Raw genomic sequence first — 57,671 nt, 5'->3', positions numbered from 1 at the left:
ACTTTTATTTCATGAAGAAAATCAATATAAGCTTCAACTGCACTTAAATGATAGTTATGGAATATACCATTTACTGCAGCATATGCCTTTTTACCATTACGATGAATCATATCCACTGCTTCAATCATTGCTGCTTTATCAAATTCTCCTGATAATCTCAAACCAAATTTTTGCTCGCCAATGACAAAGGCATCAGCACCTTTTTCAATTAATGTTTCGATATGTTTAACCGATTTGGGTGTCACTAATAATTCTGTCATTTAGATTCTCCTTTAATTGAAATGGCTAATCCATCATCAATATTTAAAAAGTTAGTCGTATAAGCTTCGTTATTCATAAGCCATTCGTTATATTCAATCACCTTTTTAACCATTTGGCGCACATTGCGAGTCCGCACAACTGAAATATCAGAAACAAAGCCATGATAGAGTACATTATCCGTAATAACTACGCCACCTTCTTTTAATAAAGGTGTATATAATTCAAAGAATTTCTTAGACTGTGCTTTAGCAGCATCAATAAATATCATATCGAAACTTTCTTGTTCGACATTATGAAATTGCTCTAACGCGTCACCCTCAACCAATGTCACTTGATTTGAAAAATCGTATTTCCTAATATTTTCTTTTGCTTGCTGTTGCATATCTGAATCACGTTCAATTGTCGTAATATGTACATCTTTAGATACAGATGCAAATTGCATTGCACTATAGCCAATCGCTGTACCAATTTCTAAAATATTTTGTGGTTTATGCAGCCTAATCAATTGCTTAATCATTTCTAAAGTAAGTCTGTCTACAATAGGGACGTTATTCGCTTCTGCATATGGTCTCAAAGACTCTATCGTTTCATCGGTTTGTTTATGTAAATTTAATAAATAGGATTGATTATTATCCATTTTCAAAACTTCCTTCGTTATAATATAATACATAAGTTTTAACAATAAAATAGGGAGTAGTATAGAAGCCTTTTGCACATAAGGTTCCTTGCCCCATCCCGGCAAAAATGGCCAATTAAAAACTCAAAATACTTATAGATTTGCGCTAGAATGCGTCATTTTATGTATGACCATCATATTTTCTTTAGAAATTATGCTTTAACATCTATTATCATTGTATTTTCAACTTAATCAGTTACCGCACAGACTATCAATCACACTAGTCATTGGTGCTCGTGCTAGTTTAATTTTAGTAAAGATGAAAAATATATTTACATATAACATTTATATGGTCTATTCCATTATTAATAAATGCAATTTCAAAATCGTATGTGTTTGAATTTAACTTTATATATTTTACCATAAACACCCCGATAATATAAGCATAAATTCCGTAGTTAGTTAACTCTTAAATATATAATTATCATTAATCATTCGATTTTTATTCGTTTATTTACAGAAAAAAACCATACTGCTTTTCCAGTATGGTTTACTTCATAGTGACTTATATTTAAAGAACGATTTTTTAATTATTCGTGGTCATGATCGTGGTCATGATCATCCATTTCTGTATTAACGACTTCTTCAATCATATCCCATTCTTCGTCAGTTTCCACTGGTAAGAATTTGCCACCTTCACCATTTTCATCTGGCTCATTAATCATAGGCACCAATTCAATTAAATCGTCATCATCTGATTCTGCACCTTCTTCAGCAAGAATAACGTATTCTTTTTTGAATTCTGGGTGGAAAAATTCTAATACTTTACGATATAAGACTTCATTACCTTCTTCATCATATAATGTAAGTAATTCCTCTTCATTGTTAATTTCTAATTGAGAATCATGGTTATGCTCTGTCATTATTAAAAGCTCCTTTTTATTGTAATGAGTCTAAATAGCCTTGCAATATAAATACTGCTGCCATTTTATCTATTACTTTTTTTCGTTTCTGTCTAGAAACATCCGCTTCAAGTAATGAACGCTCCGCAGCCATAGTGCTTAGACGTTCATCCCACATAATTATTTCTAATGATGGCAGTGCTTCTTGAAGTTGCTCCTTGTATTGTAACGAAGCCTCGCCTCGAAATCCAATAGAATTGTTCATGTTTTTTGGTAATCCAATAACTACAGTACCAACGTTATCTCTTTTTATAATTTTTACTAATGCTTCAATACCTAATTCATTGTTCTCTTCGTCTATACGGAGTGTGTCTAATCCTTGGGCTGTCCAACCCATCAGATCACTTATTGCAATGCCAACAGTCTTACTTCCTACATCTAATCCTATAATTTTATGCTTTAACATAAACTAATTCGATTTCTCTTGCAAATAGTTTGAAACTAATTCTTCCATGATATCATCGCGATCAATACGACGAATTTGATTTCTAGCTTCGTTATTGCGTGGAATATACGCAGGATCTCCTGATAATAAGTAACCAACAATTTGGTTCACAGGATTATATCCTCTTTCTTCTAAGGTATGATAGACATTTTGTAATACTGTTTTGACATCTTCTTTTGGAATTTCATCATAATTAAATTTCATTGTTTTATCAAAATTTTCCATTGTTCTTACACTCCTTTGTATCGAGTAAAAAAAGTTCTTACTTATATTCTACATTAGAATCGAATCAACTTATAGAGATTTAATGTAATCTTTAATGAAACGTAATGATTCTGTTATGTTCTCTGGTTCAGTACCGCCGCCTTGAGCCATATCAGGGCGTCCGCCACCTTTACCGCCTACTACAGGAGCCATGTTTTTAATGATATCTCCTGCTTTCACTTTATCAGTTAATGCTTTTGGTACGGTAGCTACTAATGACACCTTACCATCTATATTACTAATAAGTACAATAACAGTATCTTGTAATTTTGATTTAAAATCATCCATAGTTTCACGTATTGCTTTAGCATTAGGAACTTCTACTTCCGTTGCTAAGACTTTCAATCCATTAATTTCTTCCACTTGATTAGTGATGTCACCCATTTTTAATGATGTCACTTCTTTATTCTTTTGTTCAAGTTGTTTTGTAAGCTCTTTTTCTTTGTCTTGCATATGAACGATTTTCTCTAATACTTGGTCATCTGATTTTACTTTTACTTGCGATTTAACTGCGTTAAATTGAGATTGAATCGTTTCTAAGTATAAGAAAGCTGATTTACCAGTCAATGCTTCTATTCGACGCACTCCAGCACCTGTACCAGACTCACTTACTATTTTAAATAAACCGATTTCTGATGTGTTGTTCACGTGAATACCACCACATAATTCAATTGAAAATGGGGCCATATTTACAACTCTTACAATTTCACCATATTTTTCACCGAAAAGTGCCATAGCACCTAGTTGTTTTGCTTCAGAAATTGGCATTTCTTGAATATCTACTTCAATACTGTTCCAAATTTCTTCATTAACACGACGCTCAACCGTGTCAATTTCCTCTTGTGTCATTGGGCCAAAGTGTGAAAAGTCAAATCTTAGACGATCTGCTTCAACAAGTGAACCTGCTTGATTAACGTGATCTCCAAGGACTTCTTTTAATGCAGCGTGTAATAAATGTGTTGCACTATGGTTTTTCTTGATTGAACGACGTTCTTTGTGATTCACACTCGCTGAAACTTCAGCATTCTTCTTAACAGTACCAAATTGAATCTCACCTTTGTGCAAATTCTGACCATTTGGTGCTTTAGTCACTTCAGTAACTGCGATTTCAAAGTTTTCATTACTAATTGTACCTTGGTCTGCCACTTGACCACCACTAACAGCATAAAATGGTGTCTCACGTAAAATAAAGTAAATCGTCTCTCCTGCTTCTGCAGATTCTACAAGTTCACCATTTTGGATAATATCTGTGATGACAGAGGCTTTGTCCATAACATCATACCCAACAAATGTGCTATCTGTGGTAATCTTTTTCAATACTTCACTTTGAACTTGCATAGATTGTGAATTTTGTCTTGCTTGTCTTGCTCTGTCTCGTTGCTGTTGCATTTCTTCTTCGAATGTTTGCATATCTATTGATAAATTTTCTTGTGTCGCAATTTCTTCTGTTAACTCAACTGGAAAGCCGTAAGTGTCATATAATTTAAAAGCGTCTTTACCACTGATTTCATGGGTAGATGTTTTCGCTTGTGCAACTAAGTTATTTAGAATAGCTAGACCTTCTTCTAATGTTTCATGGAAGCGTTCTTCTTCTGATTTAATGACGCGCTTAATAAAGTCTGCTTTTTCTTTAACATTAGGATAATATGGTTCCATAATGTCAGCTACAATATCAACTAGACGATACATAAATGGTTCATTAATATCTAATGATTGACTGAATCTTACTGCTCTACGTAATAAACGACGTAAAACATATCCTCTTCCTTCATTAGCTGGTAGTGCACCATCTGCAATGGCAAATGCAATTGTACGAATATGGTCGGCAATCACTTTAAATGCCACATCATAGTTATCATTTTCCAAGTATGTTTTACCTGATACTTTTTCTACTTCATGAATGATAGGCATAAATAAGTCTGTTTCATAATTTGTACGCACATTTTGAGCAAGTGATGCCATTCTTTCAAGACCCATGCCGGTATCAATATTTTTATTGGGCAGTGGTGTATAAGTGTGATCTTTATTGTGATTGAACTCACTAAACACTAAATTCCATACTTCAAGGAAACGTTCATTTTCTCCCCCTGGATACATTTCTTCTGCAGGATCATCTTGTCCAAAATCTTCTCCACGATCATAGAAAATTTCCGTATTCGGACCTGATGGACCTTCACCAATATCCCAGAAGTTGCCTTCAATGCGAATAATACGACTTTCCTCAAGTCCAATGTCTTCATTCCAAATTCTATACGCTTCTTTATCCTCTGGATGTATTGTTACATATAAAAGTTTAGGGTCCATTGCCATCCACTTTTCACTTGTTAAAAATTCCCATGCAAATTCTATAGCTTCTTGCTTAAAATAATCCCCAATTGAAAAGTTACCTAACATTTCAAAAAATGTATGATGACGTGCTGTGAAGCCAACATTTTCTATATCATTTGTACGAATTGCCTTTTGAGAATTAACTATTCTTGGTTTTCTAGGTGTTTCTCTACCATCAAAATATTTTTTCAATGTAGCTACACCAGAATTAATCCATAATAGTGAATCATCGTCAATAGGGACTAATGGTGCAGAAGGTTCTACCATATGGCCTTTTTCTACGAAATAATCAATAAAATTTTGTCTAATTTCACTTGCTTTTAAGTTTTTCATACTTAAAATTCCTCCATCTCAACTCATGTTAGTTCTTTAAATAATTAAAAAAGAAAATAAAAAACGCCCATCCTCATAAAAGGGACGAACGTTTCGCGGTACCACCCTAGTTATAAGTGTTAACAAATTAATTCAATCTTAATTGTAAGTATCATACAGATCAAACGACTGACTTTAATTCCCTAACATACACTTATCACTTAATTAGTTATTATGCTTGCTGACACAAAGTAGCATTCAACTATACCGACTGTACTTTTCACCAACCAGTACATCTCTTTTCGCTCAGTATAATTTACTCATCTTTATGTGAAGTTAATTATATTGTATTTATTTTCTTGTCACATGTCAATCTTCAACGAAGTCATATGGGGAAATATCTCCCATATTAATCATTGGGTTAATTTTAAAAATATTGTCTTCAGTTAGAATGATATCAGCATCAAATGTGTCGCTGATTTCTTCTTCAGTAGATGCATCGTTATTAAAGTAGGCTTTTAAAAATGTGCATAACTGTGTCATTCTCACTTGTCCATGCGTTTTTAAACCAATATCAAAGGCTTGCGGATCACCTAAAAAGACAAGGGATTGTTTAGCCCTTGTTAAGCCAGTATATAATATGGGCTTTTGTAGCATTCTAAAGTATTGTTTTACCATAGGCATGATGACTATTGGGAATTCAGAACCTTGTGATTTATGGATCGACGTACAATAAGCATGAGTTAATTCTATTATATCTTGACGAACAAAAGTAATTTCATTACCTTCAAAATCAACGACTAATACATCTTTGTTCAACGCATTTTCTTTTGCCCAAAAAACACCCACGATTACACCAATATCACCGTTGAAAATATTATCATTAGGCCTATTTACAAGTTGCAAGACTTTGTCACCTTTTCTAAAAAGCACATCACCAAATTCTATTTCACGTGTATCTTTATCCTTAGGATTTAAAATATCTTGTAATACCATATTAAGTTTTTTTATGCCTGCTGACCCTTTATACATTGGTGCAAGCACTTGAATATCACTCATATCATAGCCTTTATTCACAGCGCTTGAAACAACTTTTTCCACAACTGTCGGAATCTGATCTGTATTACAATTTATAAAATTTCGATCATGAAAACGTTGGGTTATATCAATCGGTTCACCTAGTTTCATCCGATGCGCTAATTCAATAATACTAGAACCATCTTGTTGTCTATAAACTTCTGTTAAATTAACACGAGGAATCACTTTTGAATCAATTAAATCTTTAAATACTTGACCAGGACCTACAGAAGGCAATTGATCTTCATCACCTACTAAAATGATTTGTGCATCTATTGGAACTGCACTTAAAAATTGGTGGAACAGCCATGTATCAACCATAGACATCTCATCAATGATAATTAATTTTGCTGATATTTCATTATCTAAAATATCTTCCGGTTGTGTATCCTGATTCCATCCGATTAAGCGATGAATTGTCATGGCTTCTAAACCTGTCGACTCTGCCAAACGCTTTGAAGCTCTTCCTGTAGGCGCACCTAATACGACTGGATAATCATCATTTTGATAATCATCATAATTTAATGAGAGACCATGAATTTCTGCATATAATTCTACAATACCTTTTATCACAGTTGTTTTACCTGTACCAGGACCACCTGTGAGTAACATAATTTTAGAATTAATAGCAGTCTGTAACGCATCTTTTTGTGAATTTGCATAATTAACTTGATTGCGCTCTTCAATTTCTCCAATCTTCATTAAAAGATCAGACTGTTCTATTTGTTTGAGTTTATTCGTATACGCATAATTGCGATAAAGATTCTGCACACTTTTTAATTCTGAATAATATAAACTCGGAATTGCAACTTCATTTTCTTGTTGAATGAGTTTGGTATCATTTACCAATTCTTGTAATACATGATTCAATTGTTGCATTTCTATTATTTCACTAGGTGCTTGAGAAAGCATATCTTGAGTCATTTCTAATACATTTTGAGTAGGTAAATATGTATGTCCTTGCTTAATACATTCCTCTTCAAGTACATATAACAAACCCGCTTTTAGTCTTTCTGTATCATTGAACTGGATTCCAACATTTCGTGCTAAGGTATCAGCTTTATTAAATCCAATTCCTTTTACATCATATACGAGTTGGTAGGGTTTATTTTCAACAACATTAAGTGTTTCTCCTAAATACGCTTGGTAAATCGCCATAGCTAGTTTTGGTCCAAACCCTAAATCATGTAAGCGTATGATAATTTGCTCCGTCTCTTGATTACTAGCAATTTGTTCAGCAATTTGTTTTTGCTTTTTCTTAGGTAAACCAGGTACTTGCTCTAATACCGACGGGTCATTCAAGATATCGTTTATAGCATTTTCACCTAGTTTATTAACAATACTTTGCGCAGTTTTTTTACCAATACCTTTAAATAAATCACTTGATAAATAACTAATAATTGCCTCTTTAGTTTGTGGTAATTCTTTTTCAAACGTTTCAGCTTTAAGTTGTTTACCATACTTCGGATGTGTAACAACTTGGCCTTTGAATGTATAAACATCACCTTCAGCAATTTCTGGGAAAAACCCTACAATCGTAGGCATTGAATCAAATGTTTCACTTGACTCAATTGTATCAACTTTTAAAACCGTATAAAAATTTTCTTTATTTTGAAATAAAATCGCATCAACGGTTCCTTTAATCATTGAATTATTAAATAGTGTAGGGTCTCCCATCAGTTATTCCTCCTCTGCGATAGATTTAAATGTTTTTATAGCATGCTGACTCATAACATGTTCTGGATTTGCGTCTACAGCAGCTTCAAAATATTCAATTGCTTGTGCTGTATCTTCAGTCTGCATATAAGTTGCCAAACCTAAATTATATAATGCATCTGATTGTTTATTATCCATTTCTAACACCGACTTAAGTTGCTTTATCGCTTGATCAAACATTTCTAAATGACAAAGTACAAGTCCATACTGAAATTGAACCTCAACATCATGACGGTCATCTTGTTCTGCTGCAGTCATTAAAAAAGGTAAAGCCTCTTTAAATGCTTCTAATTGATTAAATGACATGCCAATCATATAGTTAGTATCGACTTGATCAACGTTAAATTTCAACGCTTGTTGATACAATTTAATCGCTTCATTAAAACGGCCTTCATTGTAATATACATTCCCGAGATTATAATAGATTGAGCCATTTTGCGGATCTAAAGTAATTGCACGTTGAAAGAATTTTTCTGCTTTATCTACTTCGTTCGCTTCAGCTAATAAAATCCCTGCATTTATGTAATTTTCTACTTCTTTTGGATTTGCTTCTATGTTTTCAAATAATGCTTTTAATGCTTCTTCAAAATTGCCCTGTTTAATTAAATTATATATCTGTTCTTGATTCATTTCTAACCCTCATTTCTGACTACTTATTATAACATTTACCACGGTATTTGAAATGATAATTTCAAAAAAAGAAATCGCTAGTTACTATATTGAATAGCTTTCTAACGATTTCGAATAAAATTCAAAATTAATATTTATACAACGTAACTTAGTTGACCAGATTCTTTATAAACGTCATCTATCGTAGCGCCACCTAAACATACATCACCATCGTATAAAACGACAGATTGGCCAGGTGTAATAGCGCGAACTGGTTCATTAAATATCACGCGTATAGCATTTTCGTTTTCTTTTTTTACAAATACTTTCGTATCTTTTTGACGATATCTAAATTTAGCTGTACATTCGAAACCATTTTCTAGATTTACATCATTTACGAAAGAGATATCAGATGCTATAAGGTAATCGCTGTATAATGCGTCATGATGGAATCCTTGTTCCACATATAAAATATTGTCATCTAAATTTTTACCTACAACAAACCATGGATCACCATCGCCACCAATACCTAATCCGTGACGTTGACCAATTGTATAATACATCAAGCCAGCATGAGTGCCGATTTTTTTACCTTTTAGTGTTCTCATTTCTCCAGATTGTGCTGGTAAATATTGTGATAAGAATTCTTTGAAATTACGTTCGCCAATAAAACAGATTCCTGTTGAATCTTTCTTTTTAGCTGTAGCTAGGTCTTGTTCTTCTGCTATTCTGCGTACTTCTTTTTTCTCTATATCTCCAATCGGGAACATCACACGTGACAACTGGGATTGAGATAACTGATTCAAGAAATATGTTTGATCTTTATTATTATCAACACCTCTTAGCATTTCAACATGACCATCTTCATGACGACGCACACGTGCATAATGTCCAGTTGCAACATAATCTGCACCGAGTTTTAACGCATGTTCTAAAAATGCTTTAAATTTAATTTCTTTATTGCACATAACATCTGGATTTGGTGTACGTCCTTTTTTATATTCGTCCAAGAAATAAGTAAACACTTTATCCCAATATTCTTTTTCAAAATTAACTGCATAATATGGAATACCTATTTGATTACATACAGCGATAACATCATTATAATCCTCTGTTGCAGTACAAAATCCATTTTCATCTGTATCATCCCAATTTTTCATAAAAATGCCAATTACATCATATCCTTGTTCTTTTAAAATATGTGCTGTAACTGAACTATCAACGCCGCCTGACATGCCAACTACTACGCGTGTATCTTTATTTGACAACTACATTTCCTCCCTAAATTTATGGTATATTTTGTGAATTTCTGAAACTATATATTTAACTTCTTGTTCTGTTGTCTGTTCATTAAAGCTAAATCTAACTGAGTGCTTCGCTCGCTCATCATCACTATACATTGCTTGTAACACGTGTGATGGCGTCGTTGTTCCTGCTGTACATGCCGAGCCTGATGATACATAAATATTTGATAAATCTAATAATGTGAGCATTGTTTCAACATCTACAAACGGTAAATATAAATTAATGATATGTCCTGTTGAATCTGTCATGGATCCATTGAGTTCAAAAGGAACTGAGCGCTCTTGTAACGACACTAGAAACAAATTCTTTAAATTCATAAGGTGCACATTATTTTCATCTCTATGCTCATTAGCTAATTTGATTGCTTCAGCTAAACCTACAATTTGTGGCACATTTTCAGTACCAGCTCTACGTTTTGCTTCTTGTTCTCCACCTAATTGTTGATACTTCAATTTAGTTTCTTCTTTTAGCAAAAGTACGCCGACACCTTTTGGACCACCAAATTTATGTGCAGTAATACTCATAGCATCCATATTAAAATCATGGAAATCAATTTCTAAGTGTCCAATAGCCTGAACTGCATCAACGTGGAATAATGCATTCGATTCTGAAACAATTTCTTCAATATCATACATAGGTTCAACAGTCCCAATTTCATTATTAACAAACATAATTGAAACTAAAATGGTTTCTTCAGTAAGTGCATTTCTTAATTGATTAAGGTTAATCAATCCTTCTTTATCCACTTCTAAATAAGTAACTTCGAAACCTTCTTTTTCGAGTTGTTCAAATACATGAAGTACAGAATGATGCTCAATCTTAGTAGTAATGATGTGTTTACCTTTGTGCATGTGCTCATAAGCAATACCTTTAATTGCAGTGTTATTTGATTCAGTTGCGCCACTAGTAAAGATGATTTCACTTGGCTTAGCATTAAACGATTTAGCAATTGTAAGACGCGCATCATCTAAGTATTTTCTGGCATCCCTACCCATGCTGTGAATTGATGACGGATTACCAAAATGTACTGAATAGACTTCCATCATTTTATCAATAACTTCTTGTTTGACGGGTGTTGTTGCAGCATAATCTGCATATACTTCCATGTTTGACACTCCTTAAATTTTTATCAATGTTCCAATAATAGCACCATATAATTTATTTTTCTAGTCGTCTGTTTCAAAATGGCCATTTTCATCTATATCTCTGAAATCATTTAATAAATTCAACGTATTTTGCGTATTAATTTTTTGTTCACTATTCATTGTAACATTAAGTAATTGTTTGTTTTTTACAACCCAATGTGTCGCATCAAAATGTTTTTGTAAATATAAATCATGTGTAACAATCAAAACTTGTCCTTTGAACTGTTTGATCATATTTAAAATTAAGTCTTGCGTTGTAATATCAAAGTAATTCGTTGGTTCATCTAAAATGAGTAAATTAGCATTTGAAAAAAACAATAGTACAAATTGCAATCTACTTTTTTCACCCATAGATAAAGAACGAATCGTTTGTTGTATTTTATCTTTATCAAAACCGAACGAAGCCAAGATTGTTTGAGCATAACTACGTGTCATATGATCTATTGACATGACCATATCTAATGGTGTTTGTCTGTAATTCAAATTATTATTTTGTTGATCAAAATACGCAATTTTTACTGAAGGCGTTACATAAACTGTACCTTTATCCGGTTTCACTTGTTGTCTTATAAGCGCAATTAGTAATGATTTACCACTACCATTCGGACCAGTTAATAAAATATGTTCATCTTTTTTAATTTCAAAATTTGCTTTGTTATAAATTATTTTTTGTCCAATACCTATACATATATCTTCTAATTTCACTAATTCTCGATTATGCACTGATTGTTCATCATTAAAATGAAACTTTCTATCCTGTTTATCCGGAGACTCTAACTGCTTTTCATTTAATTTATGTGTTAACTGAGCATTTTTTACTTTTGCTTTTTTAGCTAGTTTGCTAAGACGCTTTTGTTGTTTAGGATCACGCACACTTGTCGTAGCTTTGGCAGTTGAATGCCATTCATTCACGCGTGCAATTGATTCTTCCAGCGCTTTGATTTCTTTTTGTTGCTTATCATATGCATTTTTATGAGATTGAAATTCTAATTGTTTGACTGAATGGTATTGATTATAATCACCTTGAAATTTTCTCGATGTTTTTTTAGTGATTTCATAAACATGACTCGCAGTCTGATTTATAAAACCACGGTGATGTGAAACGTAGAGTATCGTTTGCTTAGACTTATTTATTTCTAAAATTAAATTATCTAGCATTGCTTGATCAAGATGATTTGTAGGTTCATCTAATATAATTAGCGGTTTTTCAGATATAAACGCTCTGATTAATGCAACGCTTGTTTGTTGTCCGCCACTTAATAATCGTATTGGCTTATCTAAATCTTGTTCACTTATATTAAACCGCTTTGCGGTAGTAATTATTTTTTGTTCTATCTCATAACCATTTAAAGCGATATAATCACTTATCTTGTCATAATCGGTTACAATTTGCGTTTTCAAAGTTGCAACCTCAGGAAATATTGAAATGATAAAGGTCATCGCGGTTAAATCAAATACTTGCGTCAAGTCTTGCTTCATTAAATATGATTGCGTTTCATATTTTAAATTTAAAGCATTTAACAATGTTGACTTGCCGACACCATTATCACCAATCATTGCAACATGCTTACCTAGTTCAATATCAATATTTACGTCTTCTATCAATATTTTACCAAACTGTTCAAATGGTTTTTCTGAAAAATAAAAAGACATATCATCTTCCTCGCTCTCAATAAGGACATGACACATCTTTAAATATTATAACTGTAAAAGATTATAAGGTGCTTTCACATAAAAATACTAACCAGACAATGCCTATCCCATAATAGTTTTATTTTCTTGTACATCGTTGTTATTTACCTTATGAGCATTATCCATAGTATTTTTCTTGAGCCACCTCTCATTTTAATTTCATTAATTATAACAGTGAGCAATTTCTTACGCAAGTTTAAAAACCACTGTTATACTTCTTTATATTAGTTATTTAAAGGAGGATTACGTTAATTATGAAAGACTTAAAGTTATCGGCACTTAACTTAGTGCCAATTCGTGAAGGTCAAAATGACCAGAATGCCATAGAAGATATGGTGACGTTAGCACAACAATTAGAATCCTTAGATTATGAGCGTTATTGGATTGCCGAACATCATAACGCGCCTAATCTAGTCAGTTCAGCGACCGCATTGTTGATCCAACACACTCTAGAACATACTTCAAAAATACGTGTTGGATCTGGAGGAATCATGTTACCTAATCATGCACCTCTGGTTGTCGCTGAACAATTCGGTACAATGGAAACAGTGTTTCCAAATCGTGTAGATTTAGGTTTAGGTCGTGCACCAGGAACAGATATGATGACGGCTAGCGCGTTAAGAAGAGACCAGCATAATGGCGTTTATGAATTCCCTGAAGAAGTTGAACAATTGGCAACTTATTTCGGACCAGCAAATAAACAGGCTTATGTTCGCGCGTATCCTGCAGTAAACAAAAACGTTCCACTTTATATACTTGGTTCTTCCACTGACTCGGCTCATTTAGCTGCGCGTAAAGGCCTTCCTTATGTATTTGCGGGTCACTTTGCTCCTCAACAGATGAAAGATGCTATACAAATATACAAAGAATTATTTGAACCATCAGAGGTATTAAGTGAACCTTACGTTATCGTTTGTTTAAATGCAATCGTCGCAGATACAGATGAACAAGCTGAATACTTATCAACGACACAAGCACAAGTAATGGTCAGTATAACTAGAGGAAGAATGCAACCAGTTCAACCGCCAACAGACGATTTAAGAGGTTTATTAACGCCTACTGAATTTGAATTAGCGAAACAGAGAATGGCTCAATCATTAATAGGATCAGAAGAAACTGTAAAAGCTAAATTAACTTCATTTATTGAAGAACATGGTGAGATAGACGAACTAATGGCAATAAGCTACATTTACGATCAAGATGCACAGTTAGAATCTTACCGTAAATTAAAACATGTGATTGAATCTCTATAACATTATGTTATATACAACACTGATAAAATTCAATGCACTAGAGCGCGTATGTGTACTATACATTGGAATATCAACTCAAGTAATGATAAAAAAGCACAACTTACTTTATAAAAGTAAGTTGTGCTTTTTATTTAATCGAATAAACTATTATTTTTCGTCTTTTTCTTTTTTACCATCTTTATTATCGTTATCACTGCCACCAGTGAATTTATCGATTTGTTCAGATGCTTGTTTAGCTTTTTCATTATCTGTATCTTTTAATTTATCTGATACTGTTTTTGCAGTTTCTTTTGCTTTTTCAAAGAAATTTTCAGCCATATGAATCGCTCCATTTAATTAATTGAATTAGTGTAAATTATTTTTTGAATTTATCGATAACTTCATTAGCTTTATCTTTTGCATTTTCTACAAACTCTTTAGCTTTACCTGAAGTTTTATCTTCTTTACCTTCGTTTTCTAATTCTTTATTATCAGTAACGTTTCCAACTGTTTCTTTCACATTACCTTTTGCTTGTTCAAATTTATTTTCATCTGCCATAATAATTACCTCCTTGCGATATATAATATACATACCACTCAGTAAACTAATTAAACATACAAATAAAAAATTTTTGTTTTTTACTAACATAGATATATAAACTAATAAAAAATGATAGCTTACACATTAAATATAAAACATATAACCGTCTAAGTTATTAGTTTCTTTATACTCAGCTAAATATTTTAAAGATGTATTATCAAGTACATCTCTTACCGCATCTCTCATTCTGATCCAAAGCTGTTTCTGTGCAGGTGGTTCAGACTCTATGCTTTCGACAAAGGTAATTGGTCCTTCAAGTAAGCGTATAATATCACCAGCAGTAATTTCATCCGCTGGTACTCTTAATTGATAGCCACCTTTTGCACCACGAACACTTCGAATTAATCCGGCATTTCTTAATGTACCTACTAATTGCTCTAGATACAGATCACTTAAGTTGTTTTCTTCTGCTATCGATTTTAATGACACACATCCTTGGCCTTCTTTTTTGGCAAGCGATATCATTAATGTTAACCCATATCTTCCTTTTGTTGAAATTTTCATTATATTACCTCACTTAATTCGAATACTATATATTAACATTCTATCATTTTTTAAGTTAATATAGAATAAGAAAGGTGTGAAAGATTTTGACAAATGAACCATTAGCTTCAAGAATGCGTCCAAATAATATCGATGAAATCATTTCTCAAGAACACTTAGTTGGACCAAAAGGAATTATTCGAAGAATGGTTGAAACTAAAAGACTTTCTTCAATGATATTTTATGGACCTCCTGGTATTGGTAAGACGAGTATCGCGAAAGCCATATCAGGAAGTACTCAATTTAAATTCAGACAGTTAAACGCTGTTACAAATACTAAAAAAGATATGCAACTCATTGTAGAAGAAGCAAAAATGTCTGGACAAGTTATTTTATTACTAGATGAAATCCACCGTTTAGATAAAGCGAAACAGGATTTTTTATTACCACATTTAGAAAATGGAAAAATTGTGTTAATCGGTGCTACGACGTCAAATCCCTATCATGCGATAAATCCTGCGATTCGATCTCGTGCTCAAATTTTCGAGTTATATCCACTTGACGAAAACGATGTCAGGGTATCATTGGATAGAGCATTAAATGATTCTGAAAGAGGTTTAGCTAGCTACAATCCAATGGTCGATGAAGACGCTATGGCTTATTTTACAACCCAAAGTCAAGGTGACGTTAGGAGTGCATTAAATGCCTTGGAACTAGCCGTATTGAGTTCGGAAAATATTGATCAACAACGACATATTACTTTGCAAGATGCAAAAGATTGCCTACAAAAAGGCGCTTTTGTAAGTGATAAAGATGGCGACATGCATTATGATGTGATGAGTGCATTCCAAAAATCAATCCGCGGTAGTGATGTTAACGCTGCGTTACACTATCTTGCCCGTTTAATTGAAGCTGGGGATTTACCCACAATAGTTAGAAGATTACTGGTAATCAGTTTTGAAGATGTTGGACTAGCTTCTCCAAGTGCGGGTCAACGTACACTAGCTGCAATTGAATCAGCTGAAAGATTAGGTTTTCCTGAAGCTAGAATCCCATTAAGTCAAGCAGTCATAGAACTTTGTTTATCTCCAAAATCAAATTCAGGTATCAGTGCGATTGATGCAGCCCTTTCCGATATTAGAAAAGGTCATGTTGGTCAAATACCAGATCATCTAAAAGACGGTCATTATGCTGGTGCAAAAGAACTTGGTCGTTCTATCGGTTATAAATATCCACATAACTATGAAAATGGTTTTGTCGCACAACAATATCTACCAGATAAATTGAAAAATAGAATATACTATGAACCAAAAACAACTTCAAAAAGTGAGCAACAATTTAAAGCTGTGTTCGATCATATTAATCAATCGCAGCAAAAAAATAAAGGCTAAAGCCACATTACCTCAAATACGATGAAATCATTTTCTATTTTAAGCCTTACAAATATAAAAAGCGCTAACCCAATGAAGATGGATTAGTGCTTTTTAATTTAGGCTTTATTATTACTTTTAATTGTTTGAATTAAATATCGCACAAAAATAGTCTTTTGTAGCACTTATTATTTTTTATCCTTAATTCTAGTTACAGGTATATCTTTTAAAATGTCATTAACAACGTAACTAGCACTAATTAAACCCACTACACTCGGTACAAAGGCATTAGATGAAGGTGGAATTTGTGCCTTTCTTGTTGAAGCATTTGCGTCTCCAACAGTTTCTTTAACATCTTCTCTAATGACGATTGGACTTTCATCAGAAAAAACCACTGGTACCCCTTTGGTTATACCTAATTTTTTTAATTTTCTACGAATGATTTTAGCCATTGGATCCATATATGTTTCTGAGATATCGGCAATTTGGAATTTTGTAGGATCTGTTTTATTTGCCGCACCCATGCTCGAAATCACAGAAATCCCTCTATCCAAACACTCTTTCATAAGATGAACTTTATACATAATTGTATCACTTGCATCGACAAAATAATCGATATCATAATTATTAAATAATTCCTCATATGTATCCTCAGTATAAAACATATGCAGAGATGTCAACTTACAATCAGGATTAATAAGTTTAATGCGTTCCTCCATCAATGTTACTTTACTTTGCCCAATGGTTGTTGTCAAAGCGTGAAGTTGTCTGTTGACGTTAGTAATATCAACATCATCTTTATCTATAAGAATAATATGTCCAATATTAGTTCTTGCAAGTGCCTCAGCTGCGAATGAACCTACGCCACCTACACCTAAGATAACAACAGTCTTTTGTTTTAAAAGCGCCAGGCCTTCCTGACCGTATGCTAATTCATTTCTAGAAAATTGGTGTTTCATGTCATACTCCTTATTCATAAAAAATTATTTATTTTAAAAAATCATATTGTCAAAATTATATTTTCGTTGTTCATGTATTTTAAAAGTATAGTTTATCGTTTAATATCAAAAAAATACGCAAGACCGAAGTCTTGCGTACCGATAGAGTCCGTTAGTGCCGTAGTTATAAAATGCTTGATCATTCGGCCTGCTTATAACAGGTGGGTGCCCTGTTTCTTGTTTTGCAAGTCCTCCTAAATGAGGCGTGTGCGCTGCAAGAAAACCCATTGGGCTCCCGGATCAAAGAGTGTTAGGCCCAAATATGAAGCAAACTTACGAACACTACAGATGACTATCTTATGGAATAATCATAACACAATATTAAAATATAGCAAGAATTAAAACTTCGTGAACATATTAATGACGTATACGTAATGATAGTTCTTCTAATTGATTTTCAGAAACTTCACTTGGTGCATCTGTTAATAGACACGTTGCTGAAGCCGTTTTAGGGAATGCAATCGTATCACGTAAATTCGTACGACCTGTTAATAGCATAACTAAACGGTCAAGTCCTAACGCAATACCACCATGTGGTGGTGCACCATATTTGAATGCATCAAGTAAGAAACCAAATTGTTCCTGAGCTTGTTCTTCAGTAAAGCCTAAGACTTCAAACATTTTAGCTTGCAGCTCTCCGTTATGGATTCTGATTGATCCACCACCTAATTCGTAACCATTTAACACAACATCGTATGCATTAGCTTGTGCATTTTCAGGTTCGCTATCTAATTTTTCAATATCTTCTTGTTTTGGTGCTGTGAATGGATGATGTGCTGCAGTATAGCGTTTGAGATCTTCATCATATTCTAATAATGGCCAATCTGTTACCCACAAGAAATTCAATTTAGATTCGTCTATTAAGTCTAACTCTCTTGCAAGTTTAAGTCTAAGTGCACCTAAACTTTGAGCAACAACATTGGGTTTATCAGCAACAAATAATACTAAATCTCCAGATTCTGCATTTGTTAATGATTGTAATTTTTCAATATGTGTTGTTTCAAAGAATCTAGCGATTGGACCACTTAAACCGTCATCAACCACTTTGACCCAAGCCAATCCTTTAGCGCCATAAATATTTACAAATTCAGTTAATGCATCAATATCTTTTCTAGTATATTGATCAGCTGCCCCTTTTGCAACGATTGCTTTAACTTGGCCATCATTATTAACGGCATCTTTAAATACTTTGAAGTCCATCTCTTCGCCAAGTTCAGATACATTAATTAACTCCATTTCAAAACGTGTATCTGGTTTATCTGACCCATAACGTTCCATTGCTTCATTATATGTCATTCTTGGGAATGGACGTGGAATTTCAACATGTTTGACATCTTTTACGACATTTTGCAACATTTCTTCACCCATATCCATGACATCTTCTTGATCAACAAAGCTCATTTCGATATCGACTTGAGTGAATTCTGGTTGACGGTCGGCACGTAAATCTTCGTCACGGAAACATTTGACGATTTGATAGTATTTATCAAAACCACTAATCATTAATAACTGCTTAAAAATTTGAGGTGATTGTGGTAATGCATAAAACTCTCCATCATGTACACGAGAAGGTACAAGATAATCACGCGCACCTTCAGGCGTTGATTTAGTTAATACTGGCGTTTCGATATCAAAAAAGCCTTCTTTATCTAAATATTGTCTTATTGAACGTGTTGTTTGATGTCTCATTTTAAAAGTTTGTGCTAATTCTTGTCGTCTTAAATCAAGATATCTATATTTCAATCGAATGTTTTCATCAACATTTTGATTTTCTTCATTAATAGCAAAAGGTGGCGTTTCTGATTTATTAATGATATTGATTTCTGATACTTGCACCTCTACTTGACCCGTTGCAATTTTAGGATTGACTGTTTGAGGGTCACGTTTTTTAACTAGACCTTTAACCTCTACAACATATTCCGATCTTACGGTTTCAGCAGTTTTCAATGCTTCTTCAGAAAAATCTGGATTAAACACGATTTGTACATAACCCTCACGGTCACGTAAATCAACAAAAATTAATCCTCCCAAATCTCTACGGTTGTGTACCCAACCCTTTAATGTAACTTCTTGATCTAATAAAGATTCCGTTACTAAACCACAATATGTTGTACGTTTACTCATTTTATCTTCTCCTTATTTTTAAAATAATTAACTAATTTATCTAAATCAACGCTTTTACTTTCACCTGTTTGCATATTTTTAACATTAATTTTATTTTCTTGTAATTCTTGCTCACCAATAACAATTGTATAATTAGCATTTAATCTATCCGCTTGTTTCATTTGACCCTTAACTTTACGTTGTAAGTAATCTTTATCTACCTTAACACCATTTCGACGTAAATCATTAAGTAGTTTAACTGCATATCGATCTGCTTCTTCACCCATCGTAACAATGAATAAATCAAAGTCATGTTCAGTATCTAGTTCAATGTTTTCTTCATCAAGTGCTAACAGTAACCTTTCAATACTTAAAGCAAAACCTATACCTGTTTGGTGAGGTCCATCTAATAACTCTAATAATCCATTATAACGACCGCCACCACATAAAGTTGTTATCGCACCATCATAGTTAGGATTATCAATCATTAATTCAAATGCAGTGTGCGTATAATAGTCTAGGCCTCGTACCAAATTAGGATCTTCAACATAAGGTACACCTAAGTCATCTAAATGTTGTTTGACATCTGCATAATACTGCTTAGATGTTTCATTTAAAAATTCTGTAATTCTAGGCGCATTTTTCACTGCTTCTTTATCTTTATCTATTTTACAATCCAATATTCTCATTGGATTCGTGTGCAATCTTGATTGACAATCACTACAAAAGTCGCCAATAACTGGTTCGAAATGTTTAACTAAAGCTTCGTTATATTCTTGACGTGAATCGATATCACCAATACTATTAATCACTAATTTTAAATGTTTTAACCCAAATGATTGATAAATGTGCATTGCCATAGCTAATACTTCAGCATCAACACCAGGGTTTTCAGCACCAATTGCTTCAACTCCAAATTGTGTAAATTGGCGGTAACGTCCTTTTTGTTTGCGTTCATATCTAAACATCGGACCATTATAATAAAGCTTAATAGGTTGATTTGGTAAACCTTGCATTTTATTTTCAATGTATGAACGAACTACTGCAGCAGTCCCTTCTGGACGTAACGTAATGCTTCTATCACCTTTATCTTTAAAAGTATACATTTCTTTTTGTACAACATCTGTAGAATCTCCTACACCACGTGCAAACAATTCAGTACTCTCAAAAATAGGTGTACGAATTTCTTGATAATTATATACTTCCATTAATTCATCTAATCTTGCTTCTATAAAACGCCATTTTTTAGTTTCATTTGGTAAAATATCTTGCGTCCCTCTAGGTATATTGATCATAGAATCTCTCCTTTTATGCAATAAAAAAACCCTTGCATGACTAATAAGTCATACAAGGGACGAATTTCCGTGTTGCCACCCTAATTGGTTATAAGTTGTAATTTATAACCCACTTCTTACGATTAACGCTCGTTACGCGGCTTTTTAAAAAGCACCTGTTCTTGTGTTATATATTTCTAACTTAATTTGCATAATTTTTCAGCCATGAATTATGTCTCTACACACGTAAAATGCTACCATTTCAATTAGAAATTTCAAGAATCATATCGGTTTTAATATAGAATTCATATTCAATGATAACGACTTTGTTAAAAATATGCAACCTTTTTATTCTGAAAAATACGCCCGTAGTCCTTCAACAATTGTTTGTTCTACAATATGACGATGTAATTTTTCTGTAATCATATCTTCATCTGTTGGATTACTAATATAACCTAGTTCTAATAAGACAGCAGGTACGTTTGTTTGTCTCAATACTTGGAAGTTTTCTTGTCTTGCGCCTTTATTGGTTAATAACGCTTTCTTTTGCAAGCTGGCACTTAAGGTTTCAGCTAATGCTTTTTGATTGTCTTTAAACCAATAGACTGTACTTCCATTTGCTGTGGAAGATTTAAGTGAATCATTATGTATACTAATATAAGCATCACCTTTAATATTACGGTCATCAAGTGTTACATAAGTATCAGACTCACGCGTCATACTTACTGTTGCGCCTTCTTTCTCAAGAAGTGCTCTTAATTCTTTAGCCGTTTTTAAAGTATATACTTTCTCTTTGCTTTTTTTGTGGGTATTACTTGATGCACCCTGATCACTACCACCGTGACCAGGATCAAGTACAATTGTTTTATCTTTTAATGGTTTAGCATTGGGATTCTTATCTGCTTGAATATTCAAATTGGTATGCCAACCTGCTACCCAACCTTTTTCTTTGTTATTACTGGATACAACTTCTATCCATTTACCAGTTTTGCCTATTTTATGGAAATTTTGTCCTTTGTCAATTGAATGTATTTCAGGATAAGCAGCGCTAGGTCCTGTTCTCAATTCAGCATCTTCAGTAATATAAATCGTACTACTGTCTTCGTCATTATGATTTAAGAAAGCAATGGCCATAAAAACAAAGAGTACAAATGCAACAACGACAATAAGTGTGGGGATGTTTCTAAGATTATGTTTTTCTAACCAATCATTGAACTTCTTCATATGATTTTGCCATCCTGACTTTCATAAATAATCGTTACAGGACCATCATTGGCAATATCAACAAGCATGTCTGTACCAAATTCACCGGTTAATACATTAATACCATATGAGCGTAAAGTATCATTGAATTGTTCATATAATTCATTAGCGCGATCAGGTGACATCGATTGTGTGAATCCTGGTCTATTTCCTTTTCTAACATCTGCATACAAAGTGAATTGTGAAATAGACAATATTTCTCCTTCAACTTGTTGTAAGTTTAAATTTAATTTACCATCTGCATCCTCAAATAAACGTGCATTAACAATTTTTTTCGCTAATGTAGCAATATCTGCTTCAGTTGATGATTTTCCTACACCAACTAATAAACAGTAGCCTTTATTTATTTTATTATCTACTGAGTCATTTGTAACTGAAGCGTGTTTCACTCTTTGAACTACGATTCTCATTTGGTTGCACCTCTAATTCCATACTCTAGTGACTGTGTATACATCGCCGAGCTGTTTAATTTTATCTACAACTTGGTAAACTTCATTTACATTTTTTACCATAACACTAATATTAATCACTGCGTTTTTGTCAATATCTGAACGGCCTGAAACTTTGACTAAGTTGCTTTGTGTTGAATTGACAGCTTGTAATACTTCATTTAAAAGGCCGTTTCTATCGTAAGCAGAAACTTCTAAATCCACTTGATAGCGTTGCGTTGAATCCTTTGAGCGTACCCATTCAACATGTATCAATCTTTCTTTTTCATTCTTGATATTTGGACAGTCCGTTCGGTGAACTTTTATGCCATGACCTTTAGTGATATATCCAACGATATCATCTCCGGGTATAGGATTACAACATTTTGATAATCTAATTAATACATTTTCAATACCTTCTACATATACACCACTATCGGTTGTAATATCATCTTTAATTGGTACAGATTTAGTAATTTCTTGTGCTTCATTCAAGGCTTTTTGTTTATCGATAATACGTTGTTTTTCAGTTAATTTATTGACTATTTGTAGTGCAGTTACGCCACCAAAGCCTACAGCTGCAAATAAATCATCTTCATTTGCAAAATTATATTTATCATTAACGACAGCGATATTATCATCCGTTAGCACGGTATCAACTCTAAAGCCTTGGTCTTTAATTTCCGCTTCAATCATGAATTTACCCTTTTCAATATTTGAAGAACGGTCTTGCTTTTTAAAGAAACTACGTATTTTACTTTTAGCACTAGATGATTTTACTATTTTCAACCAATCTCTACTAGGACCATAAGAATGTTTACTCGTTCTGATTTCTACTATATCACCAGTTTGTAACACATAATCTATCGGCTCAATTTTACCATTTACTTTTGAACCAATCATCTTATTACCTACTTCACTATGTACCGCATAGGCAAAATCGATAGGAACCGCACCATATGGTAATTCAATTACATCACTTTCTGGCGTAAATGCATAGACTTTATCACTTTGCAAGTCAAATTTAAGAGTTTCCATAAACTCTTCAGCATCAGAAGTTGTATTATTTGTTTCAGCTAATTCCTTAATCCAATTCAATTTATTATTAAAATTTTGTGACTTCTCAGTTACTTTCTTACCTTCTTTGTATGCCCAATGTGCTGCAACACCGTGCTCTGCAATTTCATGCATTTCAAAGGTTCTTATTTGAATTTCTAATGGATCGCCATTAGGGCCCACGACTGTAGTATGTAATGACTGGTACATATTCTGCTTCGGCATAGCAATATAGTCTTTAAATCTGCCTGGCATTGGTTTCCATAATGTATGCACTAAACCTAACACAGCATAACAATCATTAATTGAATTGACGATGATACGTATTGCTAATAGATCAAAGATTTGATCAAATTGTTTCTTCTGTTTAACCATTTTTCTATAAATGCTATAGATATGTTTAGGACGACCATTAATATCCCCTACAATATTCATACTAGTTAAATCAGACTGAATTTGATTAATCGCGTTTTGAATATACTCTTCTCTTTCACTGCGTTTCTTTTTCATGAGATTCACGATTCTAAAATATTGTACAGAATCTGTATATCTTAAAGCCGTATCTTCTAATTCCCATTTAATCGTATTAATCCCTAATCGATGTGCTAATGGTGCATAAATTTCTAATGTCTCTTTAGAAATTCTAATTTGTTTTTCCCTTGGCATTGCTTTTAATGTTCTCATATTATGTAATCGGTCTGCTAATTTAACTAAGATAACTCGAACATCTTTAGCAATAGCAATAAATAATTTTCTATGATTCTCTGCTTGTTGTTCTTCTTTAGATCGATATTTCACTTTTTTTAATTTTGTTACGCCTTCAACAATTACTGCAATTTCTTCATTGAACATGCCTTTCACATCATCAAATGTATAAGGTGTATCTTCAATTACATCGTGTAAGAAACCTGCAACAATCGTTGGACCATCTAAATGCATTTCCGTTAAGATACCTGCAACTTGAATTGGATGCATAATATAAGGTAATCCATTTTTTCTAAATTGGCCTTCATGTGCTTCGTAGGCTATATGATAACTTTTTAATACAAATTCATAGTCCTCTTTTGATAAATATGATTTTGCTTTAGATAGTACTTCATCTGCACTATATGGATATTCATTATTCACTTAAGACACCCCTATACTAAATATTAATCGCTATTAGATACCCAGTATTATATTTCGTTAGCTTCAATAGCTTCTATTCATTGTATTATTTTCGATTATAACGTTTTTTTACGTTATTAGGCCAAATTTTGTATAATAGTTATATAATACTACATGTTATTAAATAAATAAATGCGTAGGCCATACGAATAATAAAATCCAGTTTAAAATTATTCTAATTTTCATTTCAAAGTATCATTTAGAACAGTCCATATTTGAATAAATAAAAAAGTCAGATAGCACATGCCTTAAAATGTGCATATCTGACTTCTTTTACTAGATTAATTTAATCTTCATATGAAATTAAACTCATTACATCATAGTCTTTAATTTTTTCAATACCGTTTAAGTATTTTAATTCTATTATGAATGCGATGCCAACAACAATGCCACCTAATTTTTCAACAAGTTTAATAGCAGCTTCAATTGTTCCACCTGTAGCAAGTAAATCATCCGTGATTAATACACGTTGCCCTGGTTTTATAGCATCTTTGTGCATTGTTAACACATTCGTGCCATATTCTAAATCATATTCATAACGGATAACTTCGCGTGGAAGTTTGCCTTCTTTACGCACTGGTGCAAAACCAATGCCCATTGAATATGCCACTGGACATCCAATGATGAAACCACGCGCTTCAGGTCCAACAATAATATCTACGTCTCTAAGTTTCGCATATTCAACAATTTGATCAGTAGCGTAACCATACGCTTCTCCATTATCCATAATTGTCGTTATATCTTTAAAATTCACACCCGGTTTTGGCCAATCTTCAACTTCAGATACATATTGTTTTAAATCCATTCAAACTTCCTCCTATTTATCTACCAGTTCAGTTTTAATCCATTTTTTTAAATTAGCGAAATCATCATAGAGAAGCACTTTTTCAACTTCTATTCTATCTAGTCTGCCTTGATAGTATTTACTAGATTCTATTTCTCTCTTTGTTGAAACACTATTCATTTTAATTATACCATTTTCATCTTTTATAAACTCTAAATCAAGAAAAACTTTTAGAATGAATTTAAGCATACTTGGTTGTATATTTAAAAATTGGCATAATTGCATGCCTTCTTTAGCTAAATCTGTTTCTTTTTTAGTTGCCAATGCTTTAAAGCATTTTTTAAATGTTTCCATTTTGGGCATACCTTCAAAATAAATTGAGCGTTCGTGATTAAGCACCAAGTATATTTGAGAAACATCAACTGTTTTAAGTGTTGTTTTTATAGCTTGAATTGAAGGTGGTAAATCTCTAAATACATATTTATCATATGATTGGTCAATTGTATCACCATAGTAGTAATAATTATCATCTAATTTTTCACTCTTGTTATGAATGAGATATGCAACGTTACTTGAGTCTTGTTCAAATCCACTCACTTTACTTTTGCTTCTATAATCTAAAATTTGTAAATTATTACTTGCTAAATCTTGAATCATAAATTGTGGAGATTGAAATCCGTTCCATTCATTTATTTGAAGTGTACCTATTACATTTATAGGTTGCTGTTCTCCTAGTTCTTTCACAAGATGACCATTCTGCCAAAAAATAGCTTGCAATTGGCTATCACCTAATACCATTTTCAAATGTTTTTTATCTTGACCAATGGCTTTAGCTTGATTGACTATGACGCCTTCTAATTCAAAACATGGGCTTGAAAAGTCAGTACCAAATGGTCTAAGTCTTTGAATATCTTGAATATTCTTGATTGTTATATCTGTTTCTGCTACTTTAACATCCACTTTTTTACGCGGTTCTAGTGATGTTGTTGATGCTAATTGTGCCATCCAATCATTTAAGCCTTGTCTTAAACTTTCGATATTTTCAATTGGCATTGTGATTCCAGCAGCCATATGATGCCCACCAAATTTTGAAATTAAATCTGAATGTGCATTTAAAATTTCAAACATTGAGACTTGTTCTATACTGCGTGCAGAACCTTTCGCATGATCTTGTGTTTCATCAATATTTAAAATCAATGTTGGTAAGCTATATGTTTCTACTATCTTAGATGCAACAATGCCAAGTACACCTTCATGCCAATCTGCCTGTGCTAAAAGTAAAAACTTTGTCCCTTGTTTGACTTGATCCTCAGCAGCAGCTAATGCCTCTTCTGTAATTTGGGCAACGATATCTTTTCGTTCTTGATTAAAGAATTCAACTTGTTCTGCTAAAAATTCTGCTTCTTCATCATTATCAGTCATCAATAACTCAGCAGCTAATGCTGCATCTTCGAGTCTACCTACCGCATTCAATCTTGGGCCAATAATAAATCCGATCGTTTCTTCCGTAATTACATCATTATAACCCGCTTGTTTAAGTATTGCCTTAATTGATGCTGGACAATGATCGTTTAGTATTTCTAAACCTTTTTGGACTAAAGCTCTGTTTTCATCAGTTAATGATACCAAATCGGCAACCGTTCCAATAGCAACTAATCCAAGAAAATAAGCTGGCGGTTCATCTAATAGATTTTGCGCTAATTTATATGCAACACCAGCCCCACATAAATATTTAAAGGGATAGTCAAACTCCGGATGCATTGGATGGACTATAGCAAACGCACTAGGCATTGTTCTACCAATTTCATGATGATCTGTAACAATAACATCGACACCTAAATCTTGAATCATCTGTATTTCATCATGTCCTTGTATACCGTTATCTACAGTTATTATTAAAGATATACCTTCCTCATGTGCATTTTTAAAAGCCATTTCATTGGGGCCGTACCCTTCTGAAAATCGATTGGGTATATACCAGCCAACATGCGCACCTAGCGCTTTTAATGTTTTTACTAATATTGTTGTTGATGTTACACCATCTGCATCGTAATCACCATAAACTAATATTTTTTGATTTTGATCGATGGCTAAATTAATACGTTCTATGGCTTTTTCCATATCGCTCATCAACCAAGCATCATGCATAACTTGTTTATTTTTTAATAATTGATCTATCGCTGCTTTATCGGTAATTTCTTTACTCTCTAATATTTTTTTTACAATAGGAGTTAGTTTTAAATCTAATGAAACATCCTCTGTAATTTCATTTTCTGGTGATTTAACGTCCCAAGTATATTTTGATTTAATCATACTATTCTCCCTCATTTCCACCAGTCATTATACAAAAGAAATCCAAAAATAAAAAGTGGTTCCATTTAAAAATAAAAATCAAATGCCTGAACAAAGATATACTTACTACCTTGATAAAAAAAACGACCTTCTACAATTTATGCAGAAAGCCGTTTCACTATAATTTCAATGACTGATTGTTTATACTAAAATCTTTTCATCATTTGATTTTTTCTCTTTATGAACAATGATTTTGTTATTGTCTGATTTCTTAAGCTGTCGTTTCTTCATAATACCCCATAGCGGTACTGCAATAAATACAGATGAGAATACGCCTGAAATTAATCCAATTAATAAAGCTAATGAGAAGTTAAAGATACTTGGCGCACCGAAAATCAACAATGCGATTACAACAATAACTACAGTTAGTACAGTATTAATAGAACGTGTCATTGTTTGACGTATAGATCTATTAACAATATCATCAATTTGTTCATTTTTAGTAATCACTTTTACTTTGTGTAAGTTTTCCCGTACCCTATCGAATGTAACAATCGTATCATTGATAGAATAACCAATTATTGTAAGAACTGCTGCGATAAACGTAATATCGATTTCTATTCTAAATAGACTGAAGACGGCAACTATCATAAAGGCATCATGTAGCAATGCAAGTACAGATGACAGACCCATTCGCCATTCGAATCTAAATGTAATATAAATGATGATACCAATTGCTGCGTAAATGAGTGCTAACATTGCATTTTTAGCTAATTCCTGTCCTATAACTGGTGATACAGTGTTCACAGTCGGTTTATTACCAAATGATTGGTCTACCGTATCTTGAATTTTAGAAACTTCGTCTTTAGACAAGTCATGCTTAAATTGTACTGTTGCGTTTTTATCATTTTCACCAAGAGAAACTTGATCCGGTTTAAAGCCTTTACTTTCTAAAGTATTTGTAACTTTATTCTCGTCGACTTTATTATTAGATTCAAAATCAACTCGAGTACCACTTGTAAAATCAATACCTAAATTTAATCTGAAAATAAATAATATGATAGCACCCACAACAATAATAAGCACGCTTAAACCTAATAAAGGTTTTGCTAATTTCATAAAATCAATGCGCTCGTATGGTGTTTTCAAGTCATGTATTTCTTTTTCTTCATTAGCGTTATGGATATTTTTCTTACTAACACCAAATAGCCAATTGGATTTCTTAAAGAAATTAGATGATATTAATAACGATAATAACCATCTTGATAAGAATACTGCCGTTACGAAAATCATTAGGATACCTAATAATAACATCGTTGCGAAACCTTTAACAGAACTTTCACCAAAGAAGAATAACACTGCTGCTGCAATGACTGTAGTCAGCTGTGCATCGACAATAGTTAAGAAAGAGCTCTTATTAGCTTTTTTATAGGCTTGTTTAAGCGTTCGCCCAATCTTCAATTCATCTTTGATCCGCTCATACATTATAATATTAGCATCGACTGCCATACCTACACCAAGTACTAACGCAGCTAATCCTGGCAATGTTAATACACCAGAAATAAAGTTAAACGCTACTAATGTTAAATAAATGTAAGTTGTTAAAGCGATAACTGCAACTAATCCCGGTAAACGATAGAAACCTAACATAAATAAGTAAATAACAGCAATACCAATTGCAGCCGCTAATACAGTTTTATCTAAAGCGTCTTGACCAAATTGTGCACCTACAGAATTTGAGTATATTTCTTTAAGGTCTACTGGTAATGAACCAGAATTTAATAAATCAGCGATTTGTTTTGCTTTCTCTACGCCTTCTTCACCATTGAAACCACCAGAAATTTCCACACTATCTGAGTTAATCGGTTTGTCTACAGACGCTGCAGAAACGTATTTAGGATCTTTTTTATCCATTTCTTTATGGTAAGTATCACCTTTTTCATGATCTAACCATACAACCATGACATTTTCATCTTTTTTAGAAATTTCTTCAGTTACTTTTTTAAATTTATCGCTATCTTTTAATTTAAAAGTAACTGCTGGTTGATTTGTATTTTGCTTAAATTCTTGTTTAGCTGACCCTTGTTGAATATCTTTACCTGTCAGTTTGACATTGTCATCAGCATCACGAATCGTTAAATTCGCTTGTGAAGATAAGATATCGCGGGCTTGAGATTGATTTTTCACACCTGCTAGCTGCACACGAATTCTATTATTATCTTCGACTTGTATTTTAGGCTCTGAAACCCCTAAGACATTGACACGGTTTTCAAGCGTCTTAGCTGTCGCTTTTACCGCTTTATCATCTATCTTATCGCCTTTTTGTAAAGGATCAACTTGATACAAGACTTCAAATCCACCTTGTAGGTCTAATCCAAGATTGACATCTTTAACTACGTTCTTATATGTAAGTCCCATGCCTGCAAACAACAGAACTACAAGTAATATGAACGCAACTATTCTACTACTTTTCTTCACTTGAACACCTCATTGTAAGCTTATGTTTTAAGAATACTCGCTTAAATTATATTAATGCAAGTTTAATGAAACTAGAAAATTTTACTCAACAACCTTATATATCTTAACATATTACAACGAGTGTAAAAACTAACTCAACTAAATTAACCTTGTATATTTCATTGTAACGATAGCAAAGCCCAGTTTTGACTAACATTCGTATAATGTTAAATATATGGTATTACATTAAATTATAACACTCTATAGCGTTAAAGGTCTTACTTGTCATTATAACTAGCTGAAGGTAACCTAATAACCAACATCATCTTATTATATATTAGATCAATTTGATTAAAAGATATAAAAAAAGAACTGATATAAACATATCAGTTCTAACATTTATTATGAAGGATCAACTTGTTTAATAGCTGGTTTTTCTAAAGTGATTTCAGTACCATTACCATTTAAAGTTAATACAACTGTTGTTTCGTCAACACTACGAACCGTACCTTTGATACCGCCGATTGTTGTAACACGTTGACCTGAGCTTACTTGACTAATCATTTCACGATGCTCTTTAGCCTTTTTTTGTTGTGGTCTAATTAAGAAGAACCACATTAATACTAATAATAATATTGGTAATATCAATGAAGTAAATTGCATTATTTTTCTCCCTTTTAAAAGTTTTTTGGGTTTTCAACATTAAGTCCATACTGTTCAAAGAATTCTTCTTTAAAATCTAGAAGGCGATCTTCACGAATTGCTTGTCGGATATTTTCCATTAATTTCAGCAAGAAATGTAAATTATGATAAGTAGTAAGACGTATTCCAAAAGTTTCTTCTGCTTTTATTAAATGTCTTATGTATGCCCTACTATAATTTTTACAAGTATAGCAATCGCAATTATCATCAAGTGGTCCCAAATCTTCAGCGTATTTGGCATTTTTAATGATTACACGACCATGAGAAGTCATACAAGTACCATTACGCGCTATACGTGTTGGTAATACACAGTCAAACATATCCATGCCTCTAATACTACATTCTATTAATGCGTCAGGCGAGCCAACACCCATTAAATAACGTGGTTTATCTTTGGGCATAAATTGTTCCGTATGGTGTACCATATCGTACATCACTGGTTTAGGTTCTCCTACAGACAATCCGCCAATCGCATATCCAGGAAAATCTAAAGCTACTAACTCCTCAGCGCTTTGCTTTCTAAGATCTTTATATTCTCCACCTTGTATGATACCAAACAAGGCTTGATCCTCTGGTCTCGAATGTGCTTTAAGACAGCGTTCTGCCCATCTTGTTGTTCTTTCAATCGAGTCTTTCACATATTTATATTCAGCTGGCATAGGTGGACATTCATCAAATGCCATCATGATATCTGAACCTAAGTCATTTTGGATCTGCATAGATTTTTCAGGACTTAAAAATAGTTTAGATCCATTTGTGTGATGGCGAAATTCTACACCTTCCTCAGTAATCTTTCTTAAATTACTTAAACTAAATACTTGGAAACCACCAGAATCTGTCAGTATTGGACCATTCCAGTTCATGAACTGATGTAATCCCCCACTCTTTCTGATAATATCATTTCCCGGTTGTAACCACAAATGATATGTATTACCTAGTATAATCTTAGTTTCCATTTGATGTAATTCTTCTGGACTCATTGTTTTTACGGTTGCTTTCGTTCCAACAGGCATAAACATTGGTGTTTCAAACGAACCATGAGGTGTATGAACGATACCTAGTCTTGCACCTGATTGTTTACAAGTTTTAATATGCTCATATGTAACAGCTGGCGTTGGCATATAAAATCCCCTTTCATTCCCTAAATAATTAACATTGCATCTCCAAAACTAAAAAATCTATATTCTGAAGCTACAGCTTGATTGTAAGCATTAATGATATAATCTCTAGAACTAAAAGCAGACACAAGCATAACGAGTGTTGATTTTGGTAAGTGGAAATTGGTAATTAATCCGTCAATTGCTTTAAAATTAAAGCCAGGGAGGATAAAAATATCTGTCCATCCACTTTTAGCGACAAATCTATCACTTGATTGCATAATTGTTTCTAAAGTTCTTGTAGAAGTCGTACCAACAGAAATAATTCGATTACCATTGTCTCTTGTACTATTTAAAAGGTTTGCTGTAGCTTCATCCATTTGATAATATTCACTATGCATTTCATGATCATCGATATTATCTACACTAACTGGTCTAAATGTTCCTAGACCTACATGTAATGTAATAAAAGCTATATTTACACCTTGAGCTTTAATACGTTCTAACAATTCATCTGTGAAATGCAATCCTGCAGTGGGTGCTGCTGCCGACCCTGATGCTTTAGCATATACAGTTTGATAACGTTCTTGATCATCTAACCGTTCTTTAATATATGGTGGCAATGGCATTTCACCTAGCTCATCCAAACGCTCTTGAAGGATACCATCATAGTGCAATCGCATGATACGACCACCTTGATCCAATTCTTCAATGCATTCGGCTATGATTTTCCCTTCACCAAAGGTCAATTTGTTACCAACCTTAATTCTTTTAGCTGGTTTTAATAATACTTCCCAATCATTGCCTTCGATTTGAGTAAGCATTAACATTTCTACCTTAGCACCTGTTTCTTCTTTCATTCCAAATAAACGTGCTGGCATAACCCTTGTATCATTTAATACAAGTGTATCCCCTTCATTAAGGTAATCTGTGACATCTTTAAAATGTTTATGTTCAATATTACCAGATTGTCTGCCAAGAATTAGCAATCTACTTTCATCTCTGTTCTTCAGAGGTGTTTGTGCAATTAATGCTTCAGGCAAGTGATAATCAAATGCTTCAATATCCAAACTTATTCCTTCTTTCCATTCTTCTTGCTAAAATGTTCAAATGCATAAGGTGTCGCTTTTCTACCTCTTGGTGTACGTTCTATAAATCCTTTTTGAATTAAAAATGGCTCGTAAACATCTTCGATAGTTACACGTTCTTCACCAATCGAAACTGCAATCGTATCTAAGCCAACAGGGCCACCTTTATATTGTTCTAAAATACAATTCATCATTTTATGATCAATATAATCTAAACCTTCATCATCAACTTGAAGTAATTGTAATGAAGCTCTTGTTGTGGCAATACTTATTAATTCATCTTCGTTGACTTGTTGGAAATCACGCACGCGTTTCAACAACCTATTTGCTACTCTTGGTGTACCACGACTACGTTTCGCTAACTCAATTGCACTTTCGTCGTCAATGGAAGTGCCTAAAACTTCTGCCGTACGTACGATGATTTCTTTTAATTCAAGCTCTTGGTAATACTCAAGTCTTAAATGTACACCAAATCTATCTCGTAATGGTGCAGTTAAGCTACCAGCTCTTGTTGTGGCACCAATTAGCGTGAAAGGCGGTAAGTCAATTCTAATACTCCGTGCTTCCTCACCTTTACCAATAACAATATCTAAAAAGAAATCCTCCATCGCCGGATACAATACTTCTTCAACAACGCTACTCAATCTATGAATTTCATCTATAAATAGCACATCTCCAGGTTGTAAACTTGAAAGAATTGCAGCCAAATCACCCGGCCGTTCTATAGAAGGGCCTGAAATGATTCTGATATTTACCTCCATTTCATTGGCTATAATATTTGATAATGTTGTTTTACCTAAACCAGGGGGACCAAATAATAAAACATGATCTAACGGTTCTTGTCGCATTTTGGCAGCTTTAATAAACACTTCTAAATTTGACTTAATCGTAGATTGTCCAATATATTGGCGTAGTTTCGTTGGTCTTAAAGATAACTCAAATGAAGATTCTTCATCATGCATAGATTGATCAACCATTCTATCATCCATTTTTTTACCCCCTTTTTAAATATAATTGTATATTTATGCTATAAGTAATTGTAAGCCTCGTTTAACCGCATCGTCTACTGAGTCAAATGTTTCTTTACTCAATGATTTTTCAACTTTTGTTAATTCTCGCTTAGAGTACCCTAAAGCTTCTAGAGCAAGCAAAGCTTCTTTAATAATCGGTGCATTAGCGTGGTCCTGAGTATCCATATTTAAAATTTGGCTACTGTCTACATCATTAATTTGGACCTTGCCTTTAAGATCCAATACAATTTGTCTCGCTGTTTTTTTGCCTATGCCAGGAAATTTTGTTAAGTAAGCATCATTTTCATTTTCAATTGCTATTTTGACATCGTTTGGTGAACTACTTGCGAGTATAGCCAATGCTGATTTAGGTCCGATGCCAGTTACCTTAATTAGGCTTAAAAACATATCTTTTTCTTCTTGATTTATAAAACCGTAAAGCAATTGTGCATCTTCTCGCACGATAAGTGATGTATGTACAACCACTTCATGGTCCATGTATTTCTGAAAACGATAAGAATTTGGCGTTTGTATTTCATAACCAACACCTGAAGCCTCAACAACTACGTGTGTAGGGTTTAATTCAGTTAATGTGCCTTTAATATATGCGTACATGAATACACTTCCTTATATAGTCATACTAATTAATTCCACTTTAGAAACATGATCAACGATTCTTAATGCTTCCATTACATCATCAATCTCTAAATCGGTACTTGTAGCATCCAATGAAAGTGTGATGGTTGCTCTACCTTCCATCGGTATACTTTGATGAATTGTCAAGACAGATAAATCTAAATTCGATAATGTATTCAGTACTTCTGCTAACATGCCTACAATATCATTTACGTATAATATCAACGTAAACTCTCTTGTTGATTCGATTTTTTCATCAATTGAAAATATCGTATCTCTGTATTTATAGAATGCACTTCTTGATAAATCAAATTGCTTAACAGCTTCAAATATGGACAGTGATGGATTATTTTTTAAGACTTCTTTTATCTTTAAAGTTTTCACAACAGATTCAGGTAATACATCCTCACGAATTAAGTAAAACTTTTTGTAATCTTTTTTGTCCATATTATGCACTCCTATTCAACAAATTCAAATTCTCCACCTAAAATTCTCACGATATCACCATTTCTACAACCACGTGCTCTTAAAGCATCATCAATACCCATTGAGCGCATTTGACGTGCGAAACGACGTACTGCTGGATCACTATTGAAATCAGTCATCTTGAACATTCTTTCAATTGCCTTACCACTAACAACGTATGCAGCATCATCATCTCTAGTAATAGTGAATTTATCTTGACTAGGCGTATGTTTATAAACAACTCTATTCACACCTAAATCTTCTTCCTCATCTTTACTGAAGTCAATGTCTTTAACTGCTTCTAATTTATCAGCAATCGCATAAAGTAATTCATCTATGTGGTCATGCTTAAATGTAGAAAGCGGTATAATGTGTACTGAATCGTCGTTTATTTCTTCTTTGAATAAAGCTAAATTATCTTCTGCATTCGGCATATCCATCTTATTTGCTACCACTATTTGTGGTCTTTCTTCTAAACGATGTTCATATGCGCTTAATTCTTCGTTAATTACTTTATAATCTTCATAGGGATCTCGTCCTTCAGAACCACTCATATCTATCATATGTACGATTACTTTAGTACGTTCAACATGTTTTAAAAATTGATGCCCTAATCCAACACCTTCGGAAGCACCTTCAATCAGACCTGGTAAGTCAGCCATAACAAAGCTTCTTTGATCTTTAGTAGATACTACACCTAAATTTGGTTTAATTGTAGTAAAGTGGTATGCTCCAATTTTAGGTTTAGCTTTAGAAACGATAGATAACAATGTTGATTTACCAACACTCGGAAAACCTACAAGTCCAACATCCGCAAGTAATTTCAACTCTAAGGTTACTTCAATTTCCTCGCCAGGTTCTCCGTTTTCACTAAAATCAGGCGCAGGGTTTCTTGGTGACGCAAATCGAGAGTTTCCGCGTCCTCCACGTCCCCCTTTAGCTACAACGGCACGTTGGCCATTTTCAACTAAATCTGCTAATACTTCTTCAGAATCTGCACTTTTAATAATAGTGCCTGGTGGTACCTTCAAGACAAGGTGTTCAGCGTTTTTACCGTGCATATTGCTGCTTTGACCACCGTCCCCTCTTTTAGCTTTGAAATGTGTTTGGTATCTAAAATCTAATAAAGTTCGTAAGCCTTCATCAACTTCAAATATAATAGACGCGCCATCTCCACCGTCACCACCGGCTGGCCCACCAAATGGTACATATTTTTCTCTGCGATAAGCTGTAATACCATTACCACCATCGCCTGCTTTAAGCGATATTTTAACTTGATCAACAAACATGATTTCACCTCTTTTTTTCAAATTTTAAACTTCTATATCTTTTTTATTATATCATTATCTCATTAACTAGAAAATAAAGACAAAAAATAAACACCAGAAGTGATCACTTCTGGTGTTAACGATGACAAAAATTACTCAGCTGCTGCGTATACAGAAACTTGTTTTTTGTCGCGACCTTTGCGTTCAAATTTAACAACGCCGTCGATTTTAGCGAATAATGTATCGTCGCCACCACGACCTACATTTTCACCAGGATAAATTTTAGTACCACGTTGGCGGAATAAAATAGAACCACCTGTAACGTATTGACCATCAGCACGTTTAGCTCCTAAACGTTTTGATTCTGAGTCACGACCGTTTTTTGTAGAACCAAGTCCTTTTTTAGATGAGAAAAATTGTAAGTTTAATTTTAACATATGCTTGCACCTCACTTATAATTTAGTCTAATATTTTCTTTATATTCCTCTTCAATTGTTTGCAATGATACGAGCATTGCTTGAAGAATTAATTGCGCTTGTTCATTTGTAGTGTCTACACTTCTAACGTGGAAATGTCCACCGTCATCATTGTAATCAATGTCGGGCTTCTCACTTGTTAATCCCATTATAGCATTAACACTTCCGAAGAGAACTGCGGATGCGCCTGCACAAACTATATCATGTCCATATTCGCCATGTTCTGCATGACCATCCATGATAACATCAGTTACTTGACCGGCATCGTTCAATGTAACATCAACAGTAATCATGATTACGCGTTGATTTTGTCGATTGTTAATTTAGTGTAAGGTTGACGATGACCTTTTTTACGTTTTGAGTCTTTACGACGTTTGTATGTGAATACAGTGATTTTTTTACCGCGACCTTGTTTTTGTACTGTAGCAGTAACTGAAGCACCTTCAACTGTTGGCACACCAACTTTAACTGCATCTCCACCTACAAATAATACTTTGTCAAAAGTAAATGAATCACCTTCGTTAACATCTAATTTCTCAACGAAGATTTCTTGTCCTTCTTCAACTTTAACTTGTTTTCCACCTGTTTCAATAATAGCAAACATACTTTGCACCTCCTAATAATTTAAGTCACGCCAAACTCAGGTGACATACATGTACTTTAACCTGAATCCGAGCGGTTGTATGTAGCTAAAAACTACTCAACTACTGCATTTTAGCATTACGATTACTTACTGTCAATCTTCATTTGTACTTTTCTGAAGAATTTAGTAATAATTGGATATAGTATCACTAATAAAATGAAATTTAATATTAGTGTTGGTATTAGTCTGAAAACAATAAAGTCTATAAAATTAAATGCAATTAAACCTAATATACTATAAATGATTGCAACGTATATTTCTAAGAATATCGTACTTAACCAAACCGTAATAAATAGCATCGTGTTATCTCTATAAAACGTTTTAAAGAAAAAGTCCATGATGACAACAAATAAAATGAAGCCAAATAAATATAATCCGTAAAAACTACCGAAATAAAGGTCCGTTACTATTCCAAATACAGCAGCTAAAATCATAGCAACACCAAAGCTTCTGTAAACACAAATTAATAGTAAATACATAAGCATCAAATGAGGTACAAAAACAATGTCCTTATCCCCTATTTGCATTGGAATGACTAACCCAATAACTGTGTCAATATAGAATAAAACTATACCGATTAGAAAGTAGTATAAAGCTCGCATTAATTATCCCCACTTCCATCGTCAGGTATCGTCTTAGGATCTCTTTTAGCTACATAAACATGGTTTAAGTCTGATAAATTAGCTGCCGTTTTAACTCGAACCTCTTTCGATAGCCCATACTCATCATTTTCAACTTTAGATACTTCTCCTATGTAAATACTGCTAGGTAGTTGATCCGCTAAACCACTCGTAACAACTTTATCTCCTTTTTTAATGCTATCTTTGTTATTAATATCAGTAATTACTAATTCTTCACTTTTCGAATCATAATGATCAATTAAACCAAAGACATTTTTACTATCGTGTTGGATATTTACTGATAATCGATTGGCACGTGTATTGGTTGAAATCAAATCAACCTGAGATGAAAATTGATTAACTTTAGAAATACGACCAACTAAGCCTTCTGATGTCATGACAGCCATATTATCTTGAATGCCATCTTTAGACCCTTGATTAATGATTAATGTATTCATCCACTGATCTGGATTCCTAGATAAAACCGTACTAGAGATGGGTTCAAACTTAGATATATCTTCAATATCCAATTCTTTTTTATACTTTTTATTTTCACTTTCTAATCTTTCATTTTCAGCTTCTAATTGCTTCAATTTTTTCGATTGCTCTTTTGAACCATCGTTTGAAAATAGATTATTAATTGATCCAGTCACAAATTGCACAGGATAACTTACCGCTTTTTGTCCAAACGCTACAGAATCCCCTACGTATTGTTCTACCGGTGATTGCGATTGCGAACGTAAAGACACGCCTATTAAGGCAATAAACACAATGATTGCACACAAAATAACAATCAATTTGTTGTTTTTAAAAAACTTTGACAACCTAAACACCTCTATTACACGACTATTTTATGTTCTTCTATCATTTTATATTACTCATAGTTTGAAATAAAGCACGAACCTCAATAATTTTCAAATCAGTTCTTTTTGTTTAGGTATTCTATTAATACAAACTTTAACAAACTACTTTTAATTAATATATAAGAGAACGATACATTGTATTATAACAATTTTCAACGTGAATAGTGTATTAAAATGATCGATATTAAATAAATAAAGTGCTAAGACGTATTATCTATATAAAACATAGTATAGTTACCCACTCATTGTTCAAATCTGAAACTACAATTCAAACAAATAAAAGTCGTTACATTATAATAAAATAAGCCTGAAACGTTTTGGTTTCAGACTTAATTACCTATGAACTAAATATTATGATTTATCTTCTTCTGAAGTTTCAGTGTTAGCGTTCTTTTCGGCTTCTTTTTCATCTTCTTTATATAATGTTTCTTCTTTTCTCCAACGTGCAAATAGATTTTGTGCTTTAGCTTGCTCATCTACTTTTTTATCATTAGATTTTTCTTCACTCATAATTAGACACCAACCTTTAACGTTTTTACTTATATAAGGCTAACGCATTTTAGCATAGAATTCAAACGCCTTACTCGTAGCTTGAAGGTGGTAATAGTTCTATATGTTCACCCAGTTGGTTTAAATCTTGCTCCATCTCTATTTCTGTTCTATATACTCTGATTGAATCTGAGCCAAATTTATAAATAATAAATTCATCTCCGCGCTGACCAGCTAAATAATCATCACTGTATCCCATCCTGTATATGCCAGATACAGACATGAATTCTTTTTTATCTATCCAATCAAAAACATTTTTAGTTTGGCTGAGTGGCACGTTATTCAATATATCATTATCTTTAACAGTATAACGTTGACCTCCAGCTAAATCTTTTTTCGTTTGCGTATGGTTTACAGATGGTTCATCGTTACTAACTGGATTCCATTGTTGGTCTTTTAAAAAAGGTGCATATTTAAGCGCAAAGAATACAATAATAACGATTGCTATAATTGCTACAATATTTTTAATGATGCTAAATATAAAACGCATGAACCATCCTCCTATTAAGTCATGTTAAATTATAAAATTTTACCCATAAAAAATCATCAGTCTGAAGTAGTATTTAAAAAGTTCCCCATAGATTGATGAATAGTCATTCAATTCATAGTACAATTAAAAGCAAAGGGAGTGAACATAGAATGAATATTTTATCTATAATCCTGCTTGCCCTCTTGGTTATACTATTATTTAGAGTAGGTTTATCTTTATTAAGAGTTTTAATATATATTGGAATCATTGTATTATGTATCTACTTAGGATATCAAGGAATTCTTTGGATCATGGATCATTTTAACTACTATTTCAACTTTATAAATTAAATTAATATTTATGAAATTGGAAAACAGTGAATAGATTCATTTGAGTAAGATGCATGTGAATAATCTGAGCCTGAGGCATGAATAGATGCCTCAGGCTTTTTTAATGCATAGTGATAAACATCTCTACGTTATAAAACTGTTTTTAACTCAAAATTAGCGATGGTTTTGTATGCGCTTTAGTTTATAGATGAACCGTAACATTGTCATCCATTCTTGAATTGGAGCATGAAATGATTAATCGAAATTTTGATTTTAGCTTTCTACATCAAATTATTTTTATAATGCATTCATGGTTAAAATTTAATCATACTTAATTCAGTCGTACATCAACTATTACTATATTTAAAAGAAACAACTTATTTTTTTACATTATTAGAAAGTATTTGATAAACATAATAACACGCGCTTAATAATAATGCCCATACGATTGATACAATGATTGCACTGATAACAGTATGCCATATCTCAATTTTCGCATGATTAAAGACAATAAATAAAATGGTTACTATTAAAACACTAATGATCGAGATGACAATTGTATTTATTGTCCGTTTCAAATTAATAGCTACTTTCTTTTTTGTCAGTTGCATTAAATATACAACTGGAATTAATAGCCCAATTAAAAATAAAATCCCCAAACATTCTCCCTCCTTAGTTAACTATTTCATTATACCTCATCTATTTTATAACAAAAAATTGAAATTAGACATTCTATTATATGTCAAAGTAACCTTCTTCAACCATACTTAAATATGTATGATCACCAATAATGACATGATCTAATAATTGTATGCCTAATATATCTCCACATTCTCGTAATCTATCTGTAGTTTTAATATCCTCTAGTGATGGTGTAGTATCGCCTGAAGGATGGTTATGAAGGACAATAATTGCATTACTTGCACATTTAACTGCTTCACTGTAGATTTCTCGAGGATGCACAATAGCACTATTCAATGTCCCCATAAAAATTGTTTTTTGCTTGATAATGATATTCTTAGAATTTAAAAATAACGCTATAAATTTTTCTTGAGTTAAATGTTCCATTTTCCCCATCATAAAGTCTGCTACATCTTTAGGGCTATTGATTTGAATTTTATCATCAACACTTCCAGAATGCATTCGTTCACCTAATTCAAAAGCAGCTTTTAAAGTGAGTGCTTTGTATAGTCCAACGCCTTTGATTTTATTTAAATCATTAATTGATAGATGCTTTAATTCTTTTAAATTCACAATAGATTTAAGTAATTCATTCGCAATATCTAAACTAGAATATCCTTTTCTACCAGTATTAATTAAAATTGCTAGTAATTCAGCATGTGATAGATGAGAGGCACCATAATTTAACATACGCTCCCTGGGTTTTTGATGATTTGCAAGATCATTTATTTTCATAAGAACTTCACTCCGTAGCTTATACTTTGTTGGAATATGATTGTGAGATTAAATGCAAGAAAGATAAAAGGAATCAGTGGTACACACTGTTTGGTATTTCTAAAAAATATGAAATGAAATAACGCAAATACGCCACCGATAATAAAAGTAAATAAAAAAAGGTATCTAAATAAAGAAAACGGCAGTGCTAATGCTAATACAGAGAAGACAAGAATGTCTCCGTATCCAATTGATTTATTACAAAAGAAATATATTAAATGAAGTAAACTACTTACGAGTAAAAAAGAAATGAAATGTATCGGTACTATAACACAAATACAAAATGTAAAAACAAACAGCATATGTAAGGGGATTGAAAAAGTAGCAATATCATAAAGTGCAAGCACAAGTAAGAATAAATAAATGAGTAAAAAAGTGGAATAATCTATGTTTAATAAAGTGTTATATTGTAGTACAAAAAATACTGGTAATAAAGCAAGACTTTCACCAACGAAATAACAACGATTGAGTTGTTTATTACAACATGTCGTTTTACCTCTTTGAAATAAAAAGCTAAATATCGGGATCATTTCATAAATTCGAAGTTGTCGATAACAATAATCGCAATGCGAACGGAATTTAAAGTAAGTCAAATCAAGCTTCTCTACAAAACTTAACTGATATAAATAACTAAATAAAATAGGGCAAATTAAAAACAATAGAAACACTTAAGCACCTCCTATCACTCATTATAACATAATTTATTTATTAAATAACAAAATTAACAAAAACAGATAATATTAATATAATATTAAATTTAAATTTATTTTTTGTTCTGAAATGAAAGTTATAATTAGCAATAGTTTGTATATACTCACTAAAATAAAGAAACAGCAATCAAATATAAATTTGATTGCTGTTTCTTTATTAATTCTAACTGAGACATTTTTAATGCATCATTAATCTTTTTGTATTTCTTCAACTGTTTCTTCTACTTCAGAACGTGATATTTTTTCACGTCCATTTTTCATCGCTTTAAGCGATTTATGTGCAAGTGCCAATGGTAAGCGACAAAATAATAATATTGTCTTTTTATTAATGTCTTTCATATAAGCATCAGCTTTAGCTAAATTATCTTGAGCATATTCGAACAAGTCATCTCTGTCCCAATCATCTGGAACAAAACTTACGCCTCGTTCTTCATAATCTTCATGTTGATTTCTCAGAATATTTACAGCTTGTAAACCTCGACCATATCCTATAGCTAAATCTCGGTCTGTTTTAACGCCAGCGCAAAGATCCCAAAGTTGTGAAAGCATCACACCAACAAGTCCTGCAACATAATATGTATAGTCATCTAAATCCGCTTTAGTATGGATATCCCAATTGGCTTTCGCCCATTTTGCCATACCATACGCCATCTCACTTGAAGCCTCTAATACAACAGCTCTCGTATGTTCTGGACAAGCATCTATCCATTCGCCTAATCGTATTGTAACTTCAGGCATGTCATTTTTAACAGGCGCTAAAATTTGTAAATATTTATCCTCGTCGAATGTTTCCTTAAATAATTCACTTATTTGCATGAGCATATTGTATTTCATATCGTTACTTAATGCTTCATGGTCTTCAATTTCATCTATTGCTCGTAATACGAGATACGCAGAAGCTACCGTATGCTTTAATTCTTTTTCTAAAAAAGTAATCGGTATATAAAAAGTTCGGCTTGTCTCTTTTAAAACTCGCATTGCATCTTTTGGGAATTTCTTGTCTGCCATTTTATTCTCATACCTCCCCTTTGTAAATACTATCATATAACACCAAATTTAAATAGGAAATATATGTTTCATTTTTAGACGAAATTCAATACGCTTAGCGCCCGTATACTACGTTGAATTTCTATCATAAATACATATTTTCTTCATAATAATATATTACCTCACACGTATATCATTGAAACTAAAACAACAACAGGCTGAAACATCAATGATGTCTCAGCCTGTTAATCTTAAAGTTACGCTTCACTAAAGAACTTTAACATTAGTAAACCATATAGAATTTTAGTAGCACTTACGAATAAGTTTCAGTTTAGGTAGTATTAAACTCAAGCTCATATAACTAGACATATTGCTATACTTTAATATATGCATCATTTATGTCCTAATTGCTCTCATTAAAATTCACTTTAGATTTTACTTCGCTAATAAAGTATAAACTGCCAGTAATGATTAAACCTTCACCCTCATAAGTTTCTATAAACTTAACATAATCATCAACAAGTGCTTTTTGATCATATCTGACGTCTTCAAAAATCTCTTCTTTTGTTAAGGCTTTCGGGAAATCAAAATCAGTAATATAGAATGTCGATGCAATCGTTTTAAGTTGATCTACCATGGCATTGATGGGCTTTCCTTTAATTGCTGAAAACAAGATATCTATATTTTCTATGTTGTAATATTGCTTAATTGTGCTAATTAACGCTTCTACGCTTTCTACATTATGCGCTCCATCCATAATCATTAAAGGCAGATCTTTTACTTGTTCAATTCTACCAGTCCAACTTACGGATTCTATACCATCTATCATTTTATTGAAATCTAAATCAACGATACCATCTTCATTTAATTCAATTAATGCCGTAATCGCTAGAGCTGCATTTTCTTTTTGATGTTCACCGACCATATTCAGAAGTAGTGTTTCTAATTCATAATCTTTATAGCGATAAGTAAATTCTTCATCTTCTGAAATAATACTAATATCGCGATCTAATTCGATGCCTTCAGCCTCTTGTTGCTCAACATAATCTCTAATCACTTTAAGTGCTTCATCGTTTTTCACGGCATAAATAACAGGTGTATTAGGTTTAACGATAGCGCCTTTGTCTTTCGCGATATCTACATAAGTATCACCTAAAAGGTCTGTATGATCTAACCCAATACTTGTAAGGATTGATAATATTGGTTTAAATACATTAGTCGAATCATTTTTAATACCTAATCCTGCTTCGACTATAACAAAATCTACTGGATGAATTTCTCCAAAATATAAAAACATCATTGTTGTTATAATTTCAAATTCGGTAGCAGTGCCAAGTTCTGTTTCTATTTCTAATGCTTCACTGACGGGTTTGACGTGTTGAACGAGTGCAACAATCTCATCATCACTTATTGGATTCCCATTTAAACTAATGCGTTCATTGAAGGTCTCGATAAATGGTGAAGTGAATGTGCCCACTTCATATCCGTTATCAACAAGTGCTGATCTCAAATATGAAACGGTCGATCCTTTACCATTTGTACCACCTACATGAATACCATTTATATTAAATTGTGGATTATTCAAGCGCTCTAGCATCCATTCCATGCGTTTGACGCCTGGCTTTATACCAAACTTAGTTCGCTCGTGTATCCAATATAAGCTATCTAGGTAATTCATCTTAAGGACTCCTATGCTTTTAATTGATTAATTCGTAATTTAACACCATCATATTTCTCTTGATAGGTTTGCTTTTTCTCACGTTCTTCATTAATCACTTTTTCAGGTGCTTTATTGACGAAGTTTTCATTTGCTAATTTTTTATTTACTCGATCTAGCTCTTTTTCCCATTTTAAAAGTTCATTTTCTAAACGTGCAATCTCTTTATCCATATCAATCAAACCTTCTAATGGAAGTACAACTTCACCGGCTGTCGTTACAGATGTCATTGCTTTTTCAGGAATTTCAATTGTTGTATCAATCGTTAATTCACTTGGATGACAAAATCTATCTATATAATTTGAATTATTCAACAATGTTTCTTTAATATTTTCATCTTTTGCTTTAATGAAAATTGGAATCGCCTTAGATAAAGGTGTATCCACTTCTAAGCGTGACTGTCTCACAGATTTTATAATTTCAACGAGTTGCTGCATTGTTTCTTTACTATCATCAAAAACAAGCGCTTCGTTTACTTTTGGCCAAGCAGCTTTAACAATTGTTTCACCTTCGTGAGGTAAATTTTGCCAAATTTGTTCAGTCACAAATGGCATGAATGGGTGTAGCATTCTCATCGTATTATCTAGTACATAAGTAAGTACAGAGCGCGTGATTTGTTTCTGTGCTTCGTCTTCACCATTCATTGGTATCTTACTCATTTCAATATACCAATCACAGAATTCATCCCATATGAAATTATATAACGTTCTGCCTACTTCACCAAACTCATATTTATCACTTAATTCCGTTACATTCTCAATTGTTTCGTTTAAGCGAGTTAAAATCCACTTGTCAGCAAGTGATAAATCACCTGATAAGTCAACTTGTTCTACCGTAAAGTCTTCACCAATATTCATAATACTGAATCTCGCAGCATTCCAAATTTTGTTAATAAAATTCCATATAGACTCCACTTTTTCAGTAGAATAACGTAAATCATGACCTGGTGACGATCCTGTGGCTAAGAAATAGCGTAAACTATCAGCGCCATATTCATCAATAACACCCATTGGGTCAACACCATTACCGAGCGATTTACTCATCTTACGGCCATCTTCCGCACGAACCAATCCATGTAATAATACATCATTGAACGGACGTTTTCCAGTAAATTCTAATCCTTGGAAAATCATTCTAGCTACCCAGAAAAAGATAATATCATAACCAGTCACTAAAGCATTTGTTGGGAAATAACGTTGGAAGTCATCTGCTTCGACATCAGGCCAGCCTAGTGTAGAAAACGGCCATAAAGCACTGGAGAACCAAGTATCCAAGACATCTTCATCTTGTACCCAGTTTTCAATATCTTCTGGTTCATACTCACCTACAAATATTTCACCAGTTTCCTTATGGTACCATGCTGGAATTTGATGCCCCCACCAAAGTTGTCTAGATATTGTCCAATCTCGAATTTCTTCCATCCATCGATTAAATGTTTTTTCGAAGCGGGCTGGAACAAAATCGATTCTGTCGTCTGTTTTTTGGTTATTTAATGCTTGTTCAGCAAGTGGTTTCATCTTAACGAACCATTGCGTAGATAAATAAGGTTCTACGACTGCACCAGAACGCTCAGAATGACCAACTGAATGTTCATGCTCTTCAATTTTAATGACTAGGTTTTCCGCTTCTAAATCTTTTACTAATTGTTCACGACAATCAAAACGATCCATGCCTTGGTATTTATCAGCTTTGTCATTCATCTTACCTGATTCATCCATGACAATAATACGCTCTAAATCATGTCGATTACCTATTTCAAAATCATTTGGGTCATGCGCAGGTGTAACTTTCATCGCACCACTACCAAATTCAATATCTACATATTCATCAGCCAATATTGGTAATTCTCTACCTACAATAGGTAAAATAACTGTTTTACCTATTACGTCTTTATAACGTTCATCATTCGGGTTAACCACAATTGCAGTGTCACCTAACATCGTTTCTGGACGCGTCGTTGCAATTTCAATATAACCATTACCATCTGCATAAGGATATTTAAAATGGTAAAATTTGCCTTGCACATCTTCATGTATAACTTCAATATCTGATAAAGCCGTGCGCGCAATAGGATCCCAATTAATAATATATTCGCCACGATAAATCAAGCCTTTATTGTACATATCAACGAATACTTTTTTAACTGCTTTACTTAAACCTTCATCCAATGTGAATCTTTCTCTACTATAATCTAGACCAAGACCAAGTTTAGCCCATTGTTGTCTGATAAAGTTTGCATATTCCTCTTTCCAGTCCCATGCTTGCTCCAAGAATTTTTCTCTTCCTAAATCATGTCGAGATAAACCTTGTTCATTTAATTTTGCTTCTACTTTAGCTTGTGTCGCAATGCCTGCATGATCCATGCCTGGCAGATATAAGGTATCGTAACCCTGCATGCGTTTCATACGTGTCAATATATCTTGTAATGTTGTATCCCAAGCATGACCAAGATGTAATTTACCAGTTACATTTGGAGGCGGAATAACGATTGTGTATGTTTCTTTAGATTGATCATCTTTTGCTTTAAAATATCCACTGTTTACCCATTGGTCATAACGTCCAGACTCAACTTCCCTTGGATTATATTTTGGTTTCATTTCCATGTGTTAAAATCCTCCTTAAAAATAAAAATATCCGCCCTATCAAAATAGGACGGATATTCCGTGGTACCACCTAAATTCAAGAAATTACAAACTAATTTCAAGCACTTAATTACATGATTAACGCTCAAGCACGCTTTAACCTATTAAACAGATATCTTCATATGATTAGTGTTCAGTTAAAGTTCAATGTGGGCTACCTTCAATAAGTTAAATTGTACATTTTCAGCATTCTTGTACTCTCTGTTAAATTCAAGCCTATTTACTCTTCCCAGTAGACAATATTTATTTACTTAATTATAGTATAATGGATGTTAAAATAAGTCAATAAAATGGAGTGAAATTTATGAACGACTGTGCATTTGGTACCAAAGATCCAATCTATTTAAAATATCATGACGAAGTATGGGGGCAACCACTATATGATAGTCTCAAATTGTTTAAACTCTTAGCACTAGAATCTCAACATGCTGGTCTTTCATGGTTAACAATATTAAAGAAAAAAGAATCCTATGAACAAGCATTTTATGATTTCGATCCTCATCAAATTGTAAAAATGACAGATAAGGATATTGATCAATTAATGACTTTCCCTAATATCGTACATAACAGAAAAAAATTAGAAGCAATTGTAAGTCAAGCAAAAGGTTACTTTGAAATTGAAAAAGACTACGGTAGTTTCAGTGATTATTTATGGTCAACTGTTGATTATGAACCCATTAATTGTGGTTACAAACAACCTAGTGACCGAATTACTGTAGATGAACGTGCAACAAAACTTTCAAAATCTTTAAAAAGTTATGGGTTCAAATTTTTAGGTCCAGTAACAGTTTTTTCATTTTTAGAGGCTGCTGGATTGTATAATGCGCATTTGCAGTCTTGTCCAAACAATCCGATTTATAACCATAACTAAATAATTAGATGATTAAAATTTGTTAAACTAAATTACTTGTAAAAGTGACTCGTATATATTCATAACCTATATGCTTATTTTTAAATAAAAAAATACTTTTCAATGATTTCATTTGTTATAAGTAAAATGAAATCATTAAAAAGTACATCGCTGTTTCATAATGTAATTAATAGATTATTTATTTTGTTGGCTTTCTGAATGCCACCATAATGAATCCTTAGGGTTTTCAACAGCTATTTTAAATTCTTTTTCATTAGAAACAGTTGGATAAGAGCCTTTTAAAGACTGTTTTGAAGTGTCTTTAAATAAAAACACGACAACTATAAGGCCAATAATACTCACTATTAACCAATAAAAGCCTGGGGCAATGTTGTTTCCAGTTTCATGTACCAACCATGTCGCTACTAAAGGTGTCGTACCACCAAACACAGACACTGAAATGTTAAATGTCCAAGACAGTGTTCTATAACGAACATTTGAAAAGAATAGTGTCGGTAGTGTGCCTGGCATTGTGCCTTCGTAGACTGATAATACGATACCGATCATTAGTAGACCTATAAATAAGAATATTAAGTTACCCATATTTAAAAATTGGAATGAAATTAATGATAATCCCCTTAAAATGTCTGATTATTATTTTATGCATTTTGTTTTCATTAAAAAATAACCTTCTATTCATAGAAGGTTATTTGTGAACATATTTCATTTTAAAATACCTAATCAAACTCAATAGTAAATCAATAAATTCTAATAGCTCTAAGAATGTGATCTATCTATATATTTGAGTAAATGACCTAATAAAGGTGCAATTAAGAATAAAATAAAGAATATCCTAAAAATATGATAACTCGATATCAGCGCCACATCGGCACCTGTTTCAATTGCTACTAATACGATTTGGCTCATGCCACCAGGTGCAGCACCAAGGAACAATTCATTTACAGAATGATTAGACACCATCGAAATTAGCAACACCATGATAAAGGCAAGTAATATCAAAAGTACATTTTGAAATGCAATCGCAACTGCAATTCTCCCTTTCATTTGATCTAGCAACTTAGCTATTTGTAGACCAATGCGAATCATATAGATCACCTGGGCCGACGCAATAATATAATTATCTAGAGTAAATGTTACACCTGTAATTAAATTCCAACTAATAAGTACTATAATCGGTGCTAGTAACTGTTTCGTTGGAAAATTAATCTTACTCATTATGATATAAACAATAAAAACTGCTAATGCTAAAAGTAATATTTGGGGAATTGATACTGCATCTGTCAGTACCTTCGTTGTCGCCTTTTCAGGGCTACCATTACTACCATTATCTCTGAAAAAGTAAGAAATAAATGGTACTAGAATAACTACAAAAATAATCCTTGAAGTTTGTGTCAAACTGACTACCATAATATTTGCTCTTTTATTTTCTTCCGCCATGATTAACATTTGACTTAAAGCCCCTGGAATCACACTAAGAATAGCAGTTTCCGTATTAACTTTGGCAATTTTTTTGAAAAAGAATGCTATCACTAATGCTAGGGCTAACAACATGACAGTAATCAAAATAATCGTTAACCAATCATCTTTAATATCTAATATTACATTTTTAGTGAAAGTTGAACCAATTTGAACACCTAGCAAAACCAAACCTATCTGACTAAGCCAAAATGGCCATTCAATCTCTAGACGAAAGACCCTCACACAAATCACACTTGCAATAATAGGACCAAACATGAATGGCAACAATATATGCGCTGCGTTTAATATCAAACTTAATATCACGGCGAACAGTAATACGATCATATTATTTCTTAATTGCTTATTCATGTTCTCACAACTTTCATCATTATCGTCAATCACAGTAAATCCAAATAAAATGCCCGCTCAACACATTGGTTGCTCGGGCATCATTTAAACTTTATACAATTCGACTTAATGCTGTATCAAATGCTTGTATGGTTTTGTTAATATCTTCTTCAGTATGTGAAGTAGAAAGGAACGTTCCTTCAAATTGTGAAGGTGGTAAAAATACGCCCTCTTTTGCCATTTCTCTATACATTTGGCTAAACATTTCTAAATCGCTATTGTTAGCTTGTTCAAAATTCGTTACTGGCCCTGCATTTAAGAAATATCCTATCATAGAACCAGCACGATTTACAGTGATTGGCACATTATGTTTGGCAAAAACATCTTTTAAGCCTTGCTCTAGTAAATCACCTAATTTATTGAAATAGTCATACGTTTCAGGTGTTAATTGACTTAATGTTTCGTAGCCGCTCGTCATGGCTAATGGATTACCGGATAATGTACCAGCTTGATAAATATCACCTGTTGGGGCAATTTGATCCATAATTTCTTTTTTACCTCCGAATGCACCTACTGGCAATCCACCACCGATTACTTTACCTAAGCAAGTTAAATCAGGAGTGACATCGAAGTATCCTTGTGCACAGTTATATCCTACACGGAATCCAGTCATTACCTCATCGAAAATCAATAACGAACCATACGCTGTTGTGATATCTCTTAAGCCTTGTAAAAAACCTTCAACTGGAGGTACCACACCCATGTTACCAGCTACAGGCTCAACAATTACGCCTGCGATATCGTCACCGAATTCTTCAAACGCAACTTTGATTGCATCTAAATCATTATAAGGTACTGTAATTGTGTTTTTTGCAATACCTTCTGGCACACCCGGTGAATCAGGTAATCCAAGTGTTGCTACACCAGAACCAGCTTTTATTAATAGTGAGTCACTATGACCATGGTAACAACCTACAAATTTCACAATTTTATTTCTACCTGTATAACCACGAGCCAAGCGTAATGTATCTAACGTCGCCTCAGTACCTGAAGATACCATACGCACTTTTTCTATAGATGGTACACGTTCGATAACAAGTTCAGCTAATTTATTCTCCTGTAATGTTGAAGCACCAAAACTTGTTCCTTTGTCCACCGCTTCATGTATCTTTTCAATGACTTGTTTATTTTTGTGTCCTAAAATTAAAGGACCCCAACTTAATACATAATCGATGTATTCATTACCATCAATATCATAAATTCTTGAACCTTCACCATGATCCATAAATATGGCTGGTGTATCAACAGATTTAAATGCTCTTACTGGACTGTTTACACCACCAGGCATTAATTCTTCGGCTTTAGCCATTGCTTTTTCTGAGTTACTGTAACGCATTCACATAACCTCCTAATCACTATTGTTCGTCTAAATAACGACAAATATCTTTTGAAAAATACGTAATAATCATATCCGCACCAGCACGTTTCATGGAAGTCATTTGTTCCATAACAACTGCTTTTTCGTCTATCCAACCATTCAATGATGCGGCTTTAGTCATACTGTACTCACCACTTACATTATATGCAACAACTGGAACGTTCGTAGTATTTCTAACATCTCTAATAATATCTAAGAAGCTAAGGGCTGGCTTAACAATCATCATATCTGCGCCCTCACGTAAATCACTATCTAGTTCTCTCAATGCTTCTCTACGATTAGCTGGATCCATTTGATAAGTCTTACGATCTCCAAACTGTGGTGTTGATTCTGCAGCATCACGGAAAGGACCAAAGAAACTTGATGCATATTTAATTCCGTAACTCATAATTGGGACATTATAATATCCAGCGTCATCTAGACCTGCTCTGATTTCAGCAACAAAGCCGTCCATCATATTACTAGGTGCAATGATATCCGCACCAGCTTCAACTTGTGATATAGCTGTTTTCACTAATAATGGTAGTGATTTATCGTTATCTACATCTTTCGTTTGTTCATTAATGACACCACAATGACCGTGGTCTGTATATTCACATAAGCATGTATCTGCAACAACTAATAAGTCATCATACATAGCCTTTGCTTTTCTTGTAGCTTCTTGAACAATCCCATTATGATCATATGCACCTGTTCCTATAGCATCTTTTTCATTTGGAACGCCGAAAAACATAACACCTCTAATGCCTAAATCATATGCTTCTTTAATTTCTTCGTCTAATACATTTAAGCTTAATTGGTAAACGCCAGGCAATGATTTAATTTCTTCTTTAACATTATCACGTTCTACTACAAAGATTGGATAAATTAAATCTTCTTTGTTCACATGTGTTTCTCTAACTAAATTTCTCATTGATTTACTACTACGTAAACGTCTATGTCTATCAAATTGCATTTTCTTCCCAACTTTCTAAAATTTTATTAACTAAAGCATCTAATGTCTGTATATCAGCAACGATACCTTGTTTTTGATAATGATTCAATGTATCCAGCGTTTGTTGCCCTATCACAAAATAATTATTAAATGATACGTTTTGATTATCTTCAAAAAAATAACGCACTGCGGATGAACTTGCGAATGTAATTGCATCCACTTTGCCTTGCTCAATCAACATTTTAACATGCTTAATATGCTTTGTATGTGGCACAGGCTCATATAAATCAATCTTTTGAACATTATAATTTTGTTGTTTCAATCCTTCTTCAAGCGTGGACCTAGCAGCTGCGCTAGAAGGTAATAAAATATTGCTTTGTTCATGTGTTTTAAATGCTTTCAGAAATCCTTCTTGCGAATAGTCTTTAGGACAAAATGATACTTTCAATCCAATTGAAGTACAATAATCTGCAGTTTTTTCACCAATCACAGCAATTTTTTTGTAATTCAGTTTAGATAAGTAGGGTTTGAAGTATTCCACAGCTTTTTTGGACGAAAAAATAAGCCAGTCATAATTAACATCGAGTAAATTCAGATTAAATGATAACGGTTCTACATTTATGAAAGGTTTATGTAGTATACATACATCTGATTTATAAAATTCACTCGTTTGAGTCATTACTATAACTGGTCTCATTTATTTTCACCTCGAAGTATTATTGTTCTTCGTTTAGTGCTTTAATTATTTCATACGCGCCTTGTTCATTTAATACTTTAGTCACTTCTTCACCTAATGCAACGGGATCTATGCCACGTACAGTGTGCTGATATCGTTCTTTACCATCTGGAGACATGATTAACCCTGTAAATTCGATTGTGCCATCAGCTTCTTTTGTTGCATAGCCACCGATTGGCACCTGACAACTACCATTCATTCGAGTTAAGAACGTACGTTCAGCAGTGACACAATCAGCAACATCTTGATTATGAACTTTGCTCAATAGTGATAAAAGGGTCTCATCATCTGAACGACATTCAATGCCTAATGCACCTTGACCTATTGCTGGAATTAATGTTTCTTTGTCTAAATAGCTCGTGACGATATCATCAGACCAACCCATACGTTTTAATCCGGCAGCAGCTAGAATGATTGCATCATAATCTTCTGTTTCAAGTTTATTTAAACGAGTATCAATATTTCCTCGTATCCATTTAATTTGTAACTTAGGATATTTTGCAAGAATTTGTGCACCTCTGCGTAACGAACTTGTTCCCACAATGCTATTATCAGGAAGTTCATTTAAAGGAACATGATTTTTTGCAATATATGCATCGTATGGATTTTCACGGTCAGGGATACACCCTAAAGTTAACCCATCAGGAATGACGCTAGGTACATCTTTCAAAGAATGTATCGCCATATCGATGCCATGATTAAATAATTCATTTTGAATTTCTTTCACAAAAAGGCCTTTTCCGCCTACTTTCGATAATTGTTTATCTACGATGAGGTCACCCTTTGTCACTATTTCTTTAATTTCTATTTCTAAACTTGGGTCAATAGCTTTTAATTTATCTATAAATTGTCGACTTTGTGTTAAAGCCAATTTACTTCTTCTTGAACCAACGACTAACTTACGCATTTTGCGTAACCTCCTAGCAATTTAGCGTTTCATCATTTATATTTAGTATCTCTTTAAATCCCAGTCCATTGATGAAAATCAGAAACATGGGAAGTGAATAATAAATTAATCATGTTTAAACAAAATAGAATGATATTAATATAAATCAACTTATGTTTTGATATCGACTGCCTTACTCTTAATAATAAGTATAAACCATACAATATCGTAATAATTACAGACATAATTACTTTCGGATCTACAAAAATATCCATCCCAATCGTATTGATGCCCCATTGAGCACCTAAAATAATGCTTAATATGATAAATAAAAAACCCACTAAACTATTATAAAATACAACTTTTTCAAGTGTAGCTACACTACTAATTCTAAAGTATTTTTGAGTAAATCGCTTTTGTTTCAAATTTTTAAATTGAATTAAGTATAAAATGCTATTCACAAATGCAAAGGCAAAAACAGCATAACTTATTATCGCAAACGTTACGTGTACAATAAGTAATTCATTGATTACATTCAATTTTTCACCAGCACCTTGATAGTGCATAGGTTGAAATGTACTAATTGCGATAAAAACGAAGCCAATTATATTAAATAAGAAAATGGATATATTGACTTGTTTAATCACACTAATCACGATTGATATCGAAATAATCAACCACGCAAGTGCAAATAATACATCAAAAACATTGCCCAATGGCACTTGATTTGTTGCGGTTACGTAAAAAGATAAGGAGATTGTTTGTAACACCCAAACAATCCCCAATGTAACAAATCCAATGTTTCTAATCTTATAAAACCTTTTAATAAAATCAAAAAAATAACAAGCAATACTAAATAGATAAATTAATAATATTAGTTCATTTAACCTTATGAATAATAGTTCTTGCATATTATCACCATTTGCTAATGCTTATTCAAAACTTAAGATTTGACCTGTTTTCATATTGTTCTTTTGCTTTTTAGCTTCATATGCATTTTCAGCTTCAATATCAAATATGTTTTGAAATAGCTCTAATTTTTCGTTACTTTTCTTATCACTACTCAATTCTTTAGCTTGTTTTATAGGATCTTTCAACATTTGGTTTATAATGCTTTTTGTATGTTTTGAAATGATTTTGCGTTCTCTTTCAGATAATCCAGGTAATTTTCTGTCTATACTATCCATTGTATCCTCTTGAATTGACATGGCTTTTTCTCTAAGTGCGCGAATAACTGGCACAACGCCTAACATATTAACCCATTCATTATGTGCTTCAATTTCATTTGGAATGTTTTGTATAATTTGTTCTGCTGCTAGTTGTCGTTCTCTCAGATTAGCATCTACTAAACCTTTCAAATCATCAACATCATAGCTAAACATATCGTGGATTGTATCTATATTCGGTTCAATGTCCCTAGGAACCGCAATATCAATCATTACTAATGAATCGTGTTTACGTTCAGTGCTAATAGATTGCAACATTTCATTTGTCACAATATAATTTTCTGAACTTGTTGAACTTATTACTATATCTACGTCTGCTAAAAGTCTTGGTAATGATTCCATTGGTTCAAATTTAACATGATGTTTCATTGCTAAATCTTGAGCTTTACTCAATGTTCTATTTACAATTGTGATATCAGTTACACCTGAACCAATTAAATTTAAGAGTGATAATTCACTCATATCCCCTGCACCTATAATTAAAGCTTGCTTATTATTGACTTTGCCAAACACTTTTTTACTTAGTTCAACAGCCGCATACGAAACACTTACTGCATTATCAGCAATATCAGTCTCATTATGTGCTTTCTTCGCAAAAGTAATTGCTTGTTTAAATAGATGATTAAAGATAGTGCCTGTTGTATCTTCTTCTTGAGCTAAAAAGAATGCGTTTCTAATTTGCCCTAGAATTTGTGTCTCACCTAGTACAACAGAATCTAAACCTGAAGTGACTTGCAATAAATGTTTTACTGCTTCGTCCCCCACTTTTACTTCAGTCATATCTTTAATATCCTCAACATCTAATCCAAATGATCTCGCTAAAAATCTCTGTATATAATAGCGACCCGTATGAATTTGATCTGCAACAGCATATACTTCTGTTCGGTTACAAGTTGATAGTATAACGTTTTCTAAAATAGATTTCGTTTCATATAAATCAACATTGGCTGAACGCATGGCATCATCTTTGAAAGCAACTTTTTCTCTAAGTGCTACATCTGCAGTACGATGATTAATGCTTACCGCAATTAAATGCATTTATAACGCCCTCCATACATATTACAATAAGTTTATTATAACACAATTATGACATGCGTTAAGTAACTCGTCCTGTAAATTAGAAGAATTATAATCTGTAGTCATATTGTTGTCATAATTATACTTAATTTTCTATTATATGTAATGATAAAAAGCCTGTTCTTTATAATAATTACAAATACTCTTCTATAACATTCCAAATTTGTTGTTGTTTATTATTTTTCACAGATGAATAACTTATAATTTCATCTTCCGGTTCCATTTCTAATTTTTGTTGAATATTTGCTAAGTGTTTTTGTACTTTACCTTTTGCAATTTTGTCTTCTTTAGTTGCTACCACAAATGTAGGGATTTCATAATATTTTAAGTAGTTATACATTAAAATGTCATCCTCAGTTGGGTTATGTCTTAAATCTACAAGTTGAATGACTAATTTTAATTCTTCTCGCTGTGAAATATATTTTTCAATCATTTTGCCAAAAGCTTCACGTTGTTTTTTGCTCACTTTAGCGTATCCGTATCCTGGTACATCGACAAATACAAGTTGATTATCAATATTATAAAAATTAAGTGTTTGTGTTTTCCCAGGTTGTTGTGACGTACGTGCCATATTTTTTCTACCAATCATGCTATTAATAAACGTAGATTTACCTACATTAGATCTTCCACTTAAACCGACTTCACTTAGACCTGTTTCAGGATATTGTTCTGGTTTCACCGCACTTATCAATAATTCAATTTCGTTAGGATTAACTTTCATTTTCGCCCCT

55 protein-coding genes, 1 other RNA gene, 1 pseudogene and 2 other annotated features (1 of these 59 running past the window's edge) are annotated in these 57,671 nt (G+C 33.0%); of the genes and pseudogenes, 4 read left to right on the top strand and 53 right to left on the bottom strand.

All coding sequences use genetic code 11. From position 1 onward, the window contains the following. The 11 genes from ACP7BT_RS01220 to sal form a co-directional block, all read right to left on the bottom strand. On the bottom strand, nucleotides 1-260 hold the 5' portion of the coding sequence (locus ACP7BT_RS01220) for a peptidase U32 family protein (RefSeq protein WP_002483125.1). The gene continues 664 nt to the left of window position 1, outside the view; only the first 260 of its 924 coding nucleotides appear in the window; it begins with the start codon at nucleotides 258-260; its stop codon lies off the left edge, out of view. Then, the gene (locus tag ACP7BT_RS01215; protein WP_002483124.1) at nucleotides 257-898 is read right to left on the bottom strand and encodes an O-methyltransferase; all 642 of its coding nucleotides are present in this window, start codon (nucleotides 896-898) and stop codon (nucleotides 257-259) included. Before ACP7BT_RS01215 ends, ACP7BT_RS01220 begins: the two co-directional genes overlap by 4 nt. Nucleotides 899-1,467: 569 nt before the next feature. Further along, nucleotides 1,468-1,800 carry a DUF1292 domain-containing protein gene (locus ACP7BT_RS01210; RefSeq protein WP_002483123.1) on the bottom strand — a complete coding sequence of 111 codons (333 nt, stop codon included), beginning with the start codon at nucleotides 1,798-1,800 and terminating at the stop codon, nucleotides 1,468-1,470. Nucleotides 1,801-1,816: 16 nt separating this feature from the next. Further along, nucleotides 1,817-2,245 carry a Holliday junction resolvase RuvX gene (gene ruvX, locus ACP7BT_RS01205; RefSeq protein ID WP_011302969.1) on the bottom strand — a complete coding sequence of 143 codons (429 nt, stop codon included), beginning with the start codon at nucleotides 2,243-2,245 and terminating at the stop codon, nucleotides 1,817-1,819. Between the two features lie 3 nt (nucleotides 2,246-2,248). Continuing rightward, a complete protein-coding gene (locus tag ACP7BT_RS01200; RefSeq protein WP_002483121.1) occupies nucleotides 2,249-2,509 on the bottom strand; it encodes an IreB family regulatory phosphoprotein in 261 nt (86 codons plus the stop codon). Between the two features lie 69 nt (nucleotides 2,510-2,578). Then, the gene (gene alaS, locus ACP7BT_RS01195; RefSeq protein ID WP_369083790.1) at nucleotides 2,579-5,209 is read right to left on the bottom strand and encodes an alanine--tRNA ligase; all 2,631 of its coding nucleotides are present in this window, start codon (nucleotides 5,207-5,209) and stop codon (nucleotides 2,579-2,581) included. 348 nt (nucleotides 5,210-5,557) lie between these two features. Continuing rightward, nucleotides 5,558-7,942: an SF1B family DNA helicase RecD2 gene (recD2, locus tag ACP7BT_RS01190; RefSeq protein ID WP_041080574.1), complete on the bottom strand. Its 2,385-nt coding sequence runs from the start codon at nucleotides 7,940-7,942 to the stop codon at nucleotides 5,558-5,560. Between the two features lie 3 nt (nucleotides 7,943-7,945). Further along, a complete protein-coding gene (locus ACP7BT_RS01185) occupies nucleotides 7,946-8,611 on the bottom strand; it encodes a tetratricopeptide repeat protein (RefSeq protein WP_041080573.1) in 666 nt (221 codons plus the stop codon). Nucleotides 8,612-8,745: 134 nt separating this feature from the next. Then, nucleotides 8,746-9,858 (bottom strand): tRNA 2-thiouridine(34) synthase MnmA, encoded by a 1,113-nt coding sequence (gene mnmA / locus ACP7BT_RS01180; protein ID WP_002483117.1) that lies wholly within the window; start codon nucleotides 9,856-9,858, stop codon nucleotides 8,746-8,748. Then, a complete protein-coding gene (locus tag ACP7BT_RS01175; protein WP_041080572.1) occupies nucleotides 9,859-11,001 on the bottom strand; it encodes a cysteine desulfurase family protein in 1,143 nt (380 codons plus the stop codon). Between the two features lie 60 nt (nucleotides 11,002-11,061). Next, nucleotides 11,062-12,693: a Sal family ABC-F type ribosomal protection protein gene (sal, locus tag ACP7BT_RS01170; protein WP_075339788.1), complete on the bottom strand. Its 1,632-nt coding sequence runs from the start codon at nucleotides 12,691-12,693 to the stop codon at nucleotides 11,062-11,064. Nucleotides 12,694-12,986: 293 nt separating this feature from the next. Between sal and ACP7BT_RS01165 the strand changes: the two genes are divergently transcribed. Continuing rightward, on the top strand, nucleotides 12,987-13,985 hold the full coding sequence (locus tag ACP7BT_RS01165; protein WP_041080571.1) for an LLM class flavin-dependent oxidoreductase: 999 nt from the start codon (nucleotides 12,987-12,989) through the stop codon (nucleotides 13,983-13,985). Nucleotides 13,986-14,132: 147 nt separating this feature from the next. On the opposite strand, the gene ACP7BT_RS01160 is transcribed toward ACP7BT_RS01165, so the two are convergent. The 3 genes from ACP7BT_RS01160 to cymR all read right to left on the bottom strand — a co-directional run bounded on the left by ACP7BT_RS01160 (nucleotide 14,133) and on the right by cymR (nucleotide 15,069). Further along, nucleotides 14,133-14,303: a hypothetical protein gene (locus ACP7BT_RS01160; RefSeq protein WP_162835595.1), complete on the bottom strand. Its 171-nt coding sequence runs from the start codon at nucleotides 14,301-14,303 to the stop codon at nucleotides 14,133-14,135. A gap of 37 nt (nucleotides 14,304-14,340) precedes the next feature. Further along, complete coding sequence (locus ACP7BT_RS01155; protein ID WP_002483111.1) at nucleotides 14,341-14,523, bottom strand: CsbD family protein; 183 nt, start codon at nucleotides 14,521-14,523, stop codon at nucleotides 14,341-14,343. A gap of 126 nt (nucleotides 14,524-14,649) precedes the next feature. Beyond that, complete coding sequence (gene cymR / locus ACP7BT_RS01150) at nucleotides 14,650-15,069, bottom strand: cysteine metabolism transcriptional regulator CymR (RefSeq protein ID WP_002483110.1); 420 nt, start codon at nucleotides 15,067-15,069, stop codon at nucleotides 14,650-14,652. An 86-nt stretch (nucleotides 15,070-15,155) separates the two neighbouring features. Here cymR and ACP7BT_RS01145 point away from each other — a divergent pair, with 86 nt between their 5' ends. Further along, nucleotides 15,156-16,439: a replication-associated recombination protein A gene (locus tag ACP7BT_RS01145; protein WP_041080570.1), complete on the top strand. Its 1,284-nt coding sequence runs from the start codon at nucleotides 15,156-15,158 to the stop codon at nucleotides 16,437-16,439. Between the two features lie 167 nt (nucleotides 16,440-16,606). On the opposite strand, the gene ACP7BT_RS01140 is transcribed toward ACP7BT_RS01145, so the two are convergent. The 24 genes from ACP7BT_RS01140 to ACP7BT_RS01025 form a co-directional block, all read right to left on the bottom strand. Further along, nucleotides 16,607-17,377: a tRNA threonylcarbamoyladenosine dehydratase gene (locus ACP7BT_RS01140; protein ID WP_002483108.1), complete on the bottom strand. Its 771-nt coding sequence runs from the start codon at nucleotides 17,375-17,377 to the stop codon at nucleotides 16,607-16,609. Between the two features lie 141 nt (nucleotides 17,378-17,518). Beyond that, nucleotides 17,519-17,710: non-coding RNA, 6S RNA (gene ssrS / locus ACP7BT_RS01135), on the bottom strand. A 63-nt stretch (nucleotides 17,711-17,773) separates the two neighbouring features. Then, entirely contained in the window at nucleotides 17,774-19,540 is a 1,767-nt protein-coding gene (aspS, locus tag ACP7BT_RS01130; protein WP_002483107.1) for an aspartate--tRNA ligase, read from the bottom strand. Continuing rightward, nucleotides 19,537-20,814, bottom strand: a complete 1,278-nt coding sequence (gene hisS / locus ACP7BT_RS01125; RefSeq protein ID WP_002483106.1) for a histidine--tRNA ligase — start codon at nucleotides 20,812-20,814, stop codon at nucleotides 19,537-19,539. Before hisS ends, aspS begins: the two co-directional genes overlap by 4 nt. A gap of 327 nt (nucleotides 20,815-21,141) precedes the next feature. After that, on the bottom strand, nucleotides 21,142-22,017 hold the full coding sequence (locus ACP7BT_RS01120) for an N-acetylmuramoyl-L-alanine amidase (RefSeq protein WP_075339790.1): 876 nt from the start codon (nucleotides 22,015-22,017) through the stop codon (nucleotides 21,142-21,144). Then, nucleotides 22,014-22,466: a D-aminoacyl-tRNA deacylase gene (gene dtd / locus ACP7BT_RS01115; protein ID WP_037538327.1), complete on the bottom strand. Its 453-nt coding sequence runs from the start codon at nucleotides 22,464-22,466 to the stop codon at nucleotides 22,014-22,016. The genes ACP7BT_RS01120 and dtd overlap by 4 nt, the downstream gene beginning before the upstream one ends. 12 nt (nucleotides 22,467-22,478) lie before the next feature. Beyond that, complete coding sequence (locus ACP7BT_RS01110) at nucleotides 22,479-24,668, bottom strand: RelA/SpoT family protein (protein WP_002483103.1); 2,190 nt, start codon at nucleotides 24,666-24,668, stop codon at nucleotides 22,479-22,481. Nucleotides 24,669-24,993: 325 nt separating this feature from the next. Then, nucleotides 24,994-25,512, bottom strand: coding sequence for an adenine phosphoribosyltransferase (locus tag ACP7BT_RS01105; RefSeq protein WP_002483102.1), 519 nt, complete (start codon nucleotides 25,510-25,512; stop codon nucleotides 24,994-24,996). 12 nt (nucleotides 25,513-25,524) lie between these two features. Further along, nucleotides 25,525-27,804: a single-stranded-DNA-specific exonuclease RecJ gene (gene recJ / locus ACP7BT_RS01100; RefSeq protein ID WP_069837975.1), complete on the bottom strand. Its 2,280-nt coding sequence runs from the start codon at nucleotides 27,802-27,804 to the stop codon at nucleotides 25,525-25,527. A 180-nt stretch (nucleotides 27,805-27,984) separates the two neighbouring features. Further along, on the bottom strand, nucleotides 27,985-30,261 hold the full coding sequence (secDF, locus tag ACP7BT_RS01095) for a protein translocase subunit SecDF (protein WP_198065245.1): 2,277 nt from the start codon (nucleotides 30,259-30,261) through the stop codon (nucleotides 27,985-27,987). Between the two features lie 381 nt (nucleotides 30,262-30,642). Further along, nucleotides 30,643-30,903, bottom strand: coding sequence for a preprotein translocase subunit YajC (yajC, locus tag ACP7BT_RS01090; RefSeq protein WP_011302951.1), 261 nt, complete (start codon nucleotides 30,901-30,903; stop codon nucleotides 30,643-30,645). Between the two features lie 14 nt (nucleotides 30,904-30,917). Continuing rightward, a complete protein-coding gene (gene tgt, locus ACP7BT_RS01085; RefSeq protein WP_011302950.1) occupies nucleotides 30,918-32,063 on the bottom strand; it encodes a tRNA guanosine(34) transglycosylase Tgt in 1,146 nt (381 codons plus the stop codon). Nucleotides 32,064-32,083: 20 nt separating this feature from the next. Next, nucleotides 32,084-33,109: a tRNA preQ1(34) S-adenosylmethionine ribosyltransferase-isomerase QueA gene (queA, locus tag ACP7BT_RS01080; protein WP_368863836.1), complete on the bottom strand. Its 1,026-nt coding sequence runs from the start codon at nucleotides 33,107-33,109 to the stop codon at nucleotides 32,084-32,086. A 2-nt stretch (nucleotides 33,110-33,111) separates the two neighbouring features. Next, a complete protein-coding gene (ruvB, locus tag ACP7BT_RS01075) occupies nucleotides 33,112-34,116 on the bottom strand; it encodes a Holliday junction branch migration DNA helicase RuvB (RefSeq protein WP_002483095.1) in 1,005 nt (334 codons plus the stop codon). 33 nt (nucleotides 34,117-34,149) lie between these two features. Continuing rightward, nucleotides 34,150-34,752 (bottom strand): Holliday junction branch migration protein RuvA, encoded by a 603-nt coding sequence (gene ruvA / locus ACP7BT_RS01070; protein ID WP_041080565.1) that lies wholly within the window; start codon nucleotides 34,750-34,752, stop codon nucleotides 34,150-34,152. Nucleotides 34,753-34,764: 12 nt separating this feature from the next. Further along, complete coding sequence (locus ACP7BT_RS01065; RefSeq protein WP_075339793.1) at nucleotides 34,765-35,220, bottom strand: ACT domain-containing protein; 456 nt, start codon at nucleotides 35,218-35,220, stop codon at nucleotides 34,765-34,767. 11 nt (nucleotides 35,221-35,231) lie between these two features. Continuing rightward, nucleotides 35,232-36,527 (bottom strand): GTPase ObgE, encoded by a 1,296-nt coding sequence (gene obgE, locus ACP7BT_RS01060; protein WP_037538322.1) that lies wholly within the window; start codon nucleotides 36,525-36,527, stop codon nucleotides 35,232-35,234. Between the two features lie 131 nt (nucleotides 36,528-36,658). Then, nucleotides 36,659-36,943, bottom strand: coding sequence for a 50S ribosomal protein L27 (gene rpmA / locus ACP7BT_RS01055; protein ID WP_002483091.1), 285 nt, complete (start codon nucleotides 36,941-36,943; stop codon nucleotides 36,659-36,661). Between the two features lie 11 nt (nucleotides 36,944-36,954). Next, complete coding sequence (locus tag ACP7BT_RS01050) at nucleotides 36,955-37,275, bottom strand: ribosomal-processing cysteine protease Prp (RefSeq protein ID WP_002483090.1); 321 nt, start codon at nucleotides 37,273-37,275, stop codon at nucleotides 36,955-36,957. 2 nt (nucleotides 37,276-37,277) lie between these two features. Beyond that, complete coding sequence (rplU, locus tag ACP7BT_RS01045) at nucleotides 37,278-37,586, bottom strand: 50S ribosomal protein L21 (RefSeq protein WP_075339794.1); 309 nt, start codon at nucleotides 37,584-37,586, stop codon at nucleotides 37,278-37,280. 13 nt (nucleotides 37,587-37,599) lie between these two features. Beyond that, nucleotides 37,600-37,673, bottom strand: a sequence feature (ribosomal protein L21 leader region). 35 nt (nucleotides 37,674-37,708) lie between these two features. Next, on the bottom strand, nucleotides 37,709-38,227 hold the full coding sequence (gene mreD, locus ACP7BT_RS01040; RefSeq protein ID WP_002483088.1) for a rod shape-determining protein MreD: 519 nt from the start codon (nucleotides 38,225-38,227) through the stop codon (nucleotides 37,709-37,711). Next, complete coding sequence (gene mreC, locus ACP7BT_RS01035; RefSeq protein WP_037538318.1) at nucleotides 38,227-39,069, bottom strand: rod shape-determining protein MreC; 843 nt, start codon at nucleotides 39,067-39,069, stop codon at nucleotides 38,227-38,229. Before mreC ends, mreD begins: the two co-directional genes overlap by 1 nt. A gap of 390 nt (nucleotides 39,070-39,459) precedes the next feature. Beyond that, nucleotides 39,460-39,618 (bottom strand): hypothetical protein, encoded by a 159-nt coding sequence (locus tag ACP7BT_RS01030; RefSeq protein ID WP_002483086.1) that lies wholly within the window; start codon nucleotides 39,616-39,618, stop codon nucleotides 39,460-39,462. A 70-nt stretch (nucleotides 39,619-39,688) separates the two neighbouring features. Beyond that, complete coding sequence (locus tag ACP7BT_RS01025; RefSeq protein ID WP_011302941.1) at nucleotides 39,689-40,147, bottom strand: DUF4930 family protein; 459 nt, start codon at nucleotides 40,145-40,147, stop codon at nucleotides 39,689-39,691. Nucleotides 40,148-40,296: 149 nt separating this feature from the next. Between ACP7BT_RS01025 and ACP7BT_RS01020 the strand changes: the two genes are divergently transcribed. Then, entirely contained in the window at nucleotides 40,297-40,476 is a 180-nt protein-coding gene (locus tag ACP7BT_RS01020; protein WP_011302940.1) for a hypothetical protein, read from the top strand. Nucleotides 40,477-40,832: 356 nt separating this feature from the next. On the opposite strand, the gene ACP7BT_RS01015 is transcribed toward ACP7BT_RS01020, so the two are convergent. From ACP7BT_RS01015 to ACP7BT_RS00990, 6 genes are all read right to left on the bottom strand, one after another. Further along, nucleotides 40,833-41,114, bottom strand: a complete 282-nt coding sequence (locus ACP7BT_RS01015; protein ID WP_011302939.1) for a hypothetical protein — start codon at nucleotides 41,112-41,114, stop codon at nucleotides 40,833-40,835. 76 nt (nucleotides 41,115-41,190) lie between these two features. Continuing rightward, nucleotides 41,191-41,871 carry a RadC family protein gene (radC, locus tag ACP7BT_RS01010; protein ID WP_041080563.1) on the bottom strand — a complete coding sequence of 227 codons (681 nt, stop codon included), beginning with the start codon at nucleotides 41,869-41,871 and terminating at the stop codon, nucleotides 41,191-41,193. Further along, nucleotides 41,868-42,578, bottom strand: coding sequence for a prepilin peptidase (locus ACP7BT_RS01005; RefSeq protein WP_002483083.1), 711 nt, complete (start codon nucleotides 42,576-42,578; stop codon nucleotides 41,868-41,870). Before ACP7BT_RS01005 ends, radC begins: the two co-directional genes overlap by 4 nt. Before the next feature lie 231 nt (nucleotides 42,579-42,809). Beyond that, a complete protein-coding gene (locus ACP7BT_RS01000; protein WP_002483082.1) occupies nucleotides 42,810-43,628 on the bottom strand; it encodes a squalene/phytoene synthase family protein in 819 nt (272 codons plus the stop codon). 382 nt (nucleotides 43,629-44,010) lie between these two features. Beyond that, nucleotides 44,011-45,285, bottom strand: coding sequence for a bifunctional folylpolyglutamate synthase/dihydrofolate synthase (locus tag ACP7BT_RS00995; RefSeq protein WP_037538309.1), 1,275 nt, complete (start codon nucleotides 45,283-45,285; stop codon nucleotides 44,011-44,013). A gap of 11 nt (nucleotides 45,286-45,296) precedes the next feature. Continuing rightward, entirely contained in the window at nucleotides 45,297-47,927 is a 2,631-nt protein-coding gene (locus ACP7BT_RS00990; protein ID WP_326029951.1) for a valine--tRNA ligase, read from the bottom strand. 42 nt (nucleotides 47,928-47,969) lie between these two features. Further along, nucleotides 47,970-48,212 (bottom strand) — a binding site (T-box leader). 58 nt (nucleotides 48,213-48,270) lie between these two features. Here ACP7BT_RS00990 and ACP7BT_RS00985 point away from each other — a divergent pair. Beyond that, nucleotides 48,271-48,837 (top strand): DNA-3-methyladenine glycosylase I, encoded by a 567-nt coding sequence (locus tag ACP7BT_RS00985; protein ID WP_002483079.1) that lies wholly within the window; start codon nucleotides 48,271-48,273, stop codon nucleotides 48,835-48,837. A 174-nt stretch (nucleotides 48,838-49,011) separates the two neighbouring features. Here the strand turns inward: ACP7BT_RS00985 and ACP7BT_RS00980 are convergent. The 9 genes and pseudogenes from ACP7BT_RS00980 to yihA all read right to left on the bottom strand — a co-directional run. After that, nucleotides 49,012-49,446 (bottom strand): annotated as a pseudogene (locus ACP7BT_RS00980) (MFS transporter); the annotation flags it as partial. 147 nt (nucleotides 49,447-49,593) lie between these two features. Next, on the bottom strand, nucleotides 49,594-50,664 hold the full coding sequence (locus ACP7BT_RS00975) for an AbrB family transcriptional regulator (protein ID WP_037538355.1): 1,071 nt from the start codon (nucleotides 50,662-50,664) through the stop codon (nucleotides 49,594-49,596). Nucleotides 50,665-50,755: 91 nt separating this feature from the next. Beyond that, nucleotides 50,756-52,039 (bottom strand): glutamate-1-semialdehyde 2,1-aminomutase, encoded by a 1,284-nt coding sequence (hemL, locus tag ACP7BT_RS00970; RefSeq protein ID WP_002483076.1) that lies wholly within the window; start codon nucleotides 52,037-52,039, stop codon nucleotides 50,756-50,758. A gap of 19 nt (nucleotides 52,040-52,058) precedes the next feature. Next, a complete protein-coding gene (gene hemB, locus ACP7BT_RS00965; protein ID WP_002483075.1) occupies nucleotides 52,059-53,036 on the bottom strand; it encodes a porphobilinogen synthase in 978 nt (325 codons plus the stop codon). Further along, nucleotides 53,026-53,712 (bottom strand): uroporphyrinogen-III synthase, encoded by a 687-nt coding sequence (locus ACP7BT_RS00960; protein ID WP_011302931.1) that lies wholly within the window; start codon nucleotides 53,710-53,712, stop codon nucleotides 53,026-53,028. Before ACP7BT_RS00960 ends, hemB begins: the two co-directional genes overlap by 11 nt. A gap of 19 nt (nucleotides 53,713-53,731) precedes the next feature. Then, nucleotides 53,732-54,658 carry a hydroxymethylbilane synthase gene (gene hemC, locus ACP7BT_RS00955; protein ID WP_002483073.1) on the bottom strand — a complete coding sequence of 309 codons (927 nt, stop codon included), beginning with the start codon at nucleotides 54,656-54,658 and terminating at the stop codon, nucleotides 53,732-53,734. Nucleotides 54,659-54,711: 53 nt separating this feature from the next. Continuing rightward, nucleotides 54,712-55,548, bottom strand: coding sequence for a cytochrome c biogenesis protein CcsA (ccsA, locus tag ACP7BT_RS00950; RefSeq protein ID WP_041079988.1), 837 nt, complete (start codon nucleotides 55,546-55,548; stop codon nucleotides 54,712-54,714). A 21-nt stretch (nucleotides 55,549-55,569) separates the two neighbouring features. Continuing rightward, nucleotides 55,570-56,901 (bottom strand): glutamyl-tRNA reductase, encoded by a 1,332-nt coding sequence (gene hemA, locus ACP7BT_RS00945; protein ID WP_002483071.1) that lies wholly within the window; start codon nucleotides 56,899-56,901, stop codon nucleotides 55,570-55,572. Between the two features lie 172 nt (nucleotides 56,902-57,073). Then, the gene (gene yihA, locus ACP7BT_RS00940; RefSeq protein ID WP_041079989.1) at nucleotides 57,074-57,661 is read right to left on the bottom strand and encodes a ribosome biogenesis GTP-binding protein YihA/YsxC; all 588 of its coding nucleotides are present in this window, start codon (nucleotides 57,659-57,661) and stop codon (nucleotides 57,074-57,076) included. Nucleotides 57,662-57,671 lie beyond the last annotated feature (10 nt).

This window comes from Staphylococcus sp. Y174-1 (genome assembly GCF_049897865.1).
In the GTDB taxonomy this organism is placed as follows: Bacteria; Bacillota; Bacilli; order Staphylococcales; family Staphylococcaceae; genus Staphylococcus; species Staphylococcus saprophyticus.
This window is presented reverse-complemented; position numbering and strand designations above follow the sequence as displayed.

Excerpts from the sequence above, each read along its gene's own strand:
- ACP7BT_RS01215 (WP_002483124.1), bottom strand. The coding sequence starts at position 898 with ATGGATAATAATCAATCCTATTTATTAAATTTACATAAACAAACCGAT.
- ACP7BT_RS01210 (WP_002483123.1), bottom strand. The coding sequence starts at position 1,800 with ATGACAGAGCATAACCATGATTCTCAATTAGAAATTAACAATGAAGAG.
- ruvX (WP_011302969.1), bottom strand. The coding sequence starts at position 2,245 with ATGTTAAAGCATAAAATTATAGGATTAGATGTAGGAAGTAAGACTGTT.
- ACP7BT_RS01200 (WP_002483121.1), bottom strand. The coding sequence starts at position 2,509 with ATGGAAAATTTTGATAAAACAATGAAATTTAATTATGATGAAATTCCA.
- alaS (WP_369083790.1), bottom strand. The coding sequence starts at position 5,209 with ATGAAAAACTTAAAAGCAAGTGAAATTAGACAAAATTTTATTGATTAT.
- recD2 (WP_041080574.1), bottom strand. The coding sequence starts at position 7,942 with ATGGGAGACCCTACACTATTTAATAATTCAATGATTAAAGGAACCGTT.
- ACP7BT_RS01185 (WP_041080573.1), bottom strand. The coding sequence starts at position 8,611 with ATGAATCAAGAACAGATATATAATTTAATTAAACAGGGCAATTTTGAA.
- ACP7BT_RS01175 (WP_041080572.1), bottom strand. The coding sequence starts at position 11,001 with ATGGAAGTATATGCAGATTATGCTGCAACAACACCCGTCAAACAAGAA.
- sal (WP_075339788.1), bottom strand. The coding sequence starts at position 12,693 with ATGTCTTTTTATTTTTCAGAAAAACCATTTGAACAGTTTGGTAAAATA.
- ACP7BT_RS01165 (WP_041080571.1), top strand. The coding sequence starts at position 12,987 with ATGAAAGACTTAAAGTTATCGGCACTTAACTTAGTGCCAATTCGTGAA.
- ACP7BT_RS01160 (WP_162835595.1), bottom strand. The coding sequence starts at position 14,303 with ATGGCTGAAAATTTCTTTGAAAAAGCAAAAGAAACTGCAAAAACAGTA.
- ACP7BT_RS01155 (WP_002483111.1), bottom strand. The coding sequence starts at position 14,523 with ATGGCAGATGAAAATAAATTTGAACAAGCAAAAGGTAATGTGAAAGAA.
- cymR (WP_002483110.1), bottom strand. The coding sequence starts at position 15,069 with ATGAAAATTTCAACAAAAGGAAGATATGGGTTAACATTAATGATATCG.
- ACP7BT_RS01140 (WP_002483108.1), bottom strand. The coding sequence starts at position 17,377 with ATGAAACACCAATTTTCTAGAAATGAATTAGCATACGGTCAGGAAGGC.
- aspS (WP_002483107.1), bottom strand. The coding sequence starts at position 19,540 with ATGAGTAAACGTACAACATATTGTGGTTTAGTAACGGAATCTTTATTA.
- hisS (WP_002483106.1), bottom strand. The coding sequence starts at position 20,814 with ATGATCAATATACCTAGAGGGACGCAAGATATTTTACCAAATGAAACT.
- ACP7BT_RS01120 (WP_075339790.1), bottom strand. The coding sequence starts at position 22,017 with ATGAAGAAGTTCAATGATTGGTTAGAAAAACATAATCTTAGAAACATC.
- dtd (WP_037538327.1), bottom strand. The coding sequence starts at position 22,466 with ATGAGAATCGTAGTTCAAAGAGTGAAACACGCTTCAGTTACAAATGAC.
- ACP7BT_RS01105 (WP_002483102.1), bottom strand. The coding sequence starts at position 25,512 with ATGGATTTAAAACAATATGTATCTGAAGTTGAAGATTGGCCAAAACCG.
- recJ (WP_069837975.1), bottom strand. The coding sequence starts at position 27,804 with ATGATTAAATCAAAATATACTTGGGACGTTAAATCACCAGAAAATGAA.
- yajC (WP_011302951.1), bottom strand. The coding sequence starts at position 30,903 with ATGCAATTTACTTCATTGATATTACCAATATTATTATTAGTATTAATG.
- tgt (WP_011302950.1), bottom strand. The coding sequence starts at position 32,063 with ATGCCAACGCCAGCTGTTACATATGAGCATATTAAAACTTGTAAACAA.
- ruvB (WP_002483095.1), bottom strand. The coding sequence starts at position 34,116 with ATGGATGATAGAATGGTTGATCAATCTATGCATGATGAAGAATCTTCA.
- ruvA (WP_041080565.1), bottom strand. The coding sequence starts at position 34,752 with ATGTACGCATATATTAAAGGCACATTAACTGAATTAAACCCTACACAC.
- ACP7BT_RS01065 (WP_075339793.1), bottom strand. The coding sequence starts at position 35,220 with ATGGACAAAAAAGATTACAAAAAGTTTTACTTAATTCGTGAGGATGTA.
- obgE (WP_037538322.1), bottom strand. The coding sequence starts at position 36,527 with ATGTTTGTTGATCAAGTTAAAATATCGCTTAAAGCAGGCGATGGTGGT.
- rpmA (WP_002483091.1), bottom strand. The coding sequence starts at position 36,943 with ATGTTAAAATTAAACTTACAATTTTTCTCATCTAAAAAAGGACTTGGT.
- ACP7BT_RS01050 (WP_002483090.1), bottom strand. The coding sequence starts at position 37,275 with ATGATTACTGTTGATGTTACATTGAACGATGCCGGTCAAGTAACTGAT.
- rplU (WP_075339794.1), bottom strand. The coding sequence starts at position 37,586 with ATGTTTGCTATTATTGAAACAGGTGGAAAACAAGTTAAAGTTGAAGAA.
- mreD (WP_002483088.1), bottom strand. The coding sequence starts at position 38,227 with ATGCGAGCTTTATACTACTTTCTAATCGGTATAGTTTTATTCTATATT.
- ACP7BT_RS01030 (WP_002483086.1), bottom strand. The coding sequence starts at position 39,618 with ATGAGTGAAGAAAAATCTAATGATAAAAAAGTAGATGAGCAAGCTAAA.
- ACP7BT_RS01025 (WP_011302941.1), bottom strand. The coding sequence starts at position 40,147 with ATGCGTTTTATATTTAGCATCATTAAAAATATTGTAGCAATTATAGCA.
- ACP7BT_RS01020 (WP_011302940.1), top strand. The coding sequence starts at position 40,297 with ATGAATATTTTATCTATAATCCTGCTTGCCCTCTTGGTTATACTATTA.
- radC (WP_041080563.1), bottom strand. The coding sequence starts at position 41,871 with ATGAAAATAAATGATCTTGCAAATCATCAAAAACCCAGGGAGCGTATG.
- ACP7BT_RS01000 (WP_002483082.1), bottom strand. The coding sequence starts at position 43,628 with ATGGCAGACAAGAAATTCCCAAAAGATGCAATGCGAGTTTTAAAAGAG.
- ACP7BT_RS00995 (WP_037538309.1), bottom strand. The coding sequence starts at position 45,285 with ATGAATTACCTAGATAGCTTATATTGGATACACGAGCGAACTAAGTTT.
- ACP7BT_RS00990 (WP_326029951.1), bottom strand. The coding sequence starts at position 47,927 with ATGGAAATGAAACCAAAATATAATCCAAGGGAAGTTGAGTCTGGACGT.
- ACP7BT_RS00985 (WP_002483079.1), top strand. The coding sequence starts at position 48,271 with ATGAACGACTGTGCATTTGGTACCAAAGATCCAATCTATTTAAAATAT.
- ACP7BT_RS00975 (WP_037538355.1), bottom strand. The coding sequence starts at position 50,664 with ATGAATAAGCAATTAAGAAATAATATGATCGTATTACTGTTCGCCGTG.
- hemL (WP_002483076.1), bottom strand. The coding sequence starts at position 52,039 with ATGCGTTACAGTAACTCAGAAAAAGCAATGGCTAAAGCCGAAGAATTA.
- hemB (WP_002483075.1), bottom strand. The coding sequence starts at position 53,036 with ATGCAATTTGATAGACATAGACGTTTACGTAGTAGTAAATCAATGAGA.
- ACP7BT_RS00960 (WP_011302931.1), bottom strand. The coding sequence starts at position 53,712 with ATGAGACCAGTTATAGTAATGACTCAAACGAGTGAATTTTATAAATCA.
- hemC (WP_002483073.1), bottom strand. The coding sequence starts at position 54,658 with ATGCGTAAGTTAGTCGTTGGTTCAAGAAGAAGTAAATTGGCTTTAACA.
- ccsA (WP_041079988.1), bottom strand. The coding sequence starts at position 55,548 with ATGCAAGAACTATTATTCATAAGGTTAAATGAACTAATATTATTAATT.
- hemA (WP_002483071.1), bottom strand. The coding sequence starts at position 56,901 with ATGCATTTAATTGCGGTAAGCATTAATCATCGTACTGCAGATGTAGCA.
- yihA (WP_041079989.1), bottom strand. The coding sequence starts at position 57,661 with ATGAAAGTTAATCCTAACGAAATTGAATTATTGATAAGTGCGGTGAAA.